Annotated in this window: 61 protein-coding genes (2 of these 61 only partly in view); 28 read left to right on the top strand and 33 right to left on the bottom strand. The window is 63.7% G+C overall.

What is annotated here, in order from left to right; genetic code table 11:
• Together LB535_RS09175 and LB535_RS09170 are read left to right on the top strand one after the other, a co-directional pair.
• Nucleotides 1–358, top strand: partial view of a GNAT family N-acetyltransferase gene (locus LB535_RS09175; protein WP_224631942.1) — the 3' portion only. 146 nt of this gene lie to the left of the window's left edge; 358 of the gene's 504 nt are visible here — the last part of the coding sequence; its start codon lies off the left edge, out of view; its stop codon occupies nt 356–358.
• A 2-nt stretch (nt 359–360) separates the two neighbouring features.
• Complete coding sequence (locus tag LB535_RS09170) at nt 361–1,386, top strand: histone deacetylase family protein (protein ID WP_224631941.1); 1,026 nt, start codon at nt 361–363, stop codon at nt 1,384–1,386.
• A gap of 6 nt (nt 1,387–1,392) precedes the next feature.
• Here LB535_RS09170 and LB535_RS09165 read toward each other — a convergent pair whose 3' ends face one another.
• From LB535_RS09165 to LB535_RS09155, 3 genes are all read right to left on the bottom strand, one after another.
• The gene (locus LB535_RS09165) at nt 1,393–2,661 is read right to left on the bottom strand and encodes a cysteine desulfurase-like protein (protein ID WP_224631940.1); all 1,269 of its coding nucleotides are present in this window, start codon (nt 2,659–2,661) and stop codon (nt 1,393–1,395) included.
• Nucleotides 2,662–2,712: 51 nt separating this feature from the next.
• The gene (locus LB535_RS09160; RefSeq protein WP_224631939.1) at nt 2,713–3,780 is read right to left on the bottom strand and encodes an aldo/keto reductase; all 1,068 of its coding nucleotides are present in this window, start codon (nt 3,778–3,780) and stop codon (nt 2,713–2,715) included.
• Nucleotides 3,781–4,156: 376 nt separating this feature from the next.
• Complete coding sequence (locus LB535_RS09155; RefSeq protein WP_224631938.1) at nt 4,157–4,615, bottom strand: hypothetical protein; 459 nt, start codon at nt 4,613–4,615, stop codon at nt 4,157–4,159.
• Nucleotides 4,616–4,771: 156 nt separating this feature from the next.
• Between LB535_RS09155 and LB535_RS09150 the strand changes: the two genes are divergently transcribed.
• Nucleotides 4,772–4,960: a hypothetical protein gene (locus LB535_RS09150; RefSeq protein WP_224631937.1), complete on the top strand. Its 189-nt coding sequence runs from the start codon at nt 4,772–4,774 to the stop codon at nt 4,958–4,960.
• Between the two features lie 50 nt (nt 4,961–5,010).
• Nucleotides 5,011–5,175, top strand: a complete 165-nt coding sequence (locus LB535_RS09145) for a DUF1127 domain-containing protein (protein WP_140546832.1) — start codon at nt 5,011–5,013, stop codon at nt 5,173–5,175.
• A 54-nt stretch (nt 5,176–5,229) separates the two neighbouring features.
• Here LB535_RS09145 and LB535_RS09140 read toward each other — a convergent pair whose 3' ends face one another.
• Nucleotides 5,230–5,736: a DUF1993 family protein gene (locus LB535_RS09140; RefSeq protein ID WP_140840129.1), complete on the bottom strand. Its 507-nt coding sequence runs from the start codon at nt 5,734–5,736 to the stop codon at nt 5,230–5,232.
• A gap of 141 nt (nt 5,737–5,877) precedes the next feature.
• Between LB535_RS09140 and LB535_RS09135 the strand changes: the two genes are divergently transcribed.
• A complete protein-coding gene (locus LB535_RS09135; RefSeq protein ID WP_224525697.1) occupies nt 5,878–6,927 on the top strand; it encodes a DUF1176 domain-containing protein in 1,050 nt (349 codons plus the stop codon).
• A 15-nt stretch (nt 6,928–6,942) separates the two neighbouring features.
• Here the strand turns inward: LB535_RS09135 and LB535_RS09130 are convergent, their stop codons facing one another.
• The 7 genes from LB535_RS09130 to LB535_RS09100 all read right to left on the bottom strand — a co-directional run bounded on the left by LB535_RS09130 (nt 6,943) and on the right by LB535_RS09100 (nt 13,315).
• Nucleotides 6,943–7,830: an alpha/beta hydrolase family protein gene (locus tag LB535_RS09130; RefSeq protein ID WP_411969554.1), complete on the bottom strand. Its 888-nt coding sequence runs from the start codon at nt 7,828–7,830 to the stop codon at nt 6,943–6,945.
• Nucleotides 7,831–7,863: 33 nt separating this feature from the next.
• Entirely contained in the window at nt 7,864–9,480 is a 1,617-nt protein-coding gene (locus LB535_RS09125) for an NTP transferase domain-containing protein (protein ID WP_224631935.1), read from the bottom strand.
• Complete coding sequence (locus LB535_RS09120) at nt 9,477–10,181, bottom strand: XdhC family protein (RefSeq protein WP_224628032.1); 705 nt, start codon at nt 10,179–10,181, stop codon at nt 9,477–9,479. Before LB535_RS09120 ends, LB535_RS09125 begins: the two co-directional genes overlap by 4 nt.
• A 6-nt stretch (nt 10,182–10,187) precedes the next feature.
• Entirely contained in the window at nt 10,188–10,526 is a 339-nt protein-coding gene (locus LB535_RS09115; RefSeq protein ID WP_224631934.1) for an XdhC family protein, read from the bottom strand.
• Between the two features lie 86 nt (nt 10,527–10,612).
• Nucleotides 10,613–11,857, bottom strand: a complete 1,245-nt coding sequence (locus LB535_RS09110) for a vWA domain-containing protein (protein ID WP_411969553.1) — start codon at nt 11,855–11,857, stop codon at nt 10,613–10,615.
• Nucleotides 11,858–11,868: 11 nt separating this feature from the next.
• The gene (locus tag LB535_RS09105; RefSeq protein ID WP_224631932.1) at nt 11,869–12,792 is read right to left on the bottom strand and encodes an AAA family ATPase; all 924 of its coding nucleotides are present in this window, start codon (nt 12,790–12,792) and stop codon (nt 11,869–11,871) included.
• Nucleotides 12,793–12,820: 28 nt separating this feature from the next.
• Nucleotides 12,821–13,315 carry a flavin reductase gene (locus LB535_RS09100; protein ID WP_140695039.1) on the bottom strand — a complete coding sequence of 165 codons (495 nt, stop codon included), beginning with the start codon at nt 13,313–13,315 and terminating at the stop codon, nt 12,821–12,823.
• Nucleotides 13,316–13,506: 191 nt separating this feature from the next.
• On the opposite strand from LB535_RS09100, the gene LB535_RS09095 reads away from it, so the two are divergent.
• Nucleotides 13,507–14,577, top strand: a complete 1,071-nt coding sequence (locus LB535_RS09095; protein ID WP_224631931.1) for a branched-chain amino acid ABC transporter substrate-binding protein — start codon at nt 13,507–13,509, stop codon at nt 14,575–14,577.
• Nucleotides 14,577–15,593 (top strand): P1 family peptidase, encoded by a 1,017-nt coding sequence (locus LB535_RS09090; protein WP_224631930.1) that lies wholly within the window; start codon nt 14,577–14,579, stop codon nt 15,591–15,593. The genes LB535_RS09095 and LB535_RS09090 overlap by 1 nt, the downstream gene beginning before the upstream one ends.
• Before the next feature lie 15 nt (nt 15,594–15,608).
• Here LB535_RS09090 and LB535_RS09085 read toward each other — a convergent pair whose 3' ends face one another.
• A complete protein-coding gene (locus LB535_RS09085) occupies nt 15,609–15,866 on the bottom strand; it encodes a DUF2171 domain-containing protein (RefSeq protein ID WP_224631929.1) in 258 nt (85 codons plus the stop codon).
• 262 nt (nt 15,867–16,128) lie between these two features.
• Between LB535_RS09085 and purB the strand changes: the two genes are divergently transcribed.
• Entirely contained in the window at nt 16,129–17,436 is a 1,308-nt protein-coding gene (gene purB, locus LB535_RS09080) for an adenylosuccinate lyase (protein ID WP_224631928.1), read from the top strand.
• A gap of 247 nt (nt 17,437–17,683) precedes the next feature.
• Here the strand turns inward: purB and LB535_RS09075 are convergent, their stop codons facing one another.
• The gene (locus LB535_RS09075) at nt 17,684–18,496 is read right to left on the bottom strand and encodes a VOC family protein (RefSeq protein ID WP_224631927.1); all 813 of its coding nucleotides are present in this window, start codon (nt 18,494–18,496) and stop codon (nt 17,684–17,686) included.
• A 199-nt stretch (nt 18,497–18,695) separates the two neighbouring features.
• Here LB535_RS09075 and LB535_RS09070 point away from each other — a divergent pair, with 199 nt between their 5' ends.
• Nucleotides 18,696–19,253 carry an RBBP9/YdeN family alpha/beta hydrolase gene (locus LB535_RS09070; RefSeq protein WP_224631926.1) on the top strand — a complete coding sequence of 186 codons (558 nt, stop codon included), beginning with the start codon at nt 18,696–18,698 and terminating at the stop codon, nt 19,251–19,253.
• A gap of 6 nt (nt 19,254–19,259) precedes the next feature.
• Here the strand turns inward: LB535_RS09070 and LB535_RS09065 are convergent, their stop codons facing one another.
• Entirely contained in the window at nt 19,260–20,033 is a 774-nt protein-coding gene (locus tag LB535_RS09065; RefSeq protein WP_224631925.1) for an HpcH/HpaI aldolase family protein, read from the bottom strand.
• Between the two features lie 219 nt (nt 20,034–20,252).
• A complete protein-coding gene (locus LB535_RS09060) occupies nt 20,253–20,573 on the bottom strand; it encodes a DUF1476 domain-containing protein (RefSeq protein WP_095765208.1) in 321 nt (106 codons plus the stop codon).
• 274 nt (nt 20,574–20,847) lie between these two features.
• Between LB535_RS09060 and purC the strand changes: the two genes are divergently transcribed.
• From purC to LB535_RS09035, 5 genes are all read left to right on the top strand, one after another.
• On the top strand, nt 20,848–21,642 hold the full coding sequence (purC, locus tag LB535_RS09055) for a phosphoribosylaminoimidazolesuccinocarboxamide synthase (protein WP_224631924.1): 795 nt from the start codon (nt 20,848–20,850) through the stop codon (nt 21,640–21,642).
• A gap of 64 nt (nt 21,643–21,706) precedes the next feature.
• Nucleotides 21,707–21,946, top strand: coding sequence for a phosphoribosylformylglycinamidine synthase subunit PurS (purS, locus tag LB535_RS09050; protein ID WP_095765207.1), 240 nt, complete (start codon nt 21,707–21,709; stop codon nt 21,944–21,946).
• Nucleotides 21,947–21,948: 2 nt separating this feature from the next.
• Nucleotides 21,949–22,617, top strand: a complete 669-nt coding sequence (gene purQ / locus LB535_RS09045; RefSeq protein WP_224631923.1) for a phosphoribosylformylglycinamidine synthase subunit PurQ — start codon at nt 21,949–21,951, stop codon at nt 22,615–22,617.
• Nucleotides 22,618–22,654: 37 nt separating this feature from the next.
• Nucleotides 22,655–23,065 (top strand): hypothetical protein, encoded by a 411-nt coding sequence (locus tag LB535_RS09040; RefSeq protein ID WP_224631922.1) that lies wholly within the window; start codon nt 22,655–22,657, stop codon nt 23,063–23,065.
• Between the two features lie 7 nt (nt 23,066–23,072).
• Nucleotides 23,073–23,732, top strand: a complete 660-nt coding sequence (locus LB535_RS09035) for a Pr6Pr family membrane protein (protein ID WP_224628045.1) — start codon at nt 23,073–23,075, stop codon at nt 23,730–23,732.
• Between the two features lie 6 nt (nt 23,733–23,738).
• Here the strand turns inward: LB535_RS09035 and LB535_RS09030 are convergent, their stop codons facing one another.
• A complete protein-coding gene (locus LB535_RS09030) occupies nt 23,739–23,987 on the bottom strand; it encodes a DUF1127 domain-containing protein (RefSeq protein WP_224632086.1) in 249 nt (82 codons plus the stop codon).
• A gap of 91 nt (nt 23,988–24,078) precedes the next feature.
• Here LB535_RS09030 and LB535_RS09025 point away from each other — a divergent pair, with 91 nt between their 5' ends.
• From LB535_RS09025 to LB535_RS09010, 4 genes are all read left to right on the top strand, one after another.
• Complete coding sequence (locus LB535_RS09025; protein WP_224602532.1) at nt 24,079–25,488, top strand: PLP-dependent aminotransferase family protein; 1,410 nt, start codon at nt 24,079–24,081, stop codon at nt 25,486–25,488.
• Between the two features lie 149 nt (nt 25,489–25,637).
• Nucleotides 25,638–27,869 carry a phosphoribosylformylglycinamidine synthase subunit PurL gene (gene purL / locus LB535_RS09020; RefSeq protein WP_224631921.1) on the top strand — a complete coding sequence of 744 codons (2,232 nt, stop codon included), beginning with the start codon at nt 25,638–25,640 and terminating at the stop codon, nt 27,867–27,869.
• Nucleotides 27,870–27,962: 93 nt separating this feature from the next.
• Nucleotides 27,963–28,490: a hypothetical protein gene (locus LB535_RS09015; protein WP_224525647.1), complete on the top strand. Its 528-nt coding sequence runs from the start codon at nt 27,963–27,965 to the stop codon at nt 28,488–28,490.
• Nucleotides 28,491–28,592: 102 nt separating this feature from the next.
• Nucleotides 28,593–28,826 (top strand): BolA/IbaG family iron-sulfur metabolism protein, encoded by a 234-nt coding sequence (locus LB535_RS09010; RefSeq protein WP_040995401.1) that lies wholly within the window; start codon nt 28,593–28,595, stop codon nt 28,824–28,826.
• A 40-nt stretch (nt 28,827–28,866) separates the two neighbouring features.
• On the opposite strand, the gene LB535_RS09005 is transcribed toward LB535_RS09010, so the two are convergent.
• Nucleotides 28,867–29,595 carry a DJ-1/PfpI family protein gene (locus LB535_RS09005; RefSeq protein ID WP_224525640.1) on the bottom strand — a complete coding sequence of 243 codons (729 nt, stop codon included), beginning with the start codon at nt 29,593–29,595 and terminating at the stop codon, nt 28,867–28,869.
• Between the two features lie 305 nt (nt 29,596–29,900).
• Between LB535_RS09005 and grxD the strand changes: the two genes are divergently transcribed.
• Complete coding sequence (gene grxD / locus LB535_RS09000) at nt 29,901–30,236, top strand: Grx4 family monothiol glutaredoxin (RefSeq protein ID WP_059185116.1); 336 nt, start codon at nt 29,901–29,903, stop codon at nt 30,234–30,236.
• Between the two features lie 189 nt (nt 30,237–30,425).
• Complete coding sequence (locus tag LB535_RS08995; protein WP_411969552.1) at nt 30,426–31,649, top strand: multidrug effflux MFS transporter; 1,224 nt, start codon at nt 30,426–30,428, stop codon at nt 31,647–31,649.
• 45 nt (nt 31,650–31,694) lie between these two features.
• Here LB535_RS08995 and LB535_RS08990 read toward each other — a convergent pair whose 3' ends face one another.
• The 3 genes from LB535_RS08990 to rpsD form a co-directional block, all read right to left on the bottom strand.
• On the bottom strand, nt 31,695–32,522 hold the full coding sequence (locus LB535_RS08990; protein WP_224631919.1) for an inositol monophosphatase family protein: 828 nt from the start codon (nt 32,520–32,522) through the stop codon (nt 31,695–31,697).
• Entirely contained in the window at nt 32,512–33,402 is an 891-nt protein-coding gene (ttcA, locus tag LB535_RS08985) for a tRNA 2-thiocytidine(32) synthetase TtcA (RefSeq protein ID WP_411969549.1), read from the bottom strand. The genes LB535_RS08990 and ttcA overlap by 11 nt, the downstream gene beginning before the upstream one ends.
• 159 nt (nt 33,403–33,561) lie before the next feature.
• Complete coding sequence (gene rpsD / locus LB535_RS08980; RefSeq protein WP_140840172.1) at nt 33,562–34,179, bottom strand: 30S ribosomal protein S4; 618 nt, start codon at nt 34,177–34,179, stop codon at nt 33,562–33,564.
• A 365-nt stretch (nt 34,180–34,544) separates the two neighbouring features.
• Between rpsD and LB535_RS08975 the strand changes: the two genes are divergently transcribed.
• On the top strand, nt 34,545–34,748 hold the full coding sequence (locus LB535_RS08975; RefSeq protein ID WP_140542642.1) for a hypothetical protein: 204 nt from the start codon (nt 34,545–34,547) through the stop codon (nt 34,746–34,748).
• Nucleotides 34,749–34,812: 64 nt separating this feature from the next.
• Here the strand turns inward: LB535_RS08975 and LB535_RS08970 are convergent, their stop codons facing one another.
• Nucleotides 34,813–34,995 carry a DUF3008 family protein gene (locus LB535_RS08970; protein ID WP_095765193.1) on the bottom strand — a complete coding sequence of 61 codons (183 nt, stop codon included), beginning with the start codon at nt 34,993–34,995 and terminating at the stop codon, nt 34,813–34,815.
• A 164-nt stretch (nt 34,996–35,159) separates the two neighbouring features.
• On the opposite strand from LB535_RS08970, the gene LB535_RS08965 reads away from it, so the two are divergent.
• Entirely contained in the window at nt 35,160–36,551 is a 1,392-nt protein-coding gene (locus tag LB535_RS08965) for an RNB domain-containing ribonuclease (RefSeq protein WP_224631918.1), read from the top strand.
• A gap of 3 nt (nt 36,552–36,554) precedes the next feature.
• Here LB535_RS08965 and murI read toward each other — a convergent pair whose 3' ends face one another.
• From murI to LB535_RS08950, 3 genes are all read right to left on the bottom strand, one after another.
• The gene (gene murI / locus LB535_RS08960) at nt 36,555–37,355 is read right to left on the bottom strand and encodes a glutamate racemase (protein WP_224631917.1); all 801 of its coding nucleotides are present in this window, start codon (nt 37,353–37,355) and stop codon (nt 36,555–36,557) included.
• Nucleotides 37,356–37,522: 167 nt separating this feature from the next.
• On the bottom strand, nt 37,523–38,128 hold the full coding sequence (locus LB535_RS08955; RefSeq protein WP_224631916.1) for a hypothetical protein: 606 nt from the start codon (nt 38,126–38,128) through the stop codon (nt 37,523–37,525).
• An 81-nt stretch (nt 38,129–38,209) separates the two neighbouring features.
• The gene (locus LB535_RS08950) at nt 38,210–39,058 is read right to left on the bottom strand and encodes an RNA methyltransferase (protein ID WP_224631915.1); all 849 of its coding nucleotides are present in this window, start codon (nt 39,056–39,058) and stop codon (nt 38,210–38,212) included.
• Between the two features lie 207 nt (nt 39,059–39,265).
• Between LB535_RS08950 and LB535_RS08945 the strand changes: the two genes are divergently transcribed.
• Both LB535_RS08945 and LB535_RS08940 read left to right on the top strand, forming a co-directional pair.
• Complete coding sequence (locus tag LB535_RS08945; protein ID WP_095765188.1) at nt 39,266–40,477, top strand: NADP-dependent isocitrate dehydrogenase; 1,212 nt, start codon at nt 39,266–39,268, stop codon at nt 40,475–40,477.
• An 83-nt stretch (nt 40,478–40,560) separates the two neighbouring features.
• Entirely contained in the window at nt 40,561–41,187 is a 627-nt protein-coding gene (locus tag LB535_RS08940; protein WP_224631914.1) for a glutathione S-transferase family protein, read from the top strand.
• Between the two features lie 226 nt (nt 41,188–41,413).
• On the opposite strand, the gene alaS is transcribed toward LB535_RS08940, so the two are convergent.
• Nucleotides 41,414–44,083: an alanine--tRNA ligase gene (gene alaS, locus LB535_RS08935; protein ID WP_224631913.1), complete on the bottom strand. Its 2,670-nt coding sequence runs from the start codon at nt 44,081–44,083 to the stop codon at nt 41,414–41,416.
• Between the two features lie 436 nt (nt 44,084–44,519).
• Nucleotides 44,520–45,617 (bottom strand): recombinase RecA, encoded by a 1,098-nt coding sequence (gene recA, locus LB535_RS08930; RefSeq protein ID WP_224631912.1) that lies wholly within the window; start codon nt 45,615–45,617, stop codon nt 44,520–44,522.
• A gap of 367 nt (nt 45,618–45,984) precedes the next feature.
• On the opposite strand from recA, the gene LB535_RS08925 reads away from it, so the two are divergent.
• Both LB535_RS08925 and LB535_RS08920 read left to right on the top strand, forming a co-directional pair.
• The gene (locus LB535_RS08925) at nt 45,985–46,923 is read left to right on the top strand and encodes a carbohydrate kinase family protein (protein ID WP_224631911.1); all 939 of its coding nucleotides are present in this window, start codon (nt 45,985–45,987) and stop codon (nt 46,921–46,923) included.
• Nucleotides 46,924–46,964: 41 nt separating this feature from the next.
• A complete protein-coding gene (locus LB535_RS08920; protein ID WP_224631910.1) occupies nt 46,965–47,882 on the top strand; it encodes a pseudouridine-5'-phosphate glycosidase in 918 nt (305 codons plus the stop codon).
• A 21-nt stretch (nt 47,883–47,903) separates the two neighbouring features.
• Here LB535_RS08920 and LB535_RS08915 read toward each other — a convergent pair whose 3' ends face one another.
• Nucleotides 47,904–48,236, bottom strand: coding sequence for a TfoX/Sxy family protein (locus LB535_RS08915; RefSeq protein ID WP_224631909.1), 333 nt, complete (start codon nt 48,234–48,236; stop codon nt 47,904–47,906).
• 89 nt (nt 48,237–48,325) lie between these two features.
• Here LB535_RS08915 and LB535_RS08910 point away from each other — a divergent pair, with 89 nt between their 5' ends.
• On the top strand, nt 48,326–48,823 hold the full coding sequence (locus LB535_RS08910) for a GFA family protein (protein ID WP_224631908.1): 498 nt from the start codon (nt 48,326–48,328) through the stop codon (nt 48,821–48,823).
• A 78-nt stretch (nt 48,824–48,901) separates the two neighbouring features.
• Nucleotides 48,902–49,360: a RidA family protein gene (locus LB535_RS08905; protein ID WP_095765180.1), complete on the top strand. Its 459-nt coding sequence runs from the start codon at nt 48,902–48,904 to the stop codon at nt 49,358–49,360.
• Between the two features lie 22 nt (nt 49,361–49,382).
• On the opposite strand, the gene sufA is transcribed toward LB535_RS08905, so the two are convergent.
• The 6 genes from sufA to sufC form a co-directional block, all read right to left on the bottom strand.
• Nucleotides 49,383–49,763 (bottom strand): Fe-S cluster assembly scaffold SufA, encoded by a 381-nt coding sequence (gene sufA, locus LB535_RS08900; protein WP_224631907.1) that lies wholly within the window; start codon nt 49,761–49,763, stop codon nt 49,383–49,385.
• A 109-nt stretch (nt 49,764–49,872) separates the two neighbouring features.
• On the bottom strand, nt 49,873–50,379 hold the full coding sequence (locus LB535_RS08895) for a DUF4375 domain-containing protein (protein ID WP_224631906.1): 507 nt from the start codon (nt 50,377–50,379) through the stop codon (nt 49,873–49,875).
• A complete protein-coding gene (locus LB535_RS08890) occupies nt 50,370–50,762 on the bottom strand; it encodes an SUF system Fe-S cluster assembly protein (RefSeq protein ID WP_140840200.1) in 393 nt (130 codons plus the stop codon). The genes LB535_RS08895 and LB535_RS08890 overlap by 10 nt, the downstream gene beginning before the upstream one ends.
• Nucleotides 50,763–50,767: 5 nt before the next feature.
• Complete coding sequence (locus LB535_RS08885; RefSeq protein ID WP_224631905.1) at nt 50,768–52,009, bottom strand: cysteine desulfurase; 1,242 nt, start codon at nt 52,007–52,009, stop codon at nt 50,768–50,770.
• Between the two features lie 104 nt (nt 52,010–52,113).
• Nucleotides 52,114–53,385, bottom strand: coding sequence for a Fe-S cluster assembly protein SufD (gene sufD / locus LB535_RS08880; protein WP_224631904.1), 1,272 nt, complete (start codon nt 53,383–53,385; stop codon nt 52,114–52,116).
• 25 nt (nt 53,386–53,410) lie between these two features.
• Nucleotides 53,411–54,011: the 3' portion of a Fe-S cluster assembly ATPase SufC gene (gene sufC / locus LB535_RS08875; protein ID WP_224601435.1), read on the bottom strand. The gene runs 155 nt beyond the window's last position; the window shows 601 of its 756 coding nt (coding positions 156–756); its start codon lies beyond the right edge, outside the window — the gene reads right to left on this strand; its stop codon occupies nt 53,411–53,413.

The following is a 54,011-nucleotide window of genomic DNA, read 5'->3' as shown; positions in this document are numbered from 1 at the left end:
CTTCGGCGCCAAACCCGCCTTCTCGACCCTGATCGCTGAGATCGACGGCGAGTTCGCCGGGCTTTGCCTGCATTTCCCGATTTTCTCGACCTGGATGGGCCGTCTCGGCGTCTATGTGCAGGACCTTTATGTCGAGGATCGCTTCCGCGGCCGCCGCATCGGCGAAAAACTGCTCAGACGCGTGGCGAAGGAGTGCCGCGCGGCGGGCGGTGGCTATCTAAGGCTGTCCGTCGATACCGACAATGAGACGGCCAAGGCCTTCTACGAAAGACTGGGCATCGGCCGATCGAGCTACGAGCAGGTGCAGAAAATCGTCGGCGATGCCTTTTTCGCCTTTGCCGATACGCCGGAGGAATGACGATGAAAGCCTTCTATGCCGAGGAGCAGAAGCGCCATGACCCGAAAGCTTTCCTGTCCAGCGGCGCGCCGCAGCCCAACCCGGAAAAGCCGGACCGGATTGAACGATTGTTAGCCGGCGCAAGATTGGCCGGCTTGACGATCGAACGTCCAGGCAATCATGGACTTGGCCCGATCGCCGCGGTGCATACGCCTGAATATCTCGATTTTCTCGAGCACATTTTTGCGCGCTGGCAGCGCATCGAAGGCGCCTCGGCGGAAGTCATCCCGAACATCCATCCGATCGCCCGCGCCGGCTCCTACCCAGCCTCTGCTGTCGGCCAGGCCGGCTACCACATGGCCGACACCGCCTGCCCGATTTCGGCCGAGACCTGGAACAGCGCGCTGTGGAGCGCCTGGAGCGCAGTGGAAGCTGCCGAAGCGGTGATGACCGGAGCGCCTTCGGCCTATGCGCTCTGCCGCCCGCCGGGACATCACGCCTTCGCCGATGTCGCCGGCGGCTTCTGCTTCATCAACAATTCGGCGGTCGCGGCGCAGGTGCTGCGCAAGAACGCCGCCCGCGTCGCCATCCTCGATGTCGACCTGCACCACGGCAACGGCACGCAAGGCGTCTTCTATGCCCGCCCCGACGTGCTCACCGTCTCGCTGCACGCCGATCCGGTGCGCTTCTACCCGTTCTTCTGGGGATATGCAGACGAGCGCGGCGAAGGTCCCGGCCTCGGCTACAATCTCAACCTGCCGCTTCCGCGCAAGTCCGGCGACGCGGCCTTTCTCGAAGCGCTGGCGACGGCCTTCCAGCGCATCCGCGCCTTCGCGCCGGAAGCGCTGGTCGTGGCGCTCGGCCTCGACGCTTTCGAGGGTGATCCGTTCGGCGGCCTGTCGGTGACGACGCCTGGCTTCTCGCGCATCGGCGAAGCGATAGCCGGGCTCGGCCTGCCGACGGTCATCGTCCAGGAAGGCGGCTATCTCTGCGATGCGCTCGGCGACAACCTCACCGCATTCCTCACCGGCTTCGGCGGGAAGCGTTAGGCGGCCTTAAGAACGCTGCTGCCGCAGCATCGCGATCACGCGATGCACGCTCTCCAGCGTCTCCTCGATCTCGGCCGCCGTATTGTAGTGCGCGATGCCGATGCGCACGACGCCTTGCTCGGCGGGTATTCCGAGCTGGTGAACGACCTCCCACGCATAATTGTGGCCTGACCAGACGAAGATGTTTTCGGCATTCATCTGCCGCACGATTGTTTCCGGCGCGATGCCTTCGACGGTGAAGGAAATGGTCGGCACCCGCTCGGCGAGGCGCTTCGGATCGGTGATGCCGTGGATGACCAGGCCCTCGATGTCGGACAGGCCTTCGATCAGTTGCCGGGCAAGCGTGTTCTCGTAAGCAATCGAGACCTCGAACGCCTTGGCGATCCGCTGCCGCCGCGACCCGCTCTCGCCGGCGGCAGCGCCGAGATCGGCGAAATAGTCGATGGCCGCCGTCAGCCCGGCCATCAGCTCGATCTGCGGCGTGCCAAGCTCGAACCGCTCTGGCAGGACATTCGAAGAGCAGCGGCATTTGTAAGGCTGGAGCGTGTCGATGACGTCGCGGCGGCCCCACAATATGCCCATATGCGGCCCGAAGAATTTGTAGGCCGAGCAGATCAAGAAGTCGCAGCCGAGCGCCTGCACGTCGATCAGCCCGTGCTGCGCAAATTGCACGGCGTCTACGTAGACCAATGCGCCCGCCTGCTTGGCAATCGCCGTCAGCGCCTTCACGCGGTTGATCGAGCCGGTGAGATTGGAGGCATAGTTCAGCGCGACAAGCCGCGTCTTTTCCGAAAGCAGTCCCTTGAGCGCCGCCTCCTCCACCTGCCAGCTCCGCTCGTCGAACGGCAGGAAGCGCACGACCAGGCCGAGATCCTCGGCAAGCTGCAGCCAAGGTGAGACGTTCCCCTCATGGTCCATGCGCGTGACGATGATCTCGTCGCCGGCCTTCATCGTCCGGCCAAGCGTGCGCGACATATGGTAGGTCAGCGTCGTCATATTGGCACCGATGACGATCTCCTCGACGCTTGCGGCGTTCAGGAAATCGGCCATCGCCGCATGCGCTCCGTCGACCACTTTTTGGGCCGCGACCGTCGTTTCAAAGAAACCACCGAGATTGGCATTGGTCGTCAGCAGGCAGCGGGAGACTGCGTCGGCCACCGCTCGCGGCACCTGCGTGCCGGCTGGATTGTCGAGATAGATACGCCGGCGACCGTCATCGGCGAGCGAAAGCGCCGGAAATGTGCCGCGCACGGCCTCGATCGGAAAGTCTGCCATCGTCTCCCCCTGTTTTTTCTCAACGATCCGTCTCTTCTCGAAGATTCCCGCTCAAGGGCACGGATTGCCGACACGCTGGTGGATGGCGTCGACCGCCTTCTGCATTTCTTCCGTCCAGGTGACGTCGACCGAGGACAGCGCCATATCGAGCTGCACAACGCTGGTGGCACCGACGATGTTCGCGGTCACGAAGGGCCGGCTCGCCACATAGGCGTTGGCGAAAAGCGCCGGCTCCATGCCGAAGGAACGTGCCAGCTCATTGTACTGAAGCAGCACCTCCGCCGCGTTCGGCGTCTCGTAGCGCTGGCCTCGGTTGAAGAGCTGCGAGCGCGAGCCCTGCGGCCGCGCGCCATGATCGTATTTGCCGGTAAGATAACCCTGCGCCAACGGCGAATAGGGAAGAAACGCGATCTCCTCGCGCTCGCAGACCTCGGCAAGGTTCACCTCGAAGGTGCGGTTGACGAGGTTGTAGGCGTTCTGCAGCGAGGCGACGCGCGGCCCGGCGCCCCTCTCGGCTTCGAACACAAAACGCATGACCCCCCAGGAACTTTCGTTCGAGAGGCCGAGATGGCGGATCTTGCCGGCTTTCACCAGGTCCTCGAAGACGGCGAGCGTCTCGGCAATCGGTGTTTCGTCTGCTGGCGCGGCTGCGGCATCGGCCCGGCGCGCCACCGCTCCGATCCGCGTCGGGTTCGAACCCCACGGAATGTCCCGGTCCGGCCAGTGGATCTGGTAGAGGTCGATATAGTCGGTGCCGAGCTTGGCCAGCGATTTCTCGACCGCGTCGAAAATGTCGGCGCGCACCAGCTTCGACGGACGATCGCCGCGGAACCACGTATTGGCCGTGCGGCCGACCACCTTCGAGGCGAGGACGACCTTGTCGCGGTTGCGGTTGGCCTTCATCCAGCTGCCGATGATCCTCTCGGTTCGCCCTTGCGTCTCCGCCTTGGGCGGGATCGGGTAAAGCTCGGCCGTGTCGATGAAATTCACCCCGCGCGAGAACGCCAGATCCATCTGCGCATGGCCCTCGGCCTCGGTGTTCTGTTGACCCCAGGTCATCGAGCCGAGGCAGATTTGCGAAACAAGGAGATCGGTCCGACCGAGGCGGCGTTTATGCATGGGGTTCTCCGGCGGGAGGTTGCGCGGACAGCGCGGGGAGGAGGTTGAACATAGAGCAAAACGCTTGCGTTTTGCAAAGTCGCCCAGTTTCGAGATTGGCCGAAGCGTCAGTCAGTTCGTCATTCTAGGGCGGAGCAAGGAGCGAAGCGACGCGCGCAGACCCTAGAATCCATTCCGTTACCCTAAGGCGTTGCAACGATTACAGAATTCTGCACCGTTGCACTCCACGTTGAAGGTCACGGAATGGATCCTTGGGTCTGCGCTCCGCTTCGCGTCGCTACGCCCAAGGATGACGAATATTGGAGAGGCTCCAGCCAATTTCGATGGCTTGCGATGGGTCGCCGAAGCGAACAGTTGAAGTCTCTGATGGAGGGAACTACCGCCTGGCCCCGGCTAAAGCCCGCCGCTTGGCTTCGTCGATCAGCATGTTGGCCACCTGCATGCGGATCATGGCGCGCTGGCGCAGATGCGGCGCGACCCGGTCCGGATGGTTGGCGAAAGCGAAATTGCGGCGGATGCGGCCGAAATCGGCGTTCTTGGCCGGGCGGTCGAGGCCGAGCTCGCCGGCGATCGCTTCAGGATCGATCGGCGGCAGCTTCTCCTCCGGCCAGTGCTCTTCGCCGGCAAGCGTCAGTTTTGCCTGGTCGAGAAGTGCCGCGAACTCGGCAGCAAGGTCGGCGCCTTGCTCGCGATATTCGGCGGCGACGCTCTCGCCGGCGACCTTGATGCGGCCGGAATGCAATTCATCGGCCACGGACAGATAATCGAACGGGATGGACGGCCGGGCACCCTCGTCCTCGTCTTTCTCCGAGGCGACGATCAGGTCGTCGAGCAACGAAGCGAAATCGAGCTTGTCCCCGGGACCGATCTCAACCTCCCTGTCGTGACGGCATGCAGCGATGCCGGCGAAGATAGGGTGCTCTCGTTAAGAATGAATTCTTGCGATGTTAACAATTGGCGGCTTTTCCGCCCGGCAAGACGGCATCGGAAAATGAAAAAGCCGGACTGCTCATTCGTGCAGTCCGGCAAGGTCGCCAGGAGTGGCGAGGAAAAAGCCAGCCACGTGCCGGCACGGGTGCCTACGGTCGAGGCTACCGAAAAGTTTCACGGAAAATCGATTGTGGCGGGAAAAATTGTCGCGGCATGGCAGCCATGCAAATGCTGCACTGCACAATTTTAACAAATCGGCTATATGCTGGAGTCGGGAGGACCAACTGGGGCAACTGAGTCATGGGGTTCTTCACTGAAATGTTCGCTCGGCCGAGGCCGCAGGAACACCAGCGTTACCGCTCGGCGCTCGCGCTTTTGAACGCGATGAGCAATGCGGACCGCGCCGATATCGGCGTCAAGCCGGCGGATTTTCCGCGCATCGCGCGCGAAATGTCGATCCGCTGAGCCGAAACAAAGAGGTTTCCCGCAGTGTTGGGAAACCTCTAAACCACTCCAAAGTCAGCGATTTCCCAGAAACGTCTGCTTGCTGAGCGGCACGCCATTGTGGCGCAGGATGTCGTAGGCTGTGGTGACGTGGAAATAGAAATTCGGCATCGCCAGGTGCAGCAGATATTGCAGGCCAGGCAGCGTGGTTTCGCGGCCGCCGAGCCGCACTTCGACCGTCCTGTCCTCAGATCCTTCCAGATCGGCCGCCGCAAATGTCGCCAGATAATCGAGCGTCTTGGCGATCCGGGCCTGCAACTCGGCAAAGCTCGCTTCATTGTCCTCATATTTCGGCACCTCGCGGCCGGCGAGCCGCGACGGCGCGCCCTTGGCATGGTCGGTGGCGATCTGGATCTGCCTGGCCAGCGCGAACATGTCGGGCGCCAGCCGCGCCGTGAGGAACACCTGCGGATCAATCTTGCGTTCGCCGGCATTCTGCTCCGCCGCCGTCAAGACGCTGGCCAGCGCCTTCAGCCTGGCGGAAAAAACGCCCACCGATATGTCGTACATGGAAATGGTCACGGGCAATCTCCCCACGCGGCCCAGCGCCGCGGGCCGTGAACTAGCGCCTCCCGCCACGATTCTTCAAGCGGCCGTGGCTATGGCGTCACCGCGCCGCCGCAATCGCCGTGGTAGTATTTTCGTTACCGAGCGGAGGATTCGATGAAAAGAGCCACTTTCGCAGCGACTGTCTTTTTCTCATTGGCCGGCCTCACGCATTCCGCGTCCGCGGCGGATGCGCCCTATGTCGATGACCGATCAAGCGCCGATGCGGTCGTCCGCTCGCTTTACAGCGCCATCAACCGTCACGAATTCGCCCGTGCCTGGGGCTATTTCGGCGATACGAAGCCGGCAAAGGATTTCAACGCCTTCGTCAAGGGTTACGACGGCACCGACAGGGTCGAAGTCAAGACTGGCGCCATCTCGGAGGACGGTGCTGCCGGCAGCATCTATTACAGCGTCCCCGTCGCCATCCAGGCGACCGACAAGAAAGGCGAGGCCAAGGTTTTCGCCGGCTGCTACACGGTCCGCCAGGTCAATGCGCAGATCCAGGAGCCGCCCTTTCAGCCGATCTTCATCGACAAGGGCGCGTTGAAGCCGTCGACCGAGGATTTCGACAGCGCCGTGCCGGCAAGCTGCGGCGACGGTCCGCCGCCGCCAAAGAAGGACGAGGCATTGGAGCAGGCCAAGAAAGCCTTCCTCGCCACCTATGGCGACCAGTGCGACAAGCAGGATCCTGACGGCAAGCCGATCGGCGAGCCAGAGGCTCATTCCATCCACTATAAGGACAAGGACGCCCAGCCCAGCGACCCAGAGCGCGAGACGCGGCTGTTCCGCTTCTTCTGCTCGATGGCCGCCTACAACGAGACGGCGGTCTACTACATCACCGACGACGTCAACGGCGTCTCACAGTTGCAGTTCACCGAGCCGGAGCTCGACATCCGCTACGAGAACAACAACAGCGAAGGCAAGGTCGAATCGATCCATATCATCGGGTTCAAGACCAGCGGCTGGGCGACCAACTCGGACTATGACGACAACACAAAAACCATCACCACATCCAACAAATGGCGTGGTGTGGGGGATGCCTCGTCATCGGGAACCTACCTTTTCCGCAACGGCGATTTCTCGCTCGTCCAGTATGACGTCGATGCATCCTATGACGGCGAGCAAAATCCGCAGACGGTCATCGACTACAACACGGCGCCTTGAGGCGCTGCAGCGCAATCACGGCGCTTTCGTCAGCATCCAGTTCAGCGTGCCGCGCCAGTCGACCATGCGGATCGGCGTGCCGTGGGTGCCGGTTTCGAAGCGCACGAAGCGGGTCGGATAAGCCTTCTTGGCCAGAATCGAGCGGAAGAAGGCTTCCTGCTTCTCCACCGGGAAGACCACGTCATGGCTGCCCTGGCCGAAGAACACCGGTACGCGGCGCTTGAAGGCGGGGCTGGTGAGAAAGCTGTCGTCCCACAGCGATCCGAGCAGCAGCAGCCCGTTGATGCGGCCGCCCGTGTCCTTGCGCGCGGCGAGCTTCCAGCAGATGATCCCGCCCATCGAGCCGCAGGCGACGAAGATTTTCGCGCTCGGCGATGTCTCGGCATAGTGGTCGATGAGCGCCGCGACCTGCGCCGCGCCCTTGTCGCCGAAATCGGGGAAATCGGGCGAAAGATAGAGCCCGTTGTTGGCGGCCATCAGGTTCTTGATGCGATTGAAATTGCCGCCGAAGGTGAAGTCGTCCACGCCTTGCTTGCGGCTGCCGCCTTGACCATGCAGGTAGAGAACGATGATGGAGGCGCCCTCGGTCGTGCCCACCGCGACATGCCTGATATCGCCGGCGTCGGTCTTCAGCATCAGGTCCTGCTGCACCTTGCGCACCCCGGGATCGGTGTATTGCGCATGCACGCGCCTTTCCGGCACCTCGTCGCGTTGGTTGATGTCGCGCATCTCGCGATAGTCGAGGACGGTGTAAGCGCCATTGTCGCTCGTCGACAGTGTCGCCGGATAAGCGAATAGATCGTCCTTGAACGATTTCAGCGAAAGCGTTTGCCCCTCGGCGACCGAGAGGGACAGCGCCGTCGCGGCGATCAGGGCGAAGAAACGTCGATAACGCAAAGCCATGCCGAGAGGCATGCGAAATTCGGCTCCGCTTTGTCAATCCTGCAGAACGCCGCCCGCCCCTTCCAGCGCCTCGCGCGTGTCGACATCGATCGAGGCGCCCTGCCCGATCTCGACATCGATGACGTCGAGACCCTCGGCCTCGACCAGATGCCGCGCCCCGGTATCGCCCTCGAGCTGCGCGACGGCCGCGAAAAGCGAGCGCGGCAAAAGCACCGGATTGCCGCGCTTGCCTTGGTGCGAAGCGCGCACCACGGAGCGGCCGTCGGAGCTGCGGAACGCGTCGATCAGGCTGTCGAGGTCCCCCGACGAAACGCCCGGCATGTCGCCAAGCACGATCAGGGCGCCGGCCGCATCGGGCGCGACCTTCGCGATGCCCGCCTTCAACGACGAAGCGAGGCCATCGGCGAAATTCGGATTGTCCGCGAATGTCACGCCAAGACCGCCAAGCGCCGAACGCACGCGCTCGCGCTGATGGCCGGTGACGACGACGGTGGCCGCGGCCTTCGAGCCCAGCGCACGACCGGCGGTGCGGCGCACAAGCGGCTCGCCGTCGAACAGCGCCAAAAGCTTGTTCGGCCCGCCCATCCGGCTCGAGCGGCCGGCGGCCAGGAGCACGATATCGACTTTCAGCGCTGACTTTGCCGGCTGCGGCGCCGGCTCGCGCGGCTGCGGCCTGGTCGGAATTTCCATCAAAAGCCCGCCGACGCCCATTCCGGCAATATCGCCCGCCGTCACCTCGAGCCCGGCAACAAGGCGATCGAGCACCCAGTCGAAGCCATTTTCCTTCGGGCTGCGCGCGCAGCCGGGCGCGCCGACGATGCGCTTGCCGTCGAGCGTCCCCAGCACCAGCAGATTGCCGGGATCGACCGGCATGCCCGCGCGGATGACAATGCCTCCGGCACGCTCGATCGCGGCCGGCACGACATCGGCGAAATCGCTCATCGCCGAGGCGCCGAAGATCACCACCATGTCATTGTCGCGCGCCAGCTGGGTTGCGGCCGCGGCGACCGGCGCGACCTCATGCGGCGTGCGCCGCTCGGCCGTAAGTCGGCCGCCGAAACGCGCCAGGCGCGCCTCGGTGACGCGCAGCGTCTTGTCGAGCACGCTCGGCTTGACGCCGGGAAGCACCGTCTGGATGACGCCGACAGTGACGGGCCGATAGGCATTGACGGCAAAGATCTCGCGGCCGGCGCAGATCCTCACCACGCTGTCCACCAGGCTTGCGGCGACGGCAAAGGGGATGATCTTCACCGTCGCAACCATCTGTCCCTTCTCGACCGGCGCGTGCTGCGCCAGCGTCGCGATGGTGATGGCTGGATCGACGGCATTGATGGCGTCGATCATCGCGGCGTCGACGGTAAAGACGCCTGAGGCTTCCGCATGCAAATTCACCCGCCCGGTCGCGGCCGGCTTGACCTCGACGTTGCGGTGACGCATGGCGGAGGCGATCTTCGCGGCTGCGACATCTTCGCCCAAATCGTCCGCGGCAAGAACCGCCGCGACGACTTCGTCGACGCCCGCCGCCTTGAGCGCCTCGATATCCTGGCGGCTCAGCCGGTGCGCCTTGCGGAAGCGTTTTTCGCCGGCGGTGGTCGCATGCGCCAGCACCGCCCCTTCCGCCTCGTCGATCGGAACCGGTCCGAATCTCACGCCACGGCGCCTTTTGCTTCGAAACCGCGCGAGCGGAAGGCGTGGATCGTCTGCGCAAGGACGGCGACGGCGATCTCGGCCGGACTGGCAGCACCGATATCGAGGCCGATCGGCGCGTGGATGCGGGCGATCTGGTCGGCACCGGCGCCGAGCGCCAGCAGGCGTTCGACACGCTTGGCGTGGGTCTTGCGGCTGCCCAGCGCCCCGACATAGAAGCATCGCGCGTCGAGCGCCGCCTTCAGCGCGAAATCGTCGATCTTCGGATCGTGGGTGACGGCGGCAAGGGCGGTATAGCTGTCGAGTGGCGCGCGTTTCAGCACATCCTGTGGCCATTCGGCATGCAGCACGACGTCGGGAAAGCGCTCCGGGGTAGCGAAGGCGGTGCGCGGATCGATGATCTCGACCGGATAGCCGGCGATCTTCGCCATCGGCGCCAGCGCCTGGCTGATATGCACGGCGCCGATCACCACCAGACGCGGACGCGGCAGATGCGCGTTGAGAAAGAACGTCCGCCCTTCCGCCTCCACCGACTGTGAATTGCCGGTGCGGAACGCATTGGCGATCGCCGCGCCGAGATCGCCCGCAACATGGTCGCCCTCGCGCACGATGCGGTCGCGGCCGTCGCCCAGGTCGGTGACAAGCACCGCGGCGCGGCGGGCGCGGCGTTCTTCGTTCAGTGTCTTCAGGACGTAGGGATCCATCTGTGATCAGCCCAGTCGCTCGACATAGACCTTGATGCGGCCGCCGCAGGACAGGCCCACCTGCCAGGCAGTCTCGTCGGCGACGCCAAACTCCAGCATCTTTGCCTTGCCACTGTCGATGACGTCCATCGCCTCCGTCACCACGGCGCCCTCGACACAGCCGCCGGAGACCGAGCCATGGAAATTGCCCTCGGCGTCAATAACCAGATGGCTGCCGACCGGGCGAGGCGCCGAACCCCAGGTCTCGACCACGGTCGCGATGGCGACATCCTTGCCGTCCTTCATCCAGCCTTCCGCGATGATCAGCGGATCGCGGGCCTCGTCGAGATAAATGCTCTCATCCATCGTCGCTTCTCGCAAAGTCTGTTTTTCAAGGGAAACCTTGGTCGTCCCTACGGTAAACGTTGGTTTCCCGCCAAGGAAACATATGGCTACGCGGCCTGCCTCCCGCCAGCTTGCCGCCAGCGGCGCGGGTCGACCGAAGCCGCCGGCCGCTGGTCGAGCGAGGCGCAAAGATCGGCCAGCGCGTCGAGATTGTGCACTGCCCGGAACTCATCGACATAGGGCAGCATCGCTTTCACGCCACGGGCGCGGGCCTCAAAACCGTCGAAGCGCAGCAGCGGATTGAGCCAGATCAGCCGCCGGCAGGATTTATGCAGCCGCTCCATCTCCTGCGAAAGGCCGGCGACGTCGTCGCGCTCCAGCCCGTCGGTGATGAGAAGCACCACGGCGCCCTGCCCCAGCACGCGCCGCGACCACAGCCGGTTGAACTCGGCAAGCGTGTCGCCGATGCGGGTGCCGCCCGACCAGTCCTTCACCGCCGCCGAGCATTCGGCCAGCGCCTCGTCGGGATCGCGATGGCGCATCTGGCGGGTCAGGTTGGTCAGCCGCGTGCCGAAGACGAAGGCGTGCACGCGCCGGCGCTTCTCCGTCAGCGCATGCAGGAAATGCAGGAAGATGCGTGTATACTGGCTCATCGAGCCGGAAATGTCGGCCAGAACGACCAGCGGCGGATGCGCTTCGCGCGGAGACCGGAATTTCGGCAGGATAAGCTCGCCGCCGGTGCGCGCGGCCGAGCGCATCATGGCGCGCGGATCGATGCGGCCCCCTTGCGCGTCCGCCCTGAAGCGCCGTGTGCGGACAAGATCGAAGGGCAGGCGCAAGGCCGCGATCGCCTTTTTGGCTTCGGCCATCTCCGCCGCATCCATCTGGGCAAAATCCTTGCCGCGCAGCACCTCGTTGCCGGAAAAGGTGAGGCGCGCATCGACCTCGATCTCCGGCACTTCCCGGACCGGTTGATTCTTCCGATGGCCCTCGAACATCGCCTGGCTGACGCGGTTTTCGGCAGCCCGCGGCTTCTGCTTCTCAGCGTTGTCCGCAGCGACCGGCGAAAACATCGCCAGCAGTTTCTCGATCAGCTCGCGCGATTTCCAGAACAGGCGGAAGGCCTCGTCGAAGACAGGATGATCCTCGCGCCGCGAGACTAGCACCGCATGCAGCGTCCAGTAGAAATCGTCGCGCGAGCCGATGCCGGCAGCAAGCACCGCCTCGATGGCGTCCCTCACGGAAGCCGGACCGACGCGCATGCCTGCCTTGCGCAACGCACGCGCGAAATAGACGATGTTGTCGGCAATGCGCCCATCGGCGAGCGCTTCCTTGGGTTCCGGACGCGGCACAGGCACCGCGCCTACTCCACCGCCGACAGCTCGGCCTTCACCTCATTGAGGATGCGCCGGCCCTCGCCCTCTCCGATACGGGCGATATCGTCCTGATATTTCAAAAGCACGCCGATCGTGTCCGATACGGTCTCCGGATCGAGCGCCACCTTGTCGAGCTCGGTCAGCGCGCCGGCCCAATCGATGGTTTCGGCGACCCCGGGCGCCTTGAACAGTTCGACCTGGCGCAGCTTCTGGATGAAGGACACGACCTCTGCCGACAGCCTGCGGTTCGCCTGCGGCACCTTGCGCCGCACGATCTCCAGCTCGCGCTCGGCGTTGGGGTAATCGACCCAGTGATAGAGGCAGCGACGCTTCAGCGCGTCGTGGATCTCGCGTGTGCGGTTGGTGGTGATGATGACGATCGGCGGCTCTTCCGCCTTGATCGTGCCCAGTTCTGGGACGGTCACCTGGAAGTCCGACAGGATCTCGAGCAGGAACGCCTCGAAAGCTTCGTCGGTGCGATCGAGCTCGTCGATCAGGAACACCGGCGCGGCACCCGCCTTGCCGGTCAGCGCGTCGAGCACCGGGCGGCGGATCAGGTATTTTTCGGAAAAGACGTTGCGCTCCATGTCGGAGCGCACGACCTTGCCCGCCGCCTCCTCCATGCGGATCTCGATCATCTGCGCGGCGTAATTCCACTCATAGACGGCCGAGGAGACGTCGAGCCCTTCATAGCATTGCAGGCGGATGAGCCGGCGGCCGAGCGTGTCGGCCAGCACTTTGGCGATCTCGGTCTTGCCGACGCCCGCCTCGCCTTCGAGGAACAAGGGCCGCTTCATGCGCAGTGAAAGAAACAGCACCGTCGCCAGCGAACGGTCCGCGACATAATCCGCGCCTGTCAAAAGATCGAGCGTTTCGTCGATCGTTTTCGGCGCGGGGCGCGGCGCGGTCATCTTGTCTCCGTGGATCCCGCTTGCACGTTCAAAGAAAATGATAGCCGCGGTTGTGGTAGATCAGCGGCCGCAAATTATCGCCGATGCGCAGGCCTGTCACCTTGCCAAAAAGCACACGGTGTGTGGCAAGGTCCTTGCTATCGATGATCTCGCAGTCGAACACCGCCAGCGCACCTTTCAGCGTCGGGGCGCCGGTCGAGATCACATCCCACTCGGCCAGGGCGAAGCGCTCCTCCACCGGCAGGCCGGTGATGCCGGAAAACGCGACCGATACGGCTTCCTGGTCCGATGCGAGGGTGTTGAGCGCGAACTTGCCGTTCTTGACGAAAGCCTCGTTCTTGGCGTTCTCGCGGTTGAGGCAGACCAGCACCGTCGGCGGGGTGTCCGAGACCGAACAGGCGGCGATCACCGTCGCGCCCCTTTTGCCGCCGGGCCCGTCGGTCGTCACCACATGCACATGGCCGGCAAAATGCGCCATCGCATCGCGATAATGCTGCGGCCCGATATCATTGATCTTCAGCACCCGATGTCCACCTGTCGAAACCAGTTCGTTATATATGGCGGCATATTGCACGCCACAAGTTGCATAGCATGGGCGAAGTGCTTGACCGCAATCCGCAAATTCGCGTGTTGCGCGGCGCTTAGCCAGCCTTTAGGCATTTCCTGGAATAGTGTCGGGACTGTATTCCCGGCATGGAGGATCTCTTAGCCCGAATGCGTCTTCTCACGACGACATCAGCCGTGCTGCTCTGGTTGTCGCTGGCCGCGAGCGCCGACGCCGAGACGCTGGTCGGCATTGCCGCGCCGCTTTCCGGCTCATCGGCGATCCTCGGCAAGCAGATCGAGGCCGGCGCCGGCCTTGCGGCGGAGGCGAACGGCATCGCGATCAAGGCCGTGGACGATGCCTGCACCGCCGATGGCGGCGCCGCAGCAGCGAAGGAATTCGTCGACGCCAAAGTCAATGTCGTGGTGGGCTTTCTCTGCACCGACGCGATCGAGGCGGCGCTGCCGATCCTGAAGGATGCCAACATCCCGGTCATCACGGTCGGCGTGCGCACCGAAAGCCTGACCGACCGGCGCGCCAAGACCGGCTGGCCGGTCTACCGGCTCGGCCCGCGCGGCGACGATGAGCGCAATGCGGTCGCCGCCAAGCTAATCCAGCTCTGGCGCGACGACCTGTTCGCCATCGTCGATGACGGCACCATCTATGGCCGCGAGATGGCCGAGACCTTTCGCGCCGCAGCCGAGCGGGCTGCTTTGAAGCCGGTCTTCACCGACACGTTCCGGCCGCAGCTCGACAACCAGATCGGGCTGATCGGCCGGTTGAAGAAGGCCGGCGCGACCAAGGTGTTCGCCGGCGGCGACGGCGAGGATGTCGCCATCATGGGCCGCGACGCCGCCCAGCTCGATGCCGGCATCACCTTTGCCGGCGGCGAAAACCTGCGCACGCCGCCGGGCGATGTGCCCTATGCCGTCGGCACGCTGATGGTCGCCCCGCCGGAATGGTCGGAGACCGCCGATCCCAAGGTGGTGCAGGCTTTCGCAGCGAAGAACATCGTGCCGGACGGCTACACGCTTCCGGCCTATGCCGCGATCGAGGTCGCCAAGGCCGCGCTGACCGGTGCGGAAAGCACTGGGCAGCCGCTCGGCGAAGTGCTGACCGGCCGTGATTTTGCGACCGCGATCGGCACCGTCCGCTTCGATGACAAGGGCGATCTCAGCCAGAACCCGTTCCGCCTCTTCCGCTTCGACGGCACGCATTTCGTGCCGCTGGAGGACAAGTGATGTTCCGCACCGGTCCGCGCAATCTGATCACCGACGTTGCCGGCCTTCGCGTCGGCAATGCCACCGACGCCAGTCTCAAATCCGGCGTCACGGTGGTGCTGTGCGACGAGCCCGCCGTGGCCGGCGTCCAGGTGCTGGGCGGCGCACCGGGCACGCGCGAGACCGACCTGCTCGAGCCGCAGAATTCGATCGCGACGATCCATGCTGTCGTTCTGTCGGGCGGCTCCGCCTTCGGCCTTGACGCCGCCTCGGGCGTACAGGCGGCGCTGCGCGAAAAGAACATCGGTGTCGAGGTCGGCGGCTTCCGCGTGCCGATCGTGCCGGCCGCGATCCTGTTCGACCTGCGCAATGGCGGTGACAAGGATTGGGGCCGCTATCCGCCCTATCGCGAGCTCGGCTATGGGGCTGTGCAGGCGGCAGCAGTGGATTTTGCCATCGGCACGGCTGGCGCCGGCACCGGCGCGCTGACCTCCGGCCTCAAAGGCGGGCTGGGCTCCGCCTCGACCGCGCTCGATAGCGGCGTCACCGTCGGCGCGCTCGCCGCCGTCAATCCGACCGGCTCGGTGACGGTCGGCCGCAGCCGCCATTTCTGGGCGGCGCCCTTCGAGATCGGCGACGAGTTCGGCGGCCTCGGCTACCCGGCCCCGCTGCCTGAAGATGCCAGAAAGATCCTGCTGAAATACCGCGACAGGCAAATGGGCGGCGAGGCCGAAGGCGGCAGCACCACCATCGCCGTCATCGCCACGGACGCCGTCCTGACCAAGGCCGCGGCCAAGCGACTGGCGATTTCCGCGCATGACGGCTTCGCACGCGCCATCTGGCCGACGCACACGCCGGCCGACGGCGATCTCGTCTTTGCCCTGGCGACCGGCAGGAGCGGCATCGAGCTCGGCGCCGATGCCGCGATCGACCTGTTCGCAGCCGCCGGCGCCACCATGGCGCGCGCGATCAGCCGCGGCGTCCATGCCGCGACGCCCGCCGACGGTGATTTGTTTCCGGTCTGGTCGTCGCGCTGATTGGCCCGGCCCCGATCAGGTCAGATCGGATTTTTCTTCCTCGAAGGTGACCGCGACATCCGAATTCGCGGAGAGCCATACCTTCTGGCCGTCGATCTCCGCGACCAGGGCAAGCGAAATGTAGTGGTGATGACCCTTATGCGAGCCCATGCCGCTGTCGGCCTTGGTCAGCTTGATCCGGTCACCCTCGACTTTGTCGACGGTGCCGATATGGACGCCGTCGGCGCCGATCACTTCCATGTGTCCGCGTATCTTGCTGATATCGGTGCTCATGCTGGTTCTCCGCTGGATGGCGATTTGCCCTTTCGGATGCGAGACGGCCGACAATAACAAATGAACGCCGGATTGGATGCATCGCACGGCGCGCCTCGTTCATCGTGGCGTGATAAGCATGACGCTGATGAGACAGATGACAAACCGTCTTGCAGCGCTCGTCGCGGTCAGTACCTGGTTTGCGCGGCAGCGGCGTTGAGCATTGGGCCTGGCTCTGTTAGGACGCGGCCGACGCTTCTCCCAGGCAGGACTTAGAAAACGGATGATCCCTCGCTATTCCCGGCCGGAAATGGTCGCCATCTGGTCGCCCGAAACCCGCTTCCGTATCTGGTTCGAGATCGAGGCGCATGCCTGCGATGCGCTGGCGGAGCTGGGTGTCATTCCGAAGGAAGCGGCGAAGACGATCTGGGAAAAAGGCGGCGCGGCCAAATTCGACGTCGCCAAGATCGACGAGATCGAACGCGTGACCAAGCATGACGTCATCGCTTTCCTGACCCATCTCGCCGAATTCGTCGGACCCGATGCCCGCTTCATCCACCAGGGCATGACCTCGTCGGACGTGCTCGACACCTGCCTTGCCGTGCAGCTGAGCCGGGCCAGCGACATCCTGCTTGCCGATATCGACGCCTTGCTCGCGGCGCTGAAGCGCCGCGCCTTCGAGCACAAGGACACCGTCACCATCGGCCGCAGCCATGGCATCCATGCCGAGCCGACCACCTTCGGCGTCAAGCTGGCGCAGGCCTATGCCGAGTTCTCGCGCTGCCGCGAGCGGCTGGTGCACGCGCGCGAAGACATCGCCACCTGCGCCATTTCCGGCGCGGTCGGCACTTTCGCCAACATCGAGCCTTATGTCGAAGAGCATGTGGCGGCAAAGCTTGGCCTGAAGCCGGAGCCGGTGTCCACGCAGGTCATCCCGCGCGACCGCCATGCCATGTTCTTCGCCACGCTTGGCGTCATCGCCTCGTCGGTCGAACGCCTCGCCATAGAGATCCGCCATCTGCAGCGCACCGAGGTGCTGGAAGCGGAAGAGTATTTCTCGCCGGGCCAGAAGGGCTCGTCGGCTATGCCGCACAAGCGCAACCCGGTGCTGACCGAAAATCTCACCGGCCTCGCCCGCATGGTGCGCGCCTACGCCATGCCGGCGATGGAAGACGTGGCGCTCTGGCACGAGCGCGACATTTCGCATTCCTCGGTCGAGCGCATGATCGGGCCGGATGCGACGGTAACGCTGGATTTCGCGCTGTCGCGCCTGACCGGCGTCGTCGACAAGCTGCTCGTCTACCCCGAGAACATGGAGAAGAACCTCAACAAGTTCCGCGGCCTGGTGCATTCGCAGCGCGTGCTTCTGGCGCTCACCCAGGCCGGCCTGTCACGCGAGGACGCCTACCGCCTGGTGCAGCGCAACGCCATGAAAGTCTGGGAGCACGGCGCCGATTTCCTCGAGGAACTGCTTGCCGACAAGGACGTGACGGCGGCGCTGCCCGAAGCCGAGATCCGCGAGAAATTCGACCTCGGCTATCATACCAAGCATGTCGACACGATCTTCAAGCGGGTGTTCGGAGAGGCTTGAGGCCGAACAAAGGTGCGCGCTGGCGCCAGGCTGGAACACCCCTCATCCGTCTTGTCGCTTCGCGACAAGCCACCTTCTCCCACAAGGCGAGAAGGGGGAATTTGGCGCCCGCGCCTCAGCTAATCACGAACGCCGCGATTGGCGCCGGCTCCGGCGCGGTTTTCCCTTCTCCCCCTGTGGGAGAAGGTGGATCGGCGCGCTAGCGCCGAGACGGATGAGGGGTGCTCCAGCTTGACGCAGGCGTCGCTCAAGCCTTCCCAGGCACCGTCCTGATCACCGTGCCCCAGGGATCCTCACGGCTCGTCTCCTCCTTCACATTGTCCGAGCGCATCTCGACCCAGGCGAGGCCCGAGTGCGACGGATCGCGGCGGCCGGCGCCGGCGCTCTGCCAGGCATTGGCGCCGATATGGTGGTGGTAATGGCCGGACGACAGGAACACCGCCTGGCCGCCATATTTGGCGACGGTGTCGAAGCCGAACTGGTCATGCCACCAGGCCTCCGCGTCCTCCGGCCGGCCGACGCGCAGATGCACATGGCCGACAATGGTGTTTTCCGGCGCGCCCTGCCAGCCGGCATCGCCCGCCGGCACGCTACCCACCACCGCCGGCAGGTTCAGCCGCTCGGTCGCCATGGCAATACGGTCGCCATTCCATTTCCAGTCCTGCGGGCGGCGATCGGCATAGATCTCGATGCCGTTGCCCTCTGGGTCGGTAAGATAAAGCGCCTCGCTGACCAGATGGTCCGACGCACCCTCGATGTCGATGCGGTTGGCGGCGGCGTAGCTGATCCAGCGGCCGAGATCGGCGCGCGACGGCAAGAGAAAAGCGGTGTGAAAAAGGCCGGCGCTGCGCGGATCGTCCGGCTTGGCCGTAGAATCCTGCTCCAGCACCAGCAACGGCCGATTGGCTGCGCCGAGCGTGATCGTGCCGTCGGCGCGGCTCAGTTCCTGCAGGCCGACGACGGCGCGGTAATAGGCCGCCAGACTTTCGGCATCGCGCGCCTTTAGCCCGACACGCGACACGCTGACCGGGGTGGTCGCGGCAAAAGGCAGTTCGCTCATCAAACTCTCCGTTCCGGCAGCGCTTATCCCAGCATGGGATTGTCGTGGCCGCCAGCCATTGTTCCTTGTTCCCCTCCAAATCGTCGATTGCGATCGTTCACACAAGAGAGCAAGAATCGAACAAGTTGTTCACAATTGTGACCGCTCCGAATTTTCCGACAGGGTTGCAGCCAAGAAGGCCGCTCGCTACATCGGCGCCATGAAAGTCAAAGACGCAGATATCCTGATCGTGCCGGGCTACACCAATTCCGGCCCCGAGCACTGGCAGACCCGCTGGCAATCGAAACTGTCGACGGCGCGCCGGGTCGAGCAGGCGGAATGGACCAAACCCGTGCGTGAGGACTGGACGGCGAGCGTGGCCAACGCCGTCAACGAGGCCGAGCGGCCCGTGGTGCTTGTTGCGCACTCGCTGGGCGTGACGGCGGCGGTGCAGGCCATCCCGCAATTCAGGAAGCCGGTCGCCGGCGCGTTCTTCGTCGCGCCGCCCGACGTCTCCAATCCGGAAATCAGGCCAAGGCATCTGATGACCTTCGGCCCCTATTCGCGTGATCCCCTGCCCTTTCCGTCCATCGTGATCGCCAGCCGCAACGATCCGTTCTGCGCCTTCGAGGTCGCCGAGGACATTGCCGCCGCCTGGGGATCGCTCTTCATCGACGCCGGCGAGGCAGGCCATCTCAACCACGACGCCGGCTTCGGCCCGTGGCCCGAGGGTTCGATGACTTTCGCCAAATTCCTGACGGAACTGAAAGAACCCTGATCGGCTCTAGGAGCCGATCGAATCCCGCATGCTGTTCAGCAGCGTTTTCGCGCCGAGCGAGATCAGCGTGTGGTCCGAGCCCATGGCGAGCAGCCGGAAGCCCATCGACACGACGCGCCCGGCAATCGCCGGTTCGATGACATAGATCGCGGCATGCTTGCTGGCCTTGCGGGTCCGCTCGGCGATCGACGCGACCGTCTCCATCATGCTTTCCAGCGTCGAATTGATGGTGGTGCCGTTCGACCAGGCGATCGAGAAATCCGACGGACCGACGAAGATGCCGTCGATGCCGGGCGTATCCAAGATACCGTCCAGCGCCTCGAGGGCAGCCCGCGTCTCGACCATGGCGAAAGCCATGGTGCGCTGGTTCGTGTCGCGCAGCCATTCGGCATGGTCGCCCTTGCCATGGCGCGGGAAAGCATAGGTCGGGCCCCAGGAGCGTTCGCCCAGCGGCGGATATTTCATCGCGGCGGCGAATTGCCTTGCATCGGCCACGGAGTTCACCATCGGCGCGATCACCGCCTCTGCGCCGAAATCGAGCGCGCGGCTCGCCATGTCGAAGCGTCCGACCGGAATGCGCACCAGCGCCGGCTTGTTGGCGGCGAGCACCGGCACCAGGCCGCGCAGCACGCTGTCCTCATGATGGCCGCCATGCTGCATGTCGAGGGTGACGGCGTCAAAGCCCTGCTTGGCGATGATTTCGACCGTCAGCGCGTCCGGCACGCCCGACCAGGCGGTGAACAGCGTTTCGTCGGCGGCCAGGCGGGATTTGAGCGACATCGGAACTTTCCTTGTGAACAATCCGCAGTTTTGGCCGGAAACGACGTGAAGGCAAAGAAAAACCGCCCGGCTTGGCCGGGCGGTCGATTGGTCCAGTCAGAGCAATTCCAGGAAAAGTGTGTAACGGCTTTCCGTCCGGTATTGCGTAAAAACAAAGAGATAGGGGATGATGCCGAAACGCGCGAAGCGGTTGTCGGACGACATCATGTCCGCACAGCCTCAGCTGTTCTTGATCTCCTCGATCGCCTGCGCCATCAGCTCGTCCATGGTGCGGCGGATCTGATGGTCGGACTGGGCGACGCCGGCCGCGTCAAAATCCGTGCGTATCTTGCGGAAAACATCGTGGTCGCCCGCTTCCTCGATATCGGAGACCACCACTTCCTTGGCATAGGCTTCGGCATCGGCGCCGGATTTGCCCAGTTTCTCGGCGGCCCACAGACCAAGCGCCTTGTTGCGGCGCGCCGCGGCCTTGAAGCGAAGCTCCTCGTCGAAGGCGAATTTGCGCTCAAAACCCTCTTCGCGGTCTTTCATGCTGCTCATAACGTCCCTCCGGTCAATCCGATTCGCTTGGCGGTAAATATGTGTGGTGGGCAAGCACAAACCAAAAGGCCGCGGGCCGGTCAATATGCTTCGTCGCATGCTGCGCTGCGGCATTTCAGTCCCGAAAGCGGTTGATTCGCGGGATTTGCGGATTGAGCAAACAAGACGATTGCGATAACACCGGCATTGAACGCCGCCTTCGCCATACTAATTTAGGCAGACGGGCAGGAACCGGTCACTCGCCGCTTGCCCGCAGATCCAGAGAAAAAATCAAATGAAAAATCGCCGCCGCATTTACGAAGGCAAGGCCAAGATCCTCTATGAGGGCCCTGAGCCGGGGACGCTGATCCAGTTTTTCAAGGACGATGCCACCGCTTTCAACAAGAAGAAGCATGAAGTGGTCGATGGCAAGGGCGTGCTCAACAACCGCATTTCCGAGCACATCTTCAACCACTTGAACCGGATGGGCATCCCGACTCATTTCATCCGCCGGCTCAATATGCGCGAGCAGTTGATCAAGGAAGTCGAGATCATCCCGCTCGAGGTCGTGGTTCGCAATGTCGCCGCCGGCTCGCTATCCAAGCGCCTCGGCATCGAGGAAGGCACGGTGCTGCCGCGCTCGATCATCGAATTCTACTACAAGGCCGACGCGCTCGACGACCCGATGGTGTCGGAAGAGCATATCACCGCCTTCGGCTGGGCAAGCCCCCAGGAAATCGACGACATCATGGCCCTGGCCATCCGCGTCAACGACTTCCTGTCCGGCCTGTTCCTCGGCGTCGGCATCCAACTCATCGACTTCAAGATCGAATGCGGCCGCCTGTTCGAGGGCGACATGATGCGCATCGTCGTCGCCGACGAGATCTCGCCGGACTCCTGCAGGCTGTGGGACGTCGCCACCCAGGACAAGCTCGACAAGGACCGTTTCCGCCGCGACATGGGCGGTCTGGTCGAAGCCTATCAGGAAGTTGCCCGCCGTCTCGGCATTATCAACGAGAACGAGCCGCCGCGCCCGACGGGCCCAGTGCTCGTCGCCTCTTCCGAGGCGCCCAAGGGCCTGAAGCACTGAATATTGACGGGCCTGCCGGACAATGGCAGGCCTTTCCCAAACGACGATCTGCCCAGGAGCATCGATGAAAGCCCGTATCACCGTGACCCTCAAGAACGGCGTCCTCGACCCGCAGGGCAAGGCGATCGAGCACGCGCTCTCCGGGCTGGGCTTCGATGGCGTCGGCCAAGTGCGGCAAGGCAAGGTGTTCGACATCGAACTCGCCGGAACCGACAAGGCCAAGGCCGAAGCCGACCTCAAGGCCATGTGCGACAAGCTTCTGGCGAACACGGTGATCGAGAACTACGCGGTGGAGATCGCCTGACAATGAAATCAGCCGTCGTCCTCCTGCCTGGCCTCAACCGCGACCGCGACATGATCGCGGCGCTGACCAAGATTTCCGGCCATGCGCCGGCGACCGTCTGGCAGACCGACACTGAAATCCCCGATGTCGACCTGATCGCTATCCCGGGCGGCTTCTCCTTCGGCGACTATCTGCGCTGCGGCGCCATCGCGGCGCGCATGCCGGTGATGCGCGCGGTCGCCGAAAAGGCGGCCAAGGGCGTGACCGTTATCGGCGTCTGCAACGGCTTCCAGATTCTGGTCGAGGCGGGACTGCTGCCCGGCGCCCTGATTCGCAACGCCTCGCTGAAATTCGTCTGCCGGCAGGTGAAGCTCGAGATCGCCAACGCCAACACCATGTTCACCCGCGGCTACCAGCCCGGACAGGTGATCCGCTCGCCGGTGGCGCATCATGACGGCAACTATTTCGCCGATGCCGAGACGCTTGCCCGGCTCGAAGGCGAAGGCCAGGTGGTGTTCCGCTATGCGGAAAACACCAACCCCAACGGCTCGATCAACGACATTGCCGGGATCGTCAACGACAAGGGCAATGTGCTCGGCCTGATGCCGCATCCGGAAAACCTGATCGAGGCGGCGCATGGCGGCGAGGACGGACGGGCGCTTTTCCAAAGCGCCCTCGGCATCGCGGCCTGATCCTTAACATCCTATCAGAACGCGGGGCGGACTGACCATGAGACTGACGATTGCTCGCCTTGCTCTCCTGGCCGCCGCCGGGCTCGCCTTGGCTTCCTGCCAGTCCAGCCCCAAGACCACGCCGGTTTCCTCAGGCAAGAGCGCCTCGCTGCTTGCGATGGAACAGGTTGCCATCGCAGCGCATAAATGCTGGATCGCCAGCAAGGACCCGGCCTTTAAGGCCTACCAGATGGCCAACGAGCTCAATTCCTACAGCGGCACACCGCGCTTCCTGCTGGTGCCCGCCAAGCATTATGGCGGCAAGCCGCTGCTGGTCGTGCAGGCGCAGGGCAGTTCCAACCGCGTCGATGCCTTTGGCCCGCTGATGAACGAGCCGCTCGGCGCGCGCATCAGTTCCGATATCGCCCGCTGGCGGGCCGGCAATCCGTCCTGCGCGGCTGCCGCCTGAAATTGTCATGGCCCGGTTCCTGCAGACCGCGGGACTGGCTGTAGGGCTGATTGCGCTTGTTTTGCAATTCGCCATCACCGTACCGGCATCGATGGCGGCGGGACGCAGCCTGCTCGGCTCGATCGTCTTCTATTTCAGCTTCTTCACCATCCTGACCAACATCGCCGCTGTGATGGTGCACGCTTCACTGCTGTCACCCGCCGGCTATGCGTGGTTCCCGGCCTTTGCCGGACAACGCTTGCGGGCTGGCGTCGCGGTCGCCATCACGCTGGTCTTCATCGTCTATGCGACCGTGCTGGCAGGGCTCTGGCAACCGCAGGGCCTGTTCCTACTTTGCGACATCCTGCTCCATTACGTCACGCCATTCATTTTCGTCATGTGGTGGCTCATCGCTGGCGCGGACGGCAGCACGCGCTGGCGCGACATCTCCTGGTGGATGATCTATCCGCTCGCCTATCTTGCCTATGCCCTGATACGTGCGCCCTTCGCCAGCGAGGTGCCTTACCCGTTCCTCGACGTCGCCAAGAACGGCGCGGCCAGCGTCGCCGTTTCGGCGCTGGGCGTCACGGCGTTGTTCATCGGATTGAGCGTGCTTGCCGTGCTGATCGATCACGGCATCGGCCGGTTGCGGGGAAAGCCCGCAACCCGCCTCCAACCGAGCCGTTGATAGGCATCACTCCCAGAATGCCCTGATGCCTTCGCGATGGGCATCGCAGCGCGACACGCCGATATCCTTGAGCTGCTCGTCCGTCATCTCCAGGAGCGCGAGGCGACCGCGCCGGCGCTCAAGCATGCGATCGATTTGTTTGGCGGCGGAACGGAGCGCGAATACCAGGCGACCGACGAAGCCGCGACGGCTCTGTTGATCGGTCTGCGCGCCAAAAGCCGGGCGAGCATAGCGAATTGTGTCCATTGTATCCATTGTCATTCTGCCTTGTTCCGATTGTACCTTCCCAATCGCGAGATCGATATGAATTGACTCATCGCGCGGTGCAATATAGAAAATTGTCACCATGACAAATTGGCTCCCCGATCTTTCCTCTGGCTCCGGTCCGCTCTATCAGCGCCTTGCTGACAGCATTGAGTCAGATATCGACAAGGGCGTTATCGACGCCGGTGCAAAACTGCCGCCGCAACGCGACCTCGCCTACGACATCGGCACGACCGTCGGCACCATCGGCAGGGCCTATCAGCTGCTGCGCGAGCGCGGTCTGGTCAGCGGCGAGGTCGGCCGCGGCACCTATGTGCTCGGCCAGCGCGCCGCAGACCCGAAGCCGGATTTGGAACCGGCCATCCAGGGCACGCGCCCCATCGACGCGCCGAGCGGCAAGCTGCGCTTCGACAGCACCGCCGCGCCCGATGTCGGCCAGGGCGCGGTGATAGCCGACATGCTGGCACGCACGGCGCAGGAGCATCCGCACGACATTTCGAGCTATACGCGGGATTTTCCCGAACGCTGGTATGAGGCAGGCAGCCGCTGGCTAGCGCGCAATGCCTTCCGCCCCTCGCTCGATTCGATCGTGCCGACGCTGGGCACCCATGCTGCGGTCATGGCGGCGATCGCGGCGCTGACCATGCCCGGCGACTACGTGGTCTTCGAGCACCTCACCTATTCGCAGATCGCGCGCAGCGCCGGGCTGATCGGCCGCCGCACGGCGCTGGTTTTGACTGATGAGGGCGGTATCGACCCGGATGATTTCGAGCGCGTCTGCGCTCAGAAACATCCAAAGCTGATGTTCCTGATGCCGACCGCTAAGAACCCGACGCTGGTGACGTTGTCGGCGGAGCGGCGGCAGGCGATCGCCAAGATCGCGCGTGAGTACAATGTCGCGCTGATCGAGGACGATCTTTACGGCGAACTCACCGACGACCCGACACCGCTGCTGGCCGAATACGCGCCCGAGCGCACGATCGTCGCCGGCGGCCTGTCAAAGTCGGTCGCGGCAGGCGTGCGCGGCGGCTGGCTTTCCTGCCCACCGGCCTATCGCCACCGCATCCGTGTCGCGCACAAGATGATGACCGGCGGCCTGCCCTTTCTGCTGGCCGAGGTCGGCACGCGGCTGGTGATGTCGGGCCAGGCGGGCGAGATCCGCAAGCGCTGCATTGGCGAAATCCAGGTGCGCCTCGCTATCGTGCGCGAAGTGCTGGCGGGTTTTGATTTCAAGGCGCGCGACAACGTGCCCTTCGTCTGGCTGACCTTGCCGGACCCGTGGCTGTCCGGCACTTTCAAGAACGCCTGCCTGGCGCAAGGCGTGCTCATCGACGACGAGGACGAGTTCAAGGCCGGCCGCTCCGAGCAGGTCTTTCACGGCGTGCGCTTTGGCGTGTCGCAGCCGCGGCAAAGCTCGGATGTCGCCGGCGGCGTCGCCGTCATCCGCCGCCTGCTTGACGAAGGCCGCGCCGGCTACGACAGTTTTTCCTGATCAAGCTGGCGAGCTCTAGGCCCTGGCCTTCGCCGGCAGGGGCCGTTTTCCGGCTTTTTTCGTCATCCGGTGGGGTGTATCGCGCGAAAGCTTGCGATAAGAGGAGACTCAAAGAAACTCCCCTCTTCCACGGACAAAAATCGCCGCTCATGACCATTTCCAATTCCGTGCCGATCACTCCCGAGCTCGTCGCCGCGCATGGGCTGAAGCCGGACGAATACCAGCGCATCCTCGATCTGGTCGGCCGCGAGCCAAGCTTCACCGAGCTCGGCATCTTCTCGGCGATGTGGAACGAGCACTGCTCCTACAAGTCCTCCAAGAAATGGCTGCGCACGCTGCCGACCAGCGGTCCGCAGGTCATCCAGGGTCCAGGCGAGAATGCCGGCGTGGTCGACATCGGCGACGGTGACTGCGTCGTCTTCAAGATGGAGAGCCACAACCACCCCTCTTACATCGAACCTTATCAGGGTGCCGCGACCGGCGTCGGCGGCATCCTGCGCGACGTCTTCACAATGGGCGCCAGGCCAGTGGCGGCAATGAACGCGCTTCGCTTCGGCGCGCCGGATCATCCCAAGACCCGGCACCTTGTCGCGGGCGTGGTTTCGGGCGTCGGCGGCTACGGCAATTCCTTCGGCGTGCCGACCGTCGGCGGCGAAGTCAATTTCGATGCTCGTTACAACGGCAACATTCTGGTCAATGCCTTCGCGGCGGGTCTTGCCAAGACCAACGCCATCTTCCTGTCGCAGGCCAAGGGCGTCGGCCTGCCGGTCGTCTATCTCGGCGCCAAGACCGGGCGCGACGGCGTCGGCGGCGCCACCATGGCCTCGGCCGAATTCGACGACAAGATCGAGGAGAAGCGTCCGACCGTGCAGGTCGGAGATCCCTTCACCGAAAAATGCCTGCTGGAGGCCTGCCTCGAGCTGATGGCGTCGGGCGCCGTCATCGCCATCCAGGACATGGGTGCGGCCGGCCTCACCTGCTCGGCGGTCGAGATGGGCGCCAAGGGCGACCTCGGCATCGAGCTCGACCTCGACAAGGTGCCGGTGCGCGAGGAGCGCATGAGCGCCTATGAGATGATGCTGTCGGAAAGCCAGGAGCGCATGCTGATGGTGCTGCGCCCTGAGAAGGAGGAGGAAGCTGAGGCGATCTTCCGCAAATGGGGTCTCGACTTCGCCATTGTCGGGAAGACCACCGATGACCTGCGCTTCCGCGTCATCCACCAGGGCGACGAGGTCGCCAATTTGCCGATCAAGGAACTGGGCGACGAGGCGCCGGAATATGACCGCCCCTGGGTCGAGGCGAAGAAACCCACGCCGCTTGCCGCGAACGACGCGCCGAAGGCCGATGTCGCGGACGCGCTGCTGAAAATGCTCGGCGGACCGGATCTCTCCTCGCGCCGCTGGGTGTGGGAGCAGTATGACACGCTGATCCAGGGCAATTCGCTACAGCTTCCAGGCGGCGATGCCGGCGTCGTGCGCGTCGAAGGTCACCCGACCAAGGCGCTGGCCTTCTCCTCCGACGTCACGCCGCGCTACTGCGAGGCCGACCCATACGAAGGCGGCAAGCAGGCCGTGGCGGAATGCTGGCGCAACCTGACCGCCACCGGCGCCCTGCCGCTCGCCGCCACCGACAATCTCAATTTCGGCAATCCGGAGCGGCCCGAGATCATGGGTCAGCTCGTCGGCGCCATCAAAGGCATCGGCGATGCCTGCCGCGCGCTCGGCTTCCCGATCGTGTCCGGCAATGTCTCGCTTTACAACGAGACGAATGGCCGCGGCATCCTGCCGACGCCGACCATCGGCGGCGTCGGCCTCATCGCCGACTGGTCGAAGATGGCGCGGATCGGCTTCGCCGCCGAGGGCCAGATGATCGTGCTGGTCGGCGCGCCACCGACATGGGGCAGCCATCTCGGCCAGTCCGCCTATATGCGTGACATCCATGGCCGCGCCGATGGACCGCCGCCGCCCGTCGACCTCACGCATGAGAAGCGCGTCGGCGACCATGTGCGCTCGCTGATCGCTTCCGGCATCGTGACATCGGCCCACGATGTCTCCGACGGCGGCCTGGCGGTAGCGCTGGCCGAAATGGCTATGGCCTCCGGCATCGGCGCCACCATCCCCGGCCTCACCGGCACCGACCCGATTCCGGTCTGGTTCGGCGAGGACCAAGGCCGCTATCTATTGACGTTATCGATCGACCCGCAAAGCGGCGAATGGGACAGGATCCGCGAGGAGCAGAGCAAGCTCGGCATCTTCGCGCCATGGATCGGCACCACCGGCGGACGTGAATTGAAGCTGGGTGACGCACGGCCGATCCCGGTCAGTGAATTGACCGCCGCCCATGAGGGCTGGTTCCCGCGCTTCATGGATCAGGCCAGTTGACCAGAAGCATGTCTCCCGAAAGTGTGCAGCGGTTTCGGGAAAAAGACATGCCTACGACAAAAGACCTAAATCATGTCGCATAAATCCTTTTTTATGCGACATGATTTAACCGCCAGGGCGCTGGTCGCAGTCGTCTTCTGGCCGTCTCTGTTCTTCTTCTGGTTTCTCGGACCGTTCGCCCTGTTCCTGCTGTCGACGACCTCGAGCGAGGTCTGCCCCCGGCTAGAAACCCGCGCCGAGTTCCTGGCGGCGGCAAACGGCACGCTGCCTATGCTCATCGTGCAGAGCCTGATCTACGCGGTTCCAATCGCCTGCCTCGTGCTGTGGAACAGGTTTTCTCCAGAGCCGGCGCGGGCAAAGCACATCGCGACCTGCATCAAGCTCTTTGCCGTTGCCGCCGCGGTCGGGGCGGTTTGGGACTATGGCTCGTCCTTGATCTGCGACGGCTACGGTCAGGCCTTCTTCTCAACTGCATGGCGGATGACGAGCTATCTTCCCATCGTCGGCCTGCTGATCAACGTCCCGCTCTACGTGCTGGTCTTCAGCCTCGGCCGCGCCTATTCGACGCGCGATGACATCAGCGAGGACGGTGTGGTTCATCCGAGCCCGGATAATTCCTAGGCTTCCTTCTGCGACGGAACGGCTTCAATCCGGGCTGGAAAGGTTCTAGGCTCTACCCCGAGTCACACCACACAGCCTGCCCGCTTGAAACAGGATTTTGCCATGGCAATGGATGCCCACGACATCGAAAAACTGATCAAGGAAGGCATTCCCGACGCCAAAGTGACCATCCGCGACCTGGCCGGCGACGGCGATCATTATGCGGCCGAAGTGGTGGCCGAGAGTTTCCGGGGCAAAAGCCGCGTCCAGCAGCACCAGATGGTCTATGACGCGCTGAAGGGCAAGATGGGCGGTGTCCTGCATGCTCTGGCGCTGCAGACCAGCGTTCCGGACTAGTGCTTGAAATCTGACGGCTCGTATTGGAGTTGTAGGTCCCTTAGCGCGGAAATTTGCCGGGGATGACCAATTTTTTGAGTCCTTCGCGAATCCCCGTGTAGGCCTTTTCGTTGCGTTGAACCATGAGCGCGATGGCCGCCTCGGACGCCTTGTCAGGGTGACCTGAATCAAAGGGAGGAGACGGGTCGTACTCGATCCCGAGTTGGATGGCTTGCGCGACCTCCGGTCCAGCAAGTTCGGCGACGATGCGGAATGCGAAGTCAATCCCCGAAGTGACGCCGCCCGAGGTGAAGACATTGCCGTCGCGCACTACCCGGCCCTTTTCGTGACTGGCGCCGACCAAGGGGAGCAGATCGACGTAGGCCCAATGTGTCGCGGCCCTACGTCCCTTCAACAACCCGGCTGCACCAAGAAGAAAGGCGCCCATGCAAACAGAGGTTACATATTCTGCCTGCTCGCCCTGGCGGCGAATGAAATCGATCGTCTCGAAATCGGCGAGAGCTTCTACGACGCCTGCGCCACCGGGCAGGCAAATCAGGTCTAGCTGGGGACAGCTCTGAAACGTGCAGGTGGGCATGATGCCGAGACCGCGGTCGCTCGAAACCGGTAGCATGGTCTTCGCGACAACGTGGGTTCTCGATTGAGGGAACTTGCTGGCCGCAGAGATTGAGGCAGGCGTTCCAAGCCGGCTCAAGACTTCAAACGGGCCAGTAAAGTCGAGTTGCGTGATTCCAGGGAAGATCACGAAGCCGATATCGAAACCGGACATGCCGCATTCGCCTCCAAATGCCCACACGCCGGCTTGGCGCAGTGGAGATCATCGCGCTTGGTGAAGATATGCGCAACGGGTCATAGCTCCGAGGGGGCAGATCCGGGCCGGGAGACGTCTTCCGCATCGGGCACCAAGCTCAGATTCATCACTACGAATCCACCGTCACTCGGTTTGGCCCAAACCGCGCCGACTTTTGCGCCATTGGGCCAGCGTGACGGCTAACGTCTTGTTTCAGCCAACCTATGGGTTTATTTGAAGGACATGCTTCGAGCCTGACTCCCACAGGCATGAAAGGATTGTTCATGACCGGCATCAACGACTACATCGATAATGAAGTGAAGAGCAACGACGTCGTGCTCTTCATGAAGGGCACACCCGGCTTCCCGCAATGCGGGTTCTCCGGACAGGTGGTGCAGATCCTCGATTATATCGGGGCCGACTACAAAGGCGTCAACGTGCTCGACTCGGCCGAATTGCGCCAGGGCATCAAGGATTATTCCAACTGGCCGACCATCCCGCAGCTCTATGTGAAGGGCGAATTCGTCGGCGGTTGCGACATCGTGCGCGAGATGTTCCAAGCCGGTGAATTGCAGGACTTTCTGGTCGAAAAGGGCGTCAGCGTCAAAGGCGCCGCTTGATCGGACTGCGTCGGCGACCGGCCGGCGGACACTAGCTTCCGGGGCCGCCCCCACCTCGGCATTGTAGTTCTCGGATTCGAGAACGAGACGATTGGATGCGCCGGTAATCCGGCGCATGTTCGTTTGAAGAATCGGATTTTCGCGGTGGACAAGCAGGCAGCGGCGCAGCAATCGGCAACAAGCTTGCCCATTCCGCGCTGGGAATTCATCGCGCTCTGCGCGGCGCTCATGGCGCTCAACTCCCTGGCCATCGACATCATGCTGCCGGCGCTTCAGCAGATCGGCGCCTCGCTCGGCGTGGTGAGCGAGAACCACCGCCAATATGTGATCACCGCCTATATGCTTGGCTTCGGCGGCGGACAGCTTTTCTTCGGACCCATTTCGGATCGCTTCGGGCGCCGTGCGCCATTGGTCTTCGGCCTGGTCGTCTACGTCGCCGCCGCGGCTGCCGCCGCCGTCGCGCCGAGTTTCGCCCTGTTGCTGACCTGCCGCCTGATACAAGGCTTCGGCGCGGCGGCGACCCGCGTCATCGCCGTCTCGATCGTGCGCGACACGTTCGAAGGGCGGCGCATGGCCGAGGTGATGTCGCTGATCTTCATGGTGTTCATGGCAATTCCGGTGGTCGCGCCCGGCATCGGCCAGTTCGTCATGCTGTTTGCCAGTTGGCATTGGATTTTCGTCACCATGGCCATCGGTGCGCTGGTCGTGTCGGCGTGGGCGCTGTTGCGCCTGCCCGAGACGCTGCATCCGGAATATCGCCGGCCGCTGACGGTAAGCTCCGTCGCCGGCGGCTTCCGCATCGTGCTCACCAACCGGCTCACGCTTTGCTACGCCTTTGCCAGCACCTTCATCTTCGCGGCCATGTTCGGCTTCATCAGCTCGGCCCAGCAGATCTATATCGACATCTTCCATGTCGGCGAATTGTTCCCGCTGATCTTTGCCGGCGTCGCCGGCGTGCTGGCTTTCTCGAACTATCTGAATTCGCGGCTGGTCGGACAGATCGGGATGCGCCGCCTATCGCAAGGCGCGCTGCTCGTCTTCCTGTGCATCAGCCTTGCCTGGCTGGTGGTCTCGCTCGAAATGAAAATGCCGCTCTGGCTGTTCATCGCGTTTTTTGCCGGCGCGATGCTGCCGTTCGGCGGACTTGGCGCGAATTTCAACGCTTTGGCCATGGAGCCGCTCGGCGAGCTCGCCGGCACCGCCGCGTCCATCCTGGGCTTCATGCAGACCTTCCTCGGCGCCATCATCGGCGCGCTGATCGGCCAGGCCTATAACGGCACGGTGACGCCTCTGGCCGCCGGCTTCTGCACCGTCTCGGTCGCGGCTCTGCTGATGATCCTGATCGCCGAGCGGGGCAGGATGTTCCAGCCTCACAATCCCCCTGTTTCGGGGCACATCACCGATCTGCATTAAATGCTGTATGGCCGGCAGCTTTGCCGGCCAGAGCCGGCACGGCCCCTATTCCGCCCAGAGCTCGCGTCGCAACTCGTCCCAGCTTTGCTTGTCCGGCGCCACAAGCAGGCCGCCATCGACATGCGAGGGAAGGTAGGCGCTGCCGTCGACGCGCGCAACATGGCCGCCGGCTTCCTGGTGGATCAGCGCCCCGGCGAGATGATCCCAGGGCATCAGCTTGTTGTAGAGCACGAAATGGGCGTGGCCGCTGGCCAGAAGCCGGTATTCATGCGCCGCGCAGCGATAGGCGAATTGCGACAGCGTCTTGGTCTGGTTGCGGGCGAGCCGCGAGCGTTCGGGCTCGTGAAGAAACTGCCAGGAAACGGAACCGGTCATCTGCGACATCGGCACCGGCGCCGCGACGCGAACCTTCTCCAGCGCGCCATGCGCATGGCGGATATGGCTGCCGGCGCCCTTTGTCCCGATCAGCCAGTCCTTGCCGACCGGGTCATGGATGATGCCGGCGACGGTCTCGCCATTGACGACGACGCCGGCCATGACGCCGAACAGCGGCACGCCGGAAGCGAAATTGAAAGTGCCGTCGACCGGATCGATGACGAAGGCAAGCGCAGCATCGCCAAGGCCGGACAGCAGCGCCGGGTTATCGGAGCAGGCTTCCTCGCCGACCACCATGGCGTCCGGATAACGTTCAAGCAGCCGGGCGGTGATCAGCCTCTCGGCGTTGACGTCCGCCTCGGTGACGAGGTCGGCGGCGGACGTCTTCTGGCGCACGTCGCCCTCGCCCAGCCGGCGGAAGCGCGGCATGATTTCGGCGTTTGCGGCACCGGCGAGAAGCTCGGCCAGCCAGTCGATCGCGTTATCGTCAAATCGCATCAGAAATGTCTTGTCCTGGGTTTGCATCGAGGCCCGCGAAGTCGAACAGCTTCCTGTCCAGGAGATGCGAGGGCCTTACATTGGCCATGGCGCGTATCATCGTGTCCTTGCGGCCCGGCATGCGCTTCTCGATATCGTCGAGCATCGCCTTCATGGCGTTGCGCTGCAGCCCTTCCTGGCTGCCGCACAGATCGCACGGGATGATCGGGAATTTCATCGCGTTGGCGAATTTTTCGAGATCGGCCTCGGCGCTATAGGCGAGCGGCCGCAGCACCATGACGTCGCCTTCGTCATTGAGGAGCTTGGGCGGCATGGCGGCGAGACGCCCGCCATGGAACAGGTTCATGAAGAAGGTCTCGAGGATATCCTCGCGATGGTGCCCGAGCACCAGCGCCGAGCAGCCCTCCTCCCGCGCGATGCGATAGAGATGGCCGCGCCTGAGCCGCGAACAGAGCGAGCAGTAGGTGCTGCCTTCGGGCAACTTGTCGGTGACCACCGAATAGGTGTCCCGGTATCCGATGCGATGCGCAATACCGTTGGCACTGAGATAATCGGGCAGGATGTGCTTCGGGAAATTCGGCTGGCCCTGGTCGAGATTGCAGGCAAGCAGTTCGACCGGCAGGAGGCCGCGCCATTTGAGGTCGAGCAAAAGCGCCAGCAGGCCGTAGGAATCCTTGCCGCCCGACAGCGCCACCAGCCAGCGTTCGCCCGGCTTCACCATGGTGAAATCCTCGATCGCCTGGCGGGTGAGCCTCAACAGCCGCTTGCGCAGCTTGTTGAACTCGACCGAGGACGGCACGTCGCGAAACAGCGGGTGGAAACCGCCGTCGGTCTCATCGTCGATCGGCTCGAGGGATTTGAGGTCTGGCAGCATGTTCATGGCGCCGGCTCCGCGTTGTCAGCGCTCGGCTTTAGAGCATTTTGCAGCCGAGTGGAATCACATGGCGTCGCATAAATGCGGCCAAAGTGAATAGCCTGACCGCCAAAGAAAAGGCCGCCTCGAAAGGCGGCCTTGGATGCACCGGCTGATTGATGTCGATCAGCGCGAGTAGAATTCGACGACCAGGTTCGGTTCCATCTGCACGGCGAACGGAACGTCCGAAAGGCCGGGAACGCGAGCGAAGGTCGCGGTCATCTTGTTGTGGTCGGCTTCGATGTAGTCCGGCACGTCGCGCTCGGCGAGAGCGACCGATTCCAGCACGATCACGAGCTGCTTCGACTTCTCGCGCACCTCGATAACGTCGCCCGGCTTGCAGCGATACGAGCCGATGTTCGTGCGCTTGCCGTTGACGTTGACATGGCCGTGGTTGACGAACTGACGGGCGGCGAAGATGGTCGGCACGAACTTGGCGCGGTAGACCACCGCGTCGAGACGCGACTCGAGCAGGCCGATCAGGTTCTCGGAGGTATCGCCCTTGCGGCGGTTGGCCTCTTCATAAACCTTGCGGAACTGCTTTTCCGAAACATCACCATAGTGACCCTTCAGCTTCTGCTTGGCGCGCAGCTGCAGGCCGAAGTCGGAAAGCTTGCCCTTGCGGCGCTGGCCGTGCTGGCCGGGGCCGTATTCACGCTTGTTGACCGGGGACTTCGGGCGGCCCCAGATATTTTCGCCGAGACGGCGGTCGATCTTGTATTTCGCGGATTCGCGCTTGCTCATCGCATTCCCTTTCAAAACAATACACCCGGAACCCCATGGCTCCGGGCGAAGGAAACGCGCCCTCCTCTGGCCTCCGTTTTCGAGACCTGACAGGGTTTTCTACGCAAAGCGACGGAAAACCCACGGGACACGTCAAAAGAAACCACCGGGCGTCGCCACCCGGTGTTGGTGGGCCTGTTAAACAGAGATTTAACCGGTGTCAAGCTTACGGCTGGCAGCGCGGGTCGCAACCCGATAATTTCCCGCGTGGCGTGCAGTGCCGGTTGTGGCGAAGGCCGTCGGCAGCAGAGCGGCTTGTGCTTCCAAGGAGCTGCCCTGCTCTGCCATCTTAATTAAGGGACTGGAGCAGAGGAGTCCGAATTCCCATGAAGAAGTTCTTCCTTACCCTGACCGGGGCCGCTGTATTGGCGGGGTCTATGGCGGTCATGACGCCGGAACCTGCCATGGCCAGGCATTGGAGCGGCCACAGGCAGATATGCCGCGTCGTGGTGACGAAAAGAGTGGTCTGGCGCCACGGCCATCGCCACGTCATCCGCTACAAGACCAAACGCTGCTGGTGGCGCCGCTAGCTCATCTTGCGCCAAAAGGGGTTGACGGAGGCCCGCGGCCGACGCTGCGGGCCTTTCATTCGATCTACGACTTCTTGCTGGGCAGACTTTTGCGCTTGGTCTCGGCGAACTCCTCGAGCTGCTTTTCGCTCATCGATTCATACATTTCGCGCGAAGCGCCTTTGAGTTCGCTCTTCTTCGTCTCGCCGCGCTTGGCGGAAAGCGCTGCGCCGGCGGCCTTTTGCTGGGCTTGCGATTTGGCGGGCATGGCGGTTTCTCCCTTTGCTGTGAGAAGAAACGCCGGGCCGAAGCGGCAGTTCCAGCGGCTACGGCCCGGCCCGTGGGCCTGCTTGAGTTGGCGATTAGGCGGCCGACCTTGGCGGGATCCTGGCAAGCCTTCCCGCGCCCGGAATGCCAGTGTAGGACGGTTGCATGAAATCCCTGAATGATCCCTCACAGGCGCTTTCCACCGGCCTTGCGAAAATCCGCGCAGAATTCCACGTGCCGGATGGATTTCCGCCTGCGGTAATCGCCGCAGCGGAGGCGGCGGCAAAGCGTGTGCCCGACCAGCATGCCGACCGGACCGCAATGCCCTTCGTCACGCTCGATCCGGCGAGTTCCACCGATCTCGACCAGGCCTTCTCGATCGAGGCTAGCGGCGGCGATCTTCTCTTGCACTATGCCATTGCCGACGTGGCCTGGTTCGTCGAGGACGGCGATACGATTGATCTTGAAGCCTGGGGCCGGGGCGAGACGCTTTACTTGCCGGACGGCAAGGCCGGCCTCTACCCGCCGGTGCTCGCCGAGGCCGCGGCGAGTCTGTTGCCCGATGGGCCGCGTCCGGCAGTCGTCTTCACCGTTCGAGTCGCCGAGGACGGTGCGGTGAAATTGGATGGCGCGGAGCGCGCCATCATCCAAAGCCGCGCCAAACTCGCCTATGACAGCGTGCGGGCCGCCGACGTTCCGGCCGGCTTCGCTGAGCTGGCGCGGCGTATGGCGGCAAACGAACAGCGCCGCGGCGCATCGCGCGTCGATCCGCCCGAGCAGGAGGTGCAAAGGCTCGCCGACGGCACGTTCCGGCTTTCGTTCAGGCCGCTGCTGCAATCCGAGCTGGACAATGCAGCACTTTCGCTGGCCGCCAACATGGCGATTGCCGATGCCATGCTGGCCCACAAGACCGGCTTGTTCCGGGTGATGTCGGGGCCGGACGCCTCCAAGGTGCAACGGCTGCGCAACGCGGCACAGGCGCTCGGCCTGTCCTGGCCTGCCTCCACCAGCCTGCGCGACTATCAGCGCACGCTCGATCCGGCCGACCCGAAACAGGCGGCGCTGATGCTGGAAATCCGCCGCGCAGGCAACGGCGCGTCCTACCAACCCTATCAGGAGGGCGTCGTCCCCTGGCATGAGGCGATGGCCGCGACCTATGCCCACGCCACCGCGCCGCTCAGGCGGCTGGCCGACCGCTACGTCCTGCGCTGCGCGCTGGCGATCGCCAATGGCCAGCCCGTGCCGCAGGCCGTCACCGACGCCTTCGCCAGATTGCCGAAGGTGATGGCGCGCGCGGATGCCCGCGCCTCGCAGATCAGCCACGCGGCAATCGACCTTGCCGAGGCGGTGATGCTCAAGGGACATGAGGGCGAGACGTTCGAGGCCGCCGTCACCGACTTCGTCGACCGTGGCGTGCGCGTGCAGCTTGCCGACATGCCGGTGGTTGCCAGCGTGAAAGCCTCCGGGCTCAGGCAAGGCGACGGCATGACGCTAAGGCTGGTTTCGGCCGATCCGGATCAACGCAGCATCGTCTTCGAACCTGCCGCGCCGGCTTGAGCGCTAAGGCGCGGTGAGTCCAAAACCCTGGATCAGCCGCCTCGTGGCGAAATCCACCTTGCCCGAGGTGAAGACGGCAAGATCGGGCTCACTTTCGCCGGATGTGTTCCCAACGGGTTCAAGCAGCGACATGGCGCGCCGCGCGATCGCCTCGGCCGGATCTATCCAGTCGACCGGCCAGGGCGCGGTCTTGCGCATGCGGTTGGCGAGAAACGGGTAATGCGTGCAGGCAAGCACGACGATGTCGGTGCGGTTGCCGTCGCGCTCGATGAAGCAGGGCGCAATTTCGGCGCGCACGGCTTCTTCGTCGACGAAACCCTGGCGCATATAGATCTCGGCGAGCCCCGCCAGCCGATCGCTGCCGACCAGGCGCACATGGCATTTCTGCGCCCATTTGCTGATCAGGTCGCGCGTGTACTGGCGCTTCACCGTGCCCGGCGTCGCCAGCACCGATACCAGGCCGGAGCGGGTGCGTTCGGCCGCCGGCTTGATCGCCGGAACGGTGCCTACAAAGGGATGGCCGGGGAATTTGTCGCGCAGCGCATCGATCACCAGCGTTGAGGCGGTGTTGCAGGCAATGACCGAAATCGCCGGCTGAAGCCGGTCGAGCAATTTGCCGAACAGCGCAAGGATGTGTTCCTTGAGCGCCGGCTCTTCCCAGGCGCCATAGGGAAACGCCGCGTCGTCGGCGACATAGACGAAGCGGCGGTCGGGCATCAGCACGCGCGCCTCGCGCAGCACGGTCAGCCCGCCGACGCCGGAATCGAACATCAGGATCGGGCGCTGGCTTGATCGATCGCTCATTGTCATCCGGTTATGAGAAACGACAGGCCCGGAATTGGACCGACGCGCTTCTATCGCGAATGATCGTGGTCTTGAAGAGGCGAATGCGAGCAGCTTTTGCGCAGTCGCTAGAACATGATGCCGAAAAGTGTGAAGCGGTTTTCGGACGACATCATGCTCTATCTCACTCATATCCCACGCTTGCCAAAGCCGGCGGGGCGCGGCCTGCCGAAGGGCTGCGGCGCGGGCGGGATGAGTGCGGCTGAAGCGCCAACCGCGGCGCGTGGAGCGGCCGGCACAGCGGCGCGTGCAGCGCGCGTCGATGCCGGCAGCGGGCCATCGAAGTCGAAAAAATCGGTCAATTCATCGATGTTGCTGCCCGCGACGGGCTTCGCCCACCAAATCGTGCACCAGAGGCCGAATACCGAAAACCCAAGCAGGTTCAGCCCGCCCGGAATGCTCTCGGGCTCGCCGAATTTGACGACCAGCAGCACGCCTGCCTGCAGAAGGGCATAGACAGCCGAAAGGGCGATGTAGGCCCACAGGATCCAGCGGCGTCCGTTGGCGTCGCGGGTGCGGCGCGAGGCGATGTTGCCGCGAAGCGCGACAAAGATGAGAGAGGCGATGAGGACCGCGCCTGCCATGCCCTGGCGCGACGGACCGGGCCCTGAATTGAGCAGCCCTTCGAAACCGATCGTGCTGACAATGCAGATGACGATCACCACGGTTTCGGCTACGGCGAGACCGAGAGAGTAAAGGAAAAAGCGCAGCCGGCCAATATTGGACGTAAACATGTGCCACCCCCACTATTGCAGCAAGGATGATGCGCAACCGAATAAAATTCGGTTACTTCAAATGCTCACAGCTTACCGATCTTAACTTTCTTCGTCTTTGGCGCGACTGCGCGCGCCGGCCGGCAACCGCCTTGGATCGTCCCCGGGCGAGCCATCGCCCCGCGGCATGGCCGGCGAGAACCTGTCGAGCGACGAGATGATTCCGCGCAGCACCTTGAGCTCGGGCTCGGCGAAGCCCGGGCGCGTCAGCACTGCGCGCAGATTGTCGACCATCTTCGGCTTCTTTTCTTCGGGGCGAAAATAGCCGCGCGCTTCCAGCGCGTTCTCGAGGTAGGCGAACAGGCTGTGCAGCTGCTCCTTGGGCGCCGGCGCCAGCTCCGGCCCGGAGAAGTTGGTCTGGTTCTCGTCGGCGAGGCCGGATTTCATCCATTCATAGGACATCAAAAGCACCGCCTGGGCGATGTTGAGTGAGGAAAAGCCGGGATCGACCGGAAAGGTGACGATCTCGTCGGCAAGCCCGACCTCGTCATTGTAAAGGCCGAAGCGCTCGCGGCCGAACAGGATACCGGTGCGCAGCCCGGCCTCGCTGCGCGCCCTGAGCGCCCTGCCCGCTTCCACCGGACCGCGCACCGGCTTGAAGCCGTCGCGCTCGCGCGCTGTCGTGGCGAAGACGAAGTTCAGGTCGGCGACCGCCGAGGGCAGATCGTCGAAGACCCTGGTGGCGTCGATGACGTGGTCGGCGCGGCTGGCCGCCGCGCGCGCCTTCTCGCTCGGCCAGCCGTCGCGCGGGTTGACCAGCCTGAGCTCGGACAAGCCGAAATTCGCCATCGCTCGCGCGACCATGCCGATATTCTCGCCGAGCTGCGGCTCGACCAGGATGATCGCCGGTCCGGCGGAAGCGGTCTTGGTTGTGTCTTCTGTGGCTGGCATGGCTATGGGTAACCGGGGTTTGCGGCGTTTCGGCGTCCCCTGCCACATCCGGATCGGAAAATGAAGCATTCACAACAGCGGCACCCGTCTGCCCCAGCGCGATCGCGGTTTGCGCGCTGAAAAAGCCTTTGATATACGCTCCGCATCCCCGGCCGAAGCCATGTGGGCAAAGCCGTTCAGATCCCCCAGCAACGAGGCATTCTTTTCATGGCGAAGATCAAGGTGGCGAACCCGGTCGTCGAGCTCGACGGCGACGAGATGACCCGCATCATCTGGCAGTTCATCAAGGACAAGCTGATCCACCCCTATCTCGACCTGAAGCTGGAATATTACGATCTCGGCATCGAGCACCGCGACGCCACAAACGATCAGGTGACGATCGATTCGGCCAATGCCATCAAGAAATGGGGCGTCGGCGTGAAATGCGCGACGATCACCCCCGACGAGGCGCGCGTCGAGGAATTCAAGCTGAAGAAGATGTGGAAGTCGCCCAACGGCACCATCCGCAACATTCTCGGCGGCACCATCTTCCGCGAGCCGATCATCATGAAGAACGTGCCGCGCCTGGTGCCGGGCTGGACCAAGCCGATCGTCGTCGGCCGTCATGCCTTCGGCGACCAGTACCGCGCCACCGACTTCCGCTTCCCCGGCAAAGGCAAGCTGACGATCAAGTTCGTTGGCGAGGACGGCCAGGTGATCGAGCATGACGTCTATGACGCGCCGGGCGGGGGCGTGGCCATGGCCATGTACAATCTCGACGAGTCGATCCGCGAGTTTGCCCGCGCCTCGCTGAACTACGGCTTGCTGCGCAATTTCCCGGTCTATCTGTCGACCAAGAACACCATCCTCAAAGCCTATGACGGCCGCTTCAAGGACATCTTCCAGGAGGTCTACGAGAAGGAGTTCGAGGCCGAGTTCAAGGCAAGGAAACTCTGGTACGAGCACCGCCTGATCGACGACATGGTCGCTTCCAGCCTGAAATGGTCGGGCGGCTATGTCTGGGCCTGCAAGAACTATGACGGCGACGTGCAGTCCGACACCGTGGCGCAAGGCTTCGGCTCGCTCGGCCTGATGACCTCGGTGCTGATGACGCCGGACGGCAAGACGGTGGAGGCGGAAGCCGCGCACGGCACCGTGACGCGCCACTACCGGCAGCATCAGAAGGGCGAGGAAACCTCGACCAATTCGATCGCCTCGATCTTCGCCTGGACGCGCGGCCTCGCCCACCGCGCCAAGCTCGACGACAATGCCGAGCTCAAGCGCTTCGCCGAGACGCTGGAAAAGGTCTGTATCCAGACCGTCGAGAGCGGTTTCATGACAAAGGACCTGTCGCTGCTGATCGGTCCCGACCAGCCCTGGCTCTCGACCACCGGCTTCCTCGACAAGATCGACGAGAATTTGCAGAAAGCGATGGGGTAAACCCACATTCGGCATACCGAAGGCTCCGGAAGGAGCCTTCGGTATTTTTTGGTACTCCGACGAGCGGAGGGGAGCGCTGATCGATGGCCAAGCCAACTCTCTACGGCGCGGACTACAGCGTCTATGTGCGCATCGCACGGATGACGCTGGAGGAGAAAGGCGTCGGCTACGAGCTCGTTCCTCTCGACATCTTCGCCGCCGAAGGCATCCCGGCCTGGTATCTGGAACATCACCCTTTCGGCCGCATCCCGGCCTTCGAGCACGACGGTTTTCGACTGTTCGAGACCGGTGCGATCACGCGCTATGTCGACGAAGCCTTCGACGGCCCGGCCTTGCAGCCGGCCGACGCGCGCGGCCGCGCCAGGATGGTCCAGATCAGCGGCATGCTCGACGCCTATGGTTATCGCGCCATGGTCTGGGACGTCGCCGTCGAGCGGCTGGAGAAGACGCAACCGGATGAGCAGCTGATCGCCAGCGGGCTGAGCCAGGCTGAGACGGTGCTCAAGGTTCTGACATCGCTGAAGGCGAAAGGGCCCTGGCTGCTAGGCGAGCAACTGACACTGGCCGACCTGCACGCGGCACCGATCGTCGCCTATTTCGTCAAGGTCGCGGAAGGACGCGATCTGATGGCAAGGTTTGCAGATATGCGCGATTGGTATGCGCGGATAGCCGGACGGCCGAGCTTTATGCGGACGGAAAAGGTCGCTTAGCCGAGCGAATTTGCGAGGCGCTGGCGCAGCCCCTCATTGCCCTGTCGGGCATTTCTCCCCGTAAAAACGGAGAGAAAGAAGCGGTTGCAACGCTGGCTATTGGCGAAAGCCTATGTGACAGCGCCCTTCTCCCCGTTCAACGGGGAGAAGATGCCGGCAGGCAGATGAGGGGCAGCGCCGCCTTTGGCAGACTGGAGCCGGCTCGAACTGGGCCGGTCTCGCTCCCTTAAGCCGCCTCCAGCGCCGCCTTCACCGCTGCGATCGCGTCGTTGGCCCTGGAGGCGTCGGGGCCGCCGGCCTGCGCCATGTCGGGCCGACCGCCGCCGCCTTGACCGCCAAGCGCGGCGGACGCGACGCGCACGAGATCGACGGCGCTGAAGCGGCCGGTCAAATCGTCGGTGACGCCGACGACCACGCTCGCCTTGTTGTCCTCGCCGGCGCCGACAAAGACGACCACGCCGGAGCCGAGCGTCTTCTTGCCGGCATCCGCCAGCGGCTTCAGGTCCTTCGGCGCCACGCCACTGACCGCCTTGCCGAGGAAGCCGACGCCGGCGACGGTCTCGTTGGTGGGCGGAGCATCGGATACGGCCGGGCCGGCGCCAAGCGCCAGCTTCTTGCGCGCCTCGCTGAGTTCCTTTTCGAGCTTCTTGCGTTCCTCAAGCAATGTTTCGACGCGAGCCGGCACGTCGGCCGGCGCGATCTTCAAGGTCGCCGCCACGGCTTTCAGCCGCCTGTCCTGCTCGACCAGATGCCTGCGCGCCGCCTCGCCGGTCAGCGCCTCGATGCGGCGCACGCCGGCCGCCACCGCGCTATCCGACAGGATGCGCACCAGGCCGATATCGCCGGTCGATTTCACATGCGTGCCGCCGCAAAGCTCGACGGAATAAGGCCGGTTTGCCTTGGCGCCATGCAGGCCGGTGCCCATCGACACGACACGCACCTCGTCGCCGTATTTCTCGCCGAACAGCGCCATGGCGCCCTCGGCGATCGCGTCGTCGACCGACATCAGCCGCGTCGTCACCGGGCTGTTCTGCACGACGATCTCGTTGGCCATGCGCTCGACCTCTTCGAGCTCGTCGGCCGAGATCGGCTTGTTGTGCGAGATGTCGAAGCGCAGCCTTTCGGGCGCAACCAGCGAGCCCTTCTGCGCGACATGGGTGCCCAGCACCTCGCGTAGCGCCTCGTGAATGAGATGCGTCGCGGAGTGGTTGGCGCGCAGCCTCGAGCGGCGGGCATGATCGACCTTCAGCTCGACGGCATCACCCGTCTTGATCGTGCCTTTAGCCACCTTGCCGAGATGCACGAACAAACCATCGGCCTTCTTCTGCGTGTCGGAGATCTCGATTGAAAAACCCTCGCCGGAAATCACCCCGGTGTCGCCCATCTGGCCGCCGGATTCGCCGTAGAATGGCGTCTGGTTGACGACCACGGCGACCGCATCGCCCTGGCTCGCGCTGTCGATGGTCTTGCCGTCCTTGACCAGGGCCTGGACAATGCCTTCCGCCTGCTCGGTCTCATAGCCGAGGAATTCGGTCGCGCCGGTCTTTTCGCGCACGGAAAACCACACCGTCTCGGTCGCGGCTTCGCCCGAGCCAGCCCAATGCGCGCGCGCCTCGGCCTTCTGCCGCTCCATCGCGTCGGTGAAGCCGGCGATATCGACCGAGATGCTGCGCTGGCGCAGCGCATCCTGCGTCAGATCGAGCGGGAAGCCATAGGTATCGTAGAGCTTGAAGGCCGTCTCGCCGTCCAGCATGTCGCCGGCTTCGAGCGTCTCCGTCGCGTCCGAAAGCAGGCCCAGGCCGCGCACCAGCGTCTTGCGGAAGCGTGTTTCCTCAAGCTTCAGCGTTTCGGTGATCAGCGCCTGGCCGCGCACGAGCTCGGGATAGGCCTGGCCCATCTCGCGCACCAGGGCCGGCACCAGCTGCCACATCAGCGGCTCCTTGGCGCCAAGCAGCTGCGCATGGCGCATGGCGCGGCGCATGATGCGGCGCAGCACATAGCCGCGCCCCTCGTTGGACGGCAGAACCCCGTCGGCCACCAGGAACGAGGTTGAGCGCAGATGATCGGCGATGACGCGGTAGGACGCCGCGTTCTCCTGGCTTGGCCCCTGCCCGAGCGCCGAGGACGCTGCGTCGATCAGATGCTTGAACAGGTCGGTCTCGAAGACGCTTTCGACGCCCTGCAGGATAGAGGCCATGCGCTCCAGGCCCATGCCCGTGTCGATCGAGGGACGCGGCAGGTCGATGCGCTCTTCCTTGGTCACCTGCTCGTATTGCATGAACACCAGGTTCCAGAATTCCAGGAACCGGTCGCCATCCTCTTCCGGGCTGCCGGGCGGTCCGCCCCAAATGTGCTCGCCGCGATCGATGAAGATTTCCGAGCACGGGCCGCAGGGGCCGGTATCGCCCATTGCCCAGAAATTGTCCGAAGTCGGGATGCGGATGATGCGATCGTCCGAGAAGCCGGCGATCTTCTTCCAGTAAGCCGCCGCCTCGTCGTCGGTGTGATAGACGGTGACGAGCAGCTTGTCCTTCTTGAGGCCGAAACCCTTGGTGATCAGGTTCCACGCAAGCTCGATCGCGCGCTCCTTGAAATAGTCGCCGAACGAGAAATTGCCGAGCATCTCGAAGAAGGTCAGATGGCGCGCGGTGTAGCCGACATTGTCGAGGTCGTTATGCTTGCCGCCGGCGCGCACGCTTTTTTGCGCCGTGGAGGCCCGCGTATAGGGACGCTTCTCCAGGCCGGTGAAGACGTTCTTGAACTGCACCATGCCGGCGTTGGTGAACATCAGCGTCGGATCGTTGCGCGGCACCAGCGGGCTGGAGGCGACGATCTCGTGGCCCTCCTTGCGGAAGTAGTCGAGGAATGTCGACCGGATGTCGTTCACGCCACTCATTGCATACTGCCTTTTTCGCAAGAACCGCCGGCCCGGCCGGCGGCAAATGGGCTTTGGTGTTTCAGAAGATAGATTGGCCTTTTAGCGATAGCTCTTGTGCCTGTCCAGAAACACGCAAAACAGGCGTGTCGCTCAAAACTGCGCAAGCGGTTTTGGGAAAACGACAGGCACAAGCATGTACCAAAGCGCATTGCCTGAATTCATCGCAGCGCGACGCGCTTTGGGCCGAGCGGCGGACGAGTGGCGGTTCAGCCCTGCCCGCACAACGCAAAACCGCCGGCACGAAGGCCGGCGGTTCGGGTTACGCAATACAAGAACTCGATTACATAAGCACAAACCGATAAACCAGGATTGTGGCCGAACTCCGGCTAAGCCAACCAACTGCTCTCGGGCGCCCTCGGACCACGCGGACCCCAAAATCCCCGGGGCACGCCCTTTACAAGGCGCCGGCCTCGTCCTCGAAACCGTCGTCGCCGCCTTCCGAGCCGCCATTCTCGAGGAACTTCTCGGCAATCAGTCCGGCATTCTGGCGCAACGCAAGCTCGACCTCACGCGCCGTGTCGGGATTGTCGCGCAGGAACAGTTTTGCGTTCTCGCGACCCTGGCCGAGGCGCTGGGAATTGTAGGAGAACCAGGCGCCCGACTTCTCGATGACGCCGGCCTTGACGCCGAGATCGATCAGCTCGCCTGTCTTCGACACGCCCTCGCCATACATGATGTCGAACTCGACCACCTTGAAGGGTGGGGCCAGCTTGTTCTTCACCACCTTGACGCGGGTCTGGTTGCCGACGACCTCGTCGCGGTCCTTGACCGAGCCGATGCGGCGGATGTCGAGGCGCACCGAGGCGTAGAATTTCAGCGCGTTGCCGCCGGTGGTCGTCTCGGGCGAGCCGAACATGACGCCAATCTTCATGCGGATCTGGTTGATGAAGATGACCATGGTGTTGGAACGCGAGATCGAGGCGGTCAGCTTGCGCAGCGCCTGGCTCATCAGACGAGCCTGAAGACCGGGCAGCGAATCGCCCATCTCGCCTTCGATTTCAGCGCGCGGCGTCAGTGCCGCCACCGAGTCGACAACCAGCACGTCGATGGCGCCTGAACGCACCAGCGTGTCGCAGATCTCCAGCGCCTGCTCGCCGGTGTCGGGCTGCGAGATCAAAAGGTTCTCGAGGTCAACGCCAAGCTTGCGGGCATAGACCGGATCGAGCGCGTGCTCGGCATCGACGAAGGCGCAGATACCGCCCTTCTTCTGGGCTTCCGCAACCGTGTGCAGCGCCAGCGTCGTCTTGCCCGAGCTTTCCGGCCCGTAGATCTCGATGATGCGGCCGCGCGGCAGGCCGCCGACGCCGAGCGCGATGTCGAGGCCGAGCGAGCCGGTCGGCACGGTTTCGATCTCGACCACCTGCTCGTTGGCGCCGAGCCGCATGATCGAGCCCTTGCCGAACGCGCGCTCGATTTGCGACAGCGCCGCGTCCAGAGCCTTTGATTTGTCCACTGCCTTATCCTCTACAAGCCGCAAAGTATTCTGAGCCATGATACATCACCCCTTGGTCGTCAATGAAGGCCGGACAATCCGTGATCCCTGCTTGTTTTGTACCTTTTTTGTTCTCATTTGGCAAGGGGCAACAAATATCTGAAAAATAATCAATATCTGGATTTGTTCTATTTTTGTCTCACCAGGGCTGGTGCGGAGTGCAACCACCGGTCCAGAAGAGATTTCGATACCCGGCCGTCCGAATCGCAACCCCGATTGCAGGGCGACCTGAGGAAACCTAGAGCAATTGCAGTGCGTGCCGGCATTCCGTCCAGGATAAAGACTTAGAGCAGTTCAGCGATTCCGTGAAACGCTGAACCGCTCTAGTGTGCGCAGCCGCACGATCAACGAAAGTCACCGACCCGAAATGCCGACATCCCCAACAATCCTGGCGCTCGGCGGCGCCCATATCGACCGGCGCGGCCAGGTCTCGGGCGTCTATGTGCCCGCGGCTTCGAATCCCGGCATCATGCGCGAGGACGTCGGCGGCGTGGTTTTCAACGCGCTGCGCAGCGTGGTGAAGCGCGGCGTGTCGGCCTCGCTGATCTCGGTGCGTGGCGGTGACGCTGCGGCGGACACGGTCGCCTCGGCGATCGACAACGCCGGGATAACCGACCTTTCGGTGGTGTTCCTCGACCGAACGACGCCAAGCTACACGGCGCTGATCGATGCCGAAGGCGAGTTGATCGTCGGGCTTGCCGACATGGCGCTCTACGATCTTGCCTTCCCCAAACAAATAAGGCGCGCCAAGGTGCGCGAGGCGATCGCCGCCACCGACGCCATCCTGTGCGACGCCAACCTGCCGACGGCCGCGCTGGAGCGTCTGCTGGCGCTTGCCGGCGGCCGGCCGGTCTTCGCCATCGCCGTCTCGCCGGCCAAGGTCGTCCGCCTGGCGCCGCTGCTCGACAACCTGTCGCTGCTCTTCATGAACCGCCGCGAGGCCGCCGCGCTGGTCGGCGCGGAGCCATCCGGCGAAACGCTCGTCGACGCGCTCCGGCGGGCTGGCCTGAACGCCGGCGTGGTCACGTCCGGCAGCGCTCCGGTGCTGGGCTTCGACGATACCGGCATCTTCGAGATCGACCCGCCCGCGCCGCGCAAGGTGGCCGACGTGACCGGCGCCGGCGACGCCTTGACCGGCGCAACCGTCGCCGCCTTGCTGCGCGGCCTGCCGCTGCGCGCAGCACTACGCGAAGGCCTTGCCGCGGCGATGCTCGCCATAGAGAGCCCGCGGGCCGTGCCGTCCTTCACGATCGCCACCTTCACGCAGGCGCTTGCCCTTGTGCCGGAGCCGCGGGAAGTGGCATAGGGCCACCACTGCCGAAGCAATCCGTTCGATCGGAGACAGCCATGACGCCTGATACCGCCCGCCCCTTCGTCGATATCCATCCGCCGGTGGCGGAGGCGCTTGCCGCCGGCCGGCCCGTGGTGGCGCTGGAAAGCACCATCATCACCCACGGCATGCCCTACCCCGACAATGGCGCAATGGCCGCCAAGGTCGAGCAGATCATCATCGATGGCGGCGCGGTACCGGCGACGATCGCCGTGGTCGAGGGCCGTATCAAGATCGGCCTCTCCGACGGCGAGCGCGAATCGCTTGCCATGACCGGTGACGCCATGAAGCTGTCGCGCGCCGATCTCGGTTTCGCGGTCGCTCAAACGCGCACCGGCGGCACCACGGTCGCCGCCACCATGATCGCCGCGCATATGGCCGGCATAAAAGTGTTCGCCACCGGCGGCATTGGCGGCGTCCACAAGGGCGCTGAGAAAAGCTTCGATATCTCGGCCGACCTCGACGAGCTGGCGCGCACGCCGGTCATCGTCGTCTCGGCCGGCGCCAAGGCGATTCTCGACATCGAAAAGACGCTGGAAGTGCTGGAAACGCGCGGCGTGCCGGTTATCGGCCATGACTGCGAGACGATGCCCGCCTTCTGGTCGAGGCAGTCGCCCTTCCGCGCGCCGCTGACCCTTCATGCGCCGGAAGACATCGCGCATTTCTACAGAACGCGCCAAGCGCTGGGCCTGGGCGGCGGCATCCTCGTCGCCAACCCGGTGCCGCAGAATGACGAAATCCCGGCCGCCGAGATGGACGGCTACATCCAGGCCGCGCAAAAGGCTGCCGAGGCGCTCAACGTCACCGGCAAGGCGGTGACACCGTTCCTGCTGTCGAAGATCCTGGAGCTGACCGGCGGTCGCAGCCTCAAGACCAACATCGCGCTGGTCGAGAACAATGCGCGGCTGGCGGCGGAGATCGCCAAGGCGTTATAGGCACGCGCGGCGAAGGCCCCCTCACCCGGATTGCTTCCCCGCCCTTCGTCCCGCTTCATAAGCCCGCCGCGCCCACACTGCCATTTCGTCAGGATCGTCGAAGGCCTCGTCGGGAACGCTCCAATATGGCATCGCCACCTCCTTGCCGTGGCGCGAGCCGGCATAGGTCCATTGCTTGCAGCCGGCGGCTTCGAAATCGGGAATTGTCTCCTCGTCCGCCTTGAGCATCAGCTCGTCGCGCACGACGACCGCGACAATGACGCCGTCGCAATAGATGCCCTTGCCGCCGAACAGTTTTCGGATGGCGATCGGCCCAAGGCTTTCGAACAGTTCTTCAAGACGCGCATTATCCATGCCGCGATCATCTCATCCGTCACCGGCCTTGTCATCGCCGCAACCAAAAGCATGCTGACAGGTTGAAATCTGAAAACGGAGTTCCCGCCATGCCTGTCCTGCTCAAAGGCTCCTGCCGCTGCGGCGCCGTCCGCTTCGAGGTGGAGAGCCACACGCCTGTGCCCTTCATGCTCTGCTACTGCTCGATCTGCCGCAAGCAGCAGGGCGGCGGCGGGTTCGCCATCAATCTCGGCGCCGACTACGAGACGCTTGATATCAGGGGCAAGCGCAGCCTCGGTGTCTACCGGGCCGAGATCGAGGATGACGAGCATCCGCATTGCGAGGTCTCGACCGGCGAGCGCAATTTCTGCAGGAAATGCGGCGCAGCACTCTGGCTCTACGACCCGACGTGGCCGGGCCTCGTTCACCCCTTCGCCTCGGCGATCGACACCGACCTGCCGACACCGCCGGAAAAGGTGCATCTGATGCTGAAATACAAGGCGAACTGGGTCGAGCCGGTCGTCGGCAAGAACGACAAGGTATTCGACATCTATCCGGAGGAATCGATCGCCGACTGGCACAGGCGGACCGGCATGTGGGTTGATTAGGGCAATTCCAGAAGAACTGCGCAGCGGTTTTCCGCCCGGAATTGTATTGAGACAATTATCTGGCGACAGGAGGCAGAAATGAACCTCACGACGCACAAGAAATTCAAAGGCGATCGTTTGATGCCTTGGGGCAAGGGCACGGTCGTCTCGGACGCCAAGGGATATGTTTTTCTGTCCGGCAACACCGCCACCGTCGACGACTACGATCCCTCGAAACACCAGGGCGGCGCTGTCGGCGACGCGGCAACGCAGTGGCGCGAAATCCTGGCCAACATAAAGTCGGATCTGGAGGAACTTGGCAGCTCGCTTGACCATTTGGTCAAGGTGACGTTCTACGTCAAAGGGCCTTTTCCGTCCGGCGGCGTTCTCAGCTCACCCAACTTTCGTCTGGACGTGCTGGACGAATTCTTTGCCGAACATTGCCCGAAGCACTGCAGCTACAACAACCCGCCGCCATCGGAGGTGATCGGCGTGGCCGCCCTGGCGCAGCCTGACCTCGTCGTCGAGCTTGTGGTCATCGCCGCGCTGCCGGACTGAGTGGAAGCGCTGGCGGGCCTGGTCAGGCCGAGGCGCGCGCCTCGGCAAGCGCCTTGAGGTCGGCCGGCTTCAGCTCGACGGATTCGCCGCAGCCGCAGGCCGAGCTCTGGTTCGGATTCTTGAAGGTGAAGCCGGTGCGCAGCGTCGTCTGCTCGAAATCCATCTCGGTGCCGAACAGGAAGAGCGCGGCTTCGGGCGCGACATAGACATGCGCACCATTGCGCTCAATATGGTCGTCCTTGGGGTTCGGCTCGGTCACCAGGTCAACCGTGTATTCCATGCCGGCGCAGCCGCCCTTCTTGATGCCGAGCCGGATACCATGCGCACCTTCCCGCGTGGCGACGATCTCGCGCACCCGGTCGGCGGCCTTGTCGGTCATCGTAACGACGGCGAAGCGTCCCATGTCATTCTCCACGTTCACGCGGGTTCAAGGCCCGCGGATCATTCTCACCTAAGATGGTGAACATTTCCAAATGCCGCAACCCCGCACCGCGCCCGAGTCGTCACACAGGTCATGCGTTTTCCGATAAGAGGCGAATGGCTTCACGTTGAAGCGTCGCGTTCATACCTGTCGCATGATCGTCCTCGGCCACATGGAACTGATCGGTCACAGTGTCGAACGCGGTTTCCGGCAGTTCGTCCATCCGATCCATCCTCTGCCGGCGATCACGCGGAAAGTTCGGACCGAACACCGCTAGCGCGGCTTCGGCCGCATCAGCATGTTTCAGCAAATCTAGCTTCCGCATAGCGCTGATGGCCCGCTCGATGGTTACCCCGAAGGAATTATGGAAATACTGATGAAAGCTGCCATTCATGACATCGCCGAGCAGCAAATCCGCACAAAGGACGTCAGCGACACCCGGCGGCATTTCTCCCTGGATTGTGTCAAAAGCGGCCGGCCTATCAAGACCCTCGATAAAACGATCACCGCCCCACCGCTCCATCAGCTTCATAGTCGGAGGCGGCGCAACTTGGGGAAGGTCGATCTCCCAATCTTCCACCTTGGAACTCAATACCATCCGACCGCGACCTGCGCCTCTTCCGACATGCGATCGGGAGTCCATGGCGGATCGAAGACCATTGCGACCTCGACGCCGGACACGCCCTCGACGGCGCCGACGGCGTTCTCGACCCAGCCGGGCATCTCGCCGGCCACCGGGCAGCCCGGCGCGGTCAGCGTCATATCGATCTTGACCGAACGGTCGTCCTCGATGTCGATCTTGTAGACGAGGCCGAGCTCATAGATGTCGGCCGGAATTTCCGGGTCGTAGACGGTCTTCAGCGCCGAAACGATGTCGTCGGTCAGCCGCGCCAGCTCGTCGGCGGGGATCGCCGAGGCCGAAACGATGCCGTTCGCGACCGTTTCCGGCGCTTTTTCCGCGGTGGTGCTCACGTCGTCCATCATCGTCACCCGAAGAACTTTCGCGCCTTTTCCAGCGCCTCGGCCAAAGCGTCCACTTCGGCCCTGGTATTATACATGCCGAACGATGCCCTGCATGTGGAGGTGACGCCGAAGCGTTTCAACAGCGGCTGGGCGCAATGCGTTCCGGCCCGGACCGCGACACCTTGCCGATCGATCACCATCGACACATCATGCGCATGGATACCCTGCAATTCGAACGAGATGATGGCGCCCTTGCCGGGCGCGTCGCCGAAGATGCGCAGCGAGTTGATCGCCCGCAGCCGCTCATGCGCGTAAGCCTTGAGGTCCGCCTCGTGCGCGGCGATCCGCTCACGGCCGACCTTCTCCATATAGTCGAGCGCGGCGCCCAGGCCGATCGCCTGGACGATCGGCGGCGTGCCGGCCTCGAAGCGGTGCGGCGGCTCGTTGTAGGTGACGATGTCTTCCGTCACTTCCTCGATCATTTCGCCGCCGCCCATGAAAGGCCGCATCTCTTCCAGCCTGTCCTTCTTGCCGTAGAGCACGCCGATGCCCGACGGGCCGTAGACCTTGTGTCCGGTGAAGACGAAGAAATCGCAGTCGAGATCCTGCACATCGATCGGCATGTGCACGGCGCTCTGGCTGCCGTCGACGAGGACAGGAATTCCACGCGCATGCGCGATGCGCACGATCTCCTTGATCGGCGTCACCGTGCCCAGCGCATTGGACATATGGGTGATGGCGACCAGCTTGGTGCGGTTGCTCAGGCGCTTTTCGAATTCCTCGATGTGGAAGGCGCCGAGATCGTCGACCGGCACCCAGACGAGCTTCGCGCCCTGGCGCTCGCGGATGAAATGCCAGGGCACGATGTTGGAGTGATGCTCCATGATCGACAGCATGATCTCGTCGCCCTCGCCGATCCGCGGCATGCCCCAGCCATAGGCGACCGTGTTGATCGCCGATGTGGTGTTGGAGGTGAAGACGATGTTGTCGGTGCTCGGCGCATTGAGAAACCGCCGCACCGACTTGCGCGCATTCTCATAGGCGTCGGTCGCGGCGTTCGACAGGAAATGCAGGCCGCGATGCACGTTGGCGTATTCCTGGGAATAGGCGTGCTGGATGGTGTCGAGCACCACCTGCGGCTTCTGCGCCGAGGCGCCGTTGTCGAGATAGACCAGCGGCTTGCCATAGATCTGGCGCGACAGGATCGGGAAGTCGCGGCGGATCGCCTCGACGTCGTATGGTGTGGTTTCGATCTTCTGGTCCATCTCGAAGTCCTTGTCGGCCGAAGCCGCGATCCTTCCAACACCCCTCATCCGTCTTGGCGCTTCGCGCCAATCCACCTTCTCCCACAAGGGGAGAAGGTTAGGCGCTAGCCGTGCGTCGAAAACCAGCCGTCGAGCCGGGCTTCCAATGCTTCGACCAGCGCCTCGTCGTCCAGTTCCTCGATCACTTCGGCGACGAAGGCCTTCACCAGGAGACCCCGCGCCGACTTCTCGTCGATGCCGCGCGCCATCAGGTAGAACAGATGGTCGTGGTCGATCTCGGTGACCGTCGCGCCATGGCCGCAGACGACGTCGTCGGCGAAGATCTCCAGCTCCGGCTTGGTCGAGAACTCGCCGTCATCCGACAGAAGCAGCGTGTTGCAGGCCATCTTGGCGTTGGTCTTCTGCGCGTATTGATGCACATTGATGCGGCCCTGGAAGACGCCGCGCGCCTTGCCGGTCACTACGTTGCGGATCACTTCGGTCGACGTGGTGTGCGGCACGGCGTGGTCGAGCACCATAGTCACATCGGTGTGGGTGTCGCCGGCGAGAAGATTGATGCCGCGCAATTTGAAGTCGGCGCCCTCGCCTGTCGTCCTGACGACGACCTCCTGGCGAACAAGCCTGCCGCCGGCGTTCATCACGAACAGCGTCAGCTTGGCGTCCTTGCCGATATGCGCCTTGAACTGGGCGAGATGCGTGGCCGTGTCCGGCTGTTCCTGCACGATCAGCCAGGTCACTTCCGCGCCGTCGCCGACCACGAGCTGGCTGACCGAAGAGGCGAGCGCCTCGTCGCCCTCGCCTGCCTGGCGCTCGACGACAATCGCCTTCGCGCCGGCGCCGACACGCGCCAGCAGCCGCACATGCGACTGGCCGCCGGCCTGCAGGTTCTGCAATTCGATCGGCTTTTGCAGCTCGGCCCCGTCGGCGATGTCGACGAAATAGCCGTCGGCGACAAAAGCCGTGTTCAGCGCGCCGATCGCGTCGTCGCTGCCATAGGGATCCAGTCCTGGAGCCACGCTGCCGTCGGTAAGCTTTTCCGACAGGCGCTGCACCGTGACGCCGTCGATCTCCGGCAGCTTCGTCTGCGAGACGCCGTTCAGCACCGGCAGCACGGCCGAGCCTTCAAGAACCGGCGCAAGCGCCTTGACGACGGCGCCGGCCTCGAAAGCCGGCACCGACGTCAGCAGCCGGCGCAGGTCCGTATAATGCCAGGATTCGACGCGGCGCGTCGGCAAGCCGTGCTTGATCGCCTCGATCGCATCGTCGCGCTTGACCATCACCGCGCCGTCGCCGGGCAGCAGCGACAGCCGCTCGCCGAAGGCGTCGATCAGCGCCGTCTCAGCCAAGGTCCGCTGGGGCTGTGCATGCATGTTCATGACTTTTGCCTCGACCGCTCCCATGTCACGCGGCTTGCCCGATCACGCCGGCATAGCCGTTGGCCTCGAGATCGAGCGCCAGCGACTTGTCGCCCGACTTGATCACCTGACCCCTGTAGAGCACGTGCACCGTATCAGGCACGATGTGCTCGAGCAGGCGCTGGTAGTGGGTGATGACGACGATGGCCCGGTCCGGCGAACGCAGCGCGTTGACGCCGTCCGAGACGATCTTCAGCGCGTCGATGTCGAGGCCGGAATCGGTCTCGTCGAGCACGCAGAGTTTTGGCTCCAAGAGCTTCATCTGCAGGATCTCGGCGCGCTTCTTCTCGCCGCCCGAGAAGCCGACATTGAGCGGCCGCTTCAACATGTTCATATCCATGCTGAGCGAGGCGGCGGCGTCCTTCACCCGCTTCAGGAATTCCGGGATCTTCAACGGCTCCTCGCCGCGCGCCTTGCGCTGCTCGTTCATCGCCACTTTCAGGAATTCCATGGTCGCCACGCCCGGTATCTCCATCGGATACTGGAAGGCGAGGAAGATGCCGGCGGTAGCGCGCTCGGCCGGATCCATTTCGAGGATCGACTGGCCGTTATAGAGGATGTCGCCCTCGGTGACTTCATAGTCCTCG

It is taken from the genome of Mesorhizobium sp. CA10, assembly GCF_020165285.1.
Taxonomy (GTDB): Bacteria; Pseudomonadota; Alphaproteobacteria; order Rhizobiales; family Rhizobiaceae; genus Mesorhizobium.
The sequence above is the reverse complement of the archived record's forward strand: the minus strand, read 5'-3'. Positions and strand labels throughout refer to the sequence as shown.

What these genes read in the sequence shown, in the direction of transcription:
- LB535_RS08950 (WP_224631915.1), bottom strand. Translation starts at nt 39,058, where the DNA reads ATGCCAGCCACAGAAGACACAACCAAGACCGCTTCCGCCGGACCGGCG.
- purL (WP_224631921.1), top strand. Translation starts at nt 25,638, where the DNA reads ATGACCATTTCCAATTCCGTGCCGATCACTCCCGAGCTCGTCGCCGCG.
- LB535_RS08940 (WP_224631914.1), top strand. Translation starts at nt 40,561, where the DNA reads ATGGCCAAGCCAACTCTCTACGGCGCGGACTACAGCGTCTATGTGCGC.
- LB535_RS09170 (WP_224631941.1), top strand. Translation starts at nt 361, where the DNA reads ATGAAAGCCTTCTATGCCGAGGAGCAGAAGCGCCATGACCCGAAAGCT.
- purQ (WP_224631923.1), top strand. Translation starts at nt 21,949, where the DNA reads ATGAAATCAGCCGTCGTCCTCCTGCCTGGCCTCAACCGCGACCGCGAC.
- LB535_RS09015 (WP_224525647.1), top strand. Translation starts at nt 27,963, where the DNA reads ATGCGACATGATTTAACCGCCAGGGCGCTGGTCGCAGTCGTCTTCTGG.
- LB535_RS09040 (WP_224631922.1), top strand. Translation starts at nt 22,655, where the DNA reads ATGAGACTGACGATTGCTCGCCTTGCTCTCCTGGCCGCCGCCGGGCTC.
- LB535_RS08965 (WP_224631918.1), top strand. Translation starts at nt 35,160, where the DNA reads ATGAAATCCCTGAATGATCCCTCACAGGCGCTTTCCACCGGCCTTGCG.
- purC (WP_224631924.1), top strand. Translation starts at nt 20,848, where the DNA reads ATGAAAAATCGCCGCCGCATTTACGAAGGCAAGGCCAAGATCCTCTAT.
- LB535_RS09085 (WP_224631929.1), bottom strand. Translation starts at nt 15,866, where the DNA reads ATGAGCACCGATATCAGCAAGATACGCGGACACATGGAAGTGATCGGC.
- LB535_RS09095 (WP_224631931.1), top strand. Translation starts at nt 13,507, where the DNA reads ATGCGTCTTCTCACGACGACATCAGCCGTGCTGCTCTGGTTGTCGCTG.
- LB535_RS09090 (WP_224631930.1), top strand. Translation starts at nt 14,577, where the DNA reads ATGTTCCGCACCGGTCCGCGCAATCTGATCACCGACGTTGCCGGCCTT.
- alaS (WP_224631913.1), bottom strand. Translation starts at nt 44,083, where the DNA reads ATGAGTGGCGTGAACGACATCCGGTCGACATTCCTCGACTACTTCCGC.
- purB (WP_224631928.1), top strand. Translation starts at nt 16,129, where the DNA reads ATGATCCCTCGCTATTCCCGGCCGGAAATGGTCGCCATCTGGTCGCCC.
- grxD (WP_059185116.1), top strand. Translation starts at nt 29,901, where the DNA reads ATGACCGGCATCAACGACTACATCGATAATGAAGTGAAGAGCAACGAC.
- LB535_RS08945 (WP_095765188.1), top strand. Translation starts at nt 39,266, where the DNA reads ATGGCGAAGATCAAGGTGGCGAACCCGGTCGTCGAGCTCGACGGCGAC.
- ttcA (WP_411969549.1), bottom strand. Translation starts at nt 33,402, where the DNA reads ATGAACATGCTGCCAGACCTCAAATCCCTCGAGCCGATCGACGATGAG.
- LB535_RS08925 (WP_224631911.1), top strand. Translation starts at nt 45,985, where the DNA reads ATGCCGACATCCCCAACAATCCTGGCGCTCGGCGGCGCCCATATCGAC.
- LB535_RS08920 (WP_224631910.1), top strand. Translation starts at nt 46,965, where the DNA reads ATGACGCCTGATACCGCCCGCCCCTTCGTCGATATCCATCCGCCGGTG.
- LB535_RS09135 (WP_224525697.1), top strand. Translation starts at nt 5,878, where the DNA reads ATGAAAAGAGCCACTTTCGCAGCGACTGTCTTTTTCTCATTGGCCGGC.
- LB535_RS09025 (WP_224602532.1), top strand. Translation starts at nt 24,079, where the DNA reads ATGACAAATTGGCTCCCCGATCTTTCCTCTGGCTCCGGTCCGCTCTAT.
- LB535_RS08890 (WP_140840200.1), bottom strand. Translation starts at nt 50,762, where the DNA reads ATGGACGACGTGAGCACCACCGCGGAAAAAGCGCCGGAAACGGTCGCG.
- LB535_RS08990 (WP_224631919.1), bottom strand. Translation starts at nt 32,522, where the DNA reads ATGCGATTTGACGATAACGCGATCGACTGGCTGGCCGAGCTTCTCGCC.
- LB535_RS08955 (WP_224631916.1), bottom strand. Translation starts at nt 38,128, where the DNA reads ATGTTTACGTCCAATATTGGCCGGCTGCGCTTTTTCCTTTACTCTCTC.
- LB535_RS09130 (WP_411969554.1), bottom strand. Translation starts at nt 7,830, where the DNA reads ATGGCTTTGCGTTATCGACGTTTCTTCGCCCTGATCGCCGCGACGGCG.
- LB535_RS09165 (WP_224631940.1), bottom strand. Translation starts at nt 2,661, where the DNA reads ATGGCAGACTTTCCGATCGAGGCCGTGCGCGGCACATTTCCGGCGCTT.
- LB535_RS09120 (WP_224628032.1), bottom strand. Translation starts at nt 10,181, where the DNA reads ATGGATCCCTACGTCCTGAAGACACTGAACGAAGAACGCCGCGCCCGC.
- LB535_RS09115 (WP_224631934.1), bottom strand. Translation starts at nt 10,526, where the DNA reads ATGGATGAGAGCATTTATCTCGACGAGGCCCGCGATCCGCTGATCATC.
- LB535_RS09160 (WP_224631939.1), bottom strand. Translation starts at nt 3,780, where the DNA reads ATGCATAAACGCCGCCTCGGTCGGACCGATCTCCTTGTTTCGCAAATC.
- purS (WP_095765207.1), top strand. Translation starts at nt 21,707, where the DNA reads ATGAAAGCCCGTATCACCGTGACCCTCAAGAACGGCGTCCTCGACCCG.
- LB535_RS09105 (WP_224631932.1), bottom strand. Translation starts at nt 12,792, where the DNA reads ATGACCGCGCCGCGCCCCGCGCCGAAAACGATCGACGAAACGCTCGAT.
- LB535_RS08885 (WP_224631905.1), bottom strand. Translation starts at nt 52,009, where the DNA reads ATGGACCAGAAGATCGAAACCACACCATACGACGTCGAGGCGATCCGC.
- LB535_RS09150 (WP_224631937.1), top strand. Translation starts at nt 4,772, where the DNA reads ATGAAAAAGCCGGACTGCTCATTCGTGCAGTCCGGCAAGGTCGCCAGG.
- LB535_RS09030 (WP_224632086.1), bottom strand. Translation starts at nt 23,987, where the DNA reads ATGGATACAATGGACACAATTCGCTATGCTCGCCCGGCTTTTGGCGCG.
- LB535_RS09070 (WP_224631926.1), top strand. Translation starts at nt 18,696, where the DNA reads ATGAAAGTCAAAGACGCAGATATCCTGATCGTGCCGGGCTACACCAAT.
- LB535_RS08915 (WP_224631909.1), bottom strand. Translation starts at nt 48,236, where the DNA reads ATGGATAATGCGCGTCTTGAAGAACTGTTCGAAAGCCTTGGGCCGATC.
- LB535_RS08895 (WP_224631906.1), bottom strand. Translation starts at nt 50,379, where the DNA reads ATGGTATTGAGTTCCAAGGTGGAAGATTGGGAGATCGACCTTCCCCAA.
- LB535_RS08910 (WP_224631908.1), top strand. Translation starts at nt 48,326, where the DNA reads ATGCCTGTCCTGCTCAAAGGCTCCTGCCGCTGCGGCGCCGTCCGCTTC.
- LB535_RS08975 (WP_140542642.1), top strand. Translation starts at nt 34,545, where the DNA reads ATGAAGAAGTTCTTCCTTACCCTGACCGGGGCCGCTGTATTGGCGGGG.
- LB535_RS09145 (WP_140546832.1), top strand. Translation starts at nt 5,011, where the DNA reads ATGGGGTTCTTCACTGAAATGTTCGCTCGGCCGAGGCCGCAGGAACAC.
- recA (WP_224631912.1), bottom strand. Translation starts at nt 45,617, where the DNA reads ATGGCTCAGAATACTTTGCGGCTTGTAGAGGATAAGGCAGTGGACAAA.
- murI (WP_224631917.1), bottom strand. Translation starts at nt 37,355, where the DNA reads ATGAGCGATCGATCAAGCCAGCGCCCGATCCTGATGTTCGATTCCGGC.
- LB535_RS08970 (WP_095765193.1), bottom strand. Translation starts at nt 34,995, where the DNA reads ATGCCCGCCAAATCGCAAGCCCAGCAAAAGGCCGCCGGCGCAGCGCTT.
- LB535_RS09065 (WP_224631925.1), bottom strand. Translation starts at nt 20,033, where the DNA reads ATGTCGCTCAAATCCCGCCTGGCCGCCGACGAAACGCTGTTCACCGCC.
- LB535_RS09010 (WP_040995401.1), top strand. Translation starts at nt 28,593, where the DNA reads ATGGCAATGGATGCCCACGACATCGAAAAACTGATCAAGGAAGGCATT.
- sufD (WP_224631904.1), bottom strand. Translation starts at nt 53,385, where the DNA reads ATGAACATGCATGCACAGCCCCAGCGGACCTTGGCTGAGACGGCGCTG.
- sufA (WP_224631907.1), bottom strand. Translation starts at nt 49,763, where the DNA reads ATGGGACGCTTCGCCGTCGTTACGATGACCGACAAGGCCGCCGACCGG.
- rpsD (WP_140840172.1), bottom strand. Translation starts at nt 34,179, where the DNA reads ATGAGCAAGCGCGAATCCGCGAAATACAAGATCGACCGCCGTCTCGGC.
- LB535_RS09060 (WP_095765208.1), bottom strand. Translation starts at nt 20,573, where the DNA reads ATGAGCAGCATGAAAGACCGCGAAGAGGGTTTTGAGCGCAAATTCGCC.
- LB535_RS09005 (WP_224525640.1), bottom strand. Translation starts at nt 29,595, where the DNA reads ATGTCCGGTTTCGATATCGGCTTCGTGATCTTCCCTGGAATCACGCAA.
- LB535_RS09075 (WP_224631927.1), bottom strand. Translation starts at nt 18,496, where the DNA reads ATGAGCGAACTGCCTTTTGCCGCGACCACCCCGGTCAGCGTGTCGCGT.
- LB535_RS09035 (WP_224628045.1), top strand. Translation starts at nt 23,073, where the DNA reads ATGGCCCGGTTCCTGCAGACCGCGGGACTGGCTGTAGGGCTGATTGCG.
- LB535_RS08905 (WP_095765180.1), top strand. Translation starts at nt 48,902, where the DNA reads ATGAACCTCACGACGCACAAGAAATTCAAAGGCGATCGTTTGATGCCT.